At 41.9% G+C, this 41846-nt stretch carries 41 protein-coding genes, 1 tRNA gene and 1 pseudogene (1 of these 43 only partly in view); 13 read left to right on the top strand and 30 right to left on the bottom strand.

Annotated features, from left to right (window positions below):
• From FTT73_RS10940 to FTT73_RS10910, 7 genes and pseudogenes are all read right to left on the bottom strand, one after another.
• Window positions 1-89: pseudogene (locus tag FTT73_RS10940) on the bottom strand (transposase); the annotation flags it as partial.
• A gap of 32 nt (window positions 90-121) precedes the next feature.
• Entirely contained in the window at window positions 122-298 is a 177-nt protein-coding gene (locus FTT73_RS10935; RefSeq protein ID WP_257232878.1) for a hypothetical protein, read from the bottom strand.
• A 207-nt stretch (window positions 299-505) separates the two neighbouring features.
• Window positions 506-1249, bottom strand: a complete 744-nt coding sequence (gene lptB, locus FTT73_RS10930) for an LPS export ABC transporter ATP-binding protein (protein WP_005096670.1) — start codon at window positions 1247-1249, stop codon at window positions 506-508.
• Window positions 1249-1815 (bottom strand): lipopolysaccharide transport periplasmic protein LptA, encoded by a 567-nt coding sequence (gene lptA / locus FTT73_RS10925; protein ID WP_005171293.1) that lies wholly within the window; start codon window positions 1813-1815, stop codon window positions 1249-1251. The genes lptB and lptA overlap by 1 nt, the downstream gene beginning before the upstream one ends.
• Complete coding sequence (gene lptC, locus FTT73_RS10920) at window positions 1799-2347, bottom strand: LPS export ABC transporter periplasmic protein LptC (protein WP_005096668.1); 549 nt, start codon at window positions 2345-2347, stop codon at window positions 1799-1801. Before lptC ends, lptA begins: the two co-directional genes overlap by 17 nt.
• A 33-nt stretch (window positions 2348-2380) precedes the next feature.
• Window positions 2381-2920, bottom strand: coding sequence for an HAD family hydrolase (locus FTT73_RS10915; RefSeq protein ID WP_005096667.1), 540 nt, complete (start codon window positions 2918-2920; stop codon window positions 2381-2383).
• Between the two features lie 3 nt (window positions 2921-2923).
• The gene (locus FTT73_RS10910; protein ID WP_071851229.1) at window positions 2924-3916 is read right to left on the bottom strand and encodes a KpsF/GutQ family sugar-phosphate isomerase; all 993 of its coding nucleotides are present in this window, start codon (window positions 3914-3916) and stop codon (window positions 2924-2926) included.
• A 484-nt stretch (window positions 3917-4400) separates the two neighbouring features.
• Between FTT73_RS10910 and cysS the strand changes: the two genes are divergently transcribed.
• The 4 genes from cysS (at window position 4401) to FTT73_RS10890 (ending at window position 8031) form a co-directional block, all read left to right on the top strand.
• The gene (cysS, locus tag FTT73_RS10905) at window positions 4401-5822 is read left to right on the top strand and encodes a cysteine--tRNA ligase (protein WP_005171297.1); all 1422 of its coding nucleotides are present in this window, start codon (window positions 4401-4403) and stop codon (window positions 5820-5822) included.
• 62 nt (window positions 5823-5884) lie between these two features.
• A tRNA-Gly gene (locus tag FTT73_RS10900) sits at window positions 5885-5960 on the top strand.
• Between the two features lie 189 nt (window positions 5961-6149).
• Window positions 6150-6938, top strand: a complete 789-nt coding sequence (locus FTT73_RS10895; RefSeq protein ID WP_159138181.1) for a PaaX family transcriptional regulator C-terminal domain-containing protein — start codon at window positions 6150-6152, stop codon at window positions 6936-6938.
• Window positions 6939-7029: 91 nt separating this feature from the next.
• A complete protein-coding gene (locus FTT73_RS10890; protein WP_180191424.1) occupies window positions 7030-8031 on the top strand; it encodes a fatty acid desaturase family protein in 1002 nt (333 codons plus the stop codon).
• A gap of 7 nt (window positions 8032-8038) precedes the next feature.
• On the opposite strand, the gene FTT73_RS10885 is transcribed toward FTT73_RS10890, so the two are convergent.
• Both FTT73_RS10885 and yfcF read right to left on the bottom strand, forming a co-directional pair.
• Window positions 8039-8956 (bottom strand): cation diffusion facilitator family transporter, encoded by a 918-nt coding sequence (locus FTT73_RS10885; RefSeq protein WP_180191423.1) that lies wholly within the window; start codon window positions 8954-8956, stop codon window positions 8039-8041.
• Between the two features lie 133 nt (window positions 8957-9089).
• Window positions 9090-9725: a glutathione transferase gene (yfcF, locus tag FTT73_RS10880; RefSeq protein WP_159138184.1), complete on the bottom strand. Its 636-nt coding sequence runs from the start codon at window positions 9723-9725 to the stop codon at window positions 9090-9092.
• A 227-nt stretch (window positions 9726-9952) separates the two neighbouring features.
• Between yfcF and FTT73_RS10875 the strand changes: the two genes are divergently transcribed.
• Together FTT73_RS10875 and FTT73_RS10870 are read left to right on the top strand one after the other, a co-directional pair.
• Window positions 9953-10672 carry a glutamine amidotransferase gene (locus tag FTT73_RS10875; protein ID WP_180191422.1) on the top strand — a complete coding sequence of 240 codons (720 nt, stop codon included), beginning with the start codon at window positions 9953-9955 and terminating at the stop codon, window positions 10670-10672.
• A gap of 49 nt (window positions 10673-10721) precedes the next feature.
• Complete coding sequence (locus FTT73_RS10870; protein ID WP_100357102.1) at window positions 10722-11354, top strand: LysE family transporter; 633 nt, start codon at window positions 10722-10724, stop codon at window positions 11352-11354.
• A 71-nt stretch (window positions 11355-11425) separates the two neighbouring features.
• Here FTT73_RS10870 and FTT73_RS10865 read toward each other — a convergent pair whose 3' ends face one another.
• From FTT73_RS10865 to FTT73_RS10845, 5 genes are all read right to left on the bottom strand, one after another.
• Window positions 11426-12016 (bottom strand): YceI family protein, encoded by a 591-nt coding sequence (locus tag FTT73_RS10865; protein WP_005171307.1) that lies wholly within the window; start codon window positions 12014-12016, stop codon window positions 11426-11428.
• Window positions 12017-12144: 128 nt separating this feature from the next.
• Window positions 12145-12600, bottom strand: a complete 456-nt coding sequence (locus FTT73_RS10860; protein ID WP_005171309.1) for a GNAT family N-acetyltransferase — start codon at window positions 12598-12600, stop codon at window positions 12145-12147.
• Window positions 12601-12774: 174 nt separating this feature from the next.
• Window positions 12775-12990: a hypothetical protein gene (locus tag FTT73_RS10855; protein WP_005096650.1), complete on the bottom strand. Its 216-nt coding sequence runs from the start codon at window positions 12988-12990 to the stop codon at window positions 12775-12777.
• Window positions 12991-13124: 134 nt separating this feature from the next.
• Window positions 13125-15113, bottom strand: coding sequence for a transketolase (gene tkt, locus FTT73_RS10850; protein WP_074382885.1), 1989 nt, complete (start codon window positions 15111-15113; stop codon window positions 13125-13127).
• Window positions 15114-15564: 451 nt separating this feature from the next.
• A complete protein-coding gene (locus FTT73_RS10845) occupies window positions 15565-15948 on the bottom strand; it encodes a prepilin-type N-terminal cleavage/methylation domain-containing protein (RefSeq protein ID WP_180191427.1) in 384 nt (127 codons plus the stop codon).
• 473 nt (window positions 15949-16421) lie between these two features.
• Here FTT73_RS10845 and metK point away from each other — a divergent pair, with 473 nt between their 5' ends.
• From metK to FTT73_RS10830, 3 genes are all read left to right on the top strand, one after another.
• Window positions 16422-17588 carry a methionine adenosyltransferase gene (gene metK, locus FTT73_RS10840; protein WP_005096646.1) on the top strand — a complete coding sequence of 389 codons (1167 nt, stop codon included), beginning with the start codon at window positions 16422-16424 and terminating at the stop codon, window positions 17586-17588.
• Window positions 17589-17941: 353 nt separating this feature from the next.
• Complete coding sequence (locus tag FTT73_RS10835) at window positions 17942-18286, top strand: hypothetical protein (RefSeq protein ID WP_180191421.1); 345 nt, start codon at window positions 17942-17944, stop codon at window positions 18284-18286.
• Between the two features lie 347 nt (window positions 18287-18633).
• Complete coding sequence (locus FTT73_RS10830; protein WP_074382887.1) at window positions 18634-19845, top strand: YeeE/YedE family protein; 1212 nt, start codon at window positions 18634-18636, stop codon at window positions 19843-19845.
• Between the two features lie 52 nt (window positions 19846-19897).
• On the opposite strand, the gene FTT73_RS10825 is transcribed toward FTT73_RS10830, so the two are convergent.
• The 3 genes from FTT73_RS10825 to FTT73_RS10815 all read right to left on the bottom strand — a co-directional run bounded on the left by FTT73_RS10825 (window position 19898) and on the right by FTT73_RS10815 (window position 22507).
• Window positions 19898-20407 carry a hypothetical protein gene (locus FTT73_RS10825; RefSeq protein WP_005096639.1) on the bottom strand — a complete coding sequence of 170 codons (510 nt, stop codon included), beginning with the start codon at window positions 20405-20407 and terminating at the stop codon, window positions 19898-19900.
• Between the two features lie 61 nt (window positions 20408-20468).
• Window positions 20469-21248, bottom strand: coding sequence for a TIGR03915 family putative DNA repair protein (locus FTT73_RS10820; protein WP_180191420.1), 780 nt, complete (start codon window positions 21246-21248; stop codon window positions 20469-20471).
• On the bottom strand, window positions 21248-22507 hold the full coding sequence (locus FTT73_RS10815; protein WP_180049966.1) for a putative DNA modification/repair radical SAM protein: 1260 nt from the start codon (window positions 22505-22507) through the stop codon (window positions 21248-21250). The genes FTT73_RS10820 and FTT73_RS10815 overlap by 1 nt, the downstream gene beginning before the upstream one ends.
• 206 nt (window positions 22508-22713) lie before the next feature.
• Here FTT73_RS10815 and FTT73_RS10810 point away from each other — a divergent pair, with 206 nt between their 5' ends.
• Window positions 22714-23757, top strand: coding sequence for a nitronate monooxygenase family protein (locus FTT73_RS10810; RefSeq protein ID WP_180191419.1), 1044 nt, complete (start codon window positions 22714-22716; stop codon window positions 23755-23757).
• Window positions 23758-23812: 55 nt separating this feature from the next.
• On the opposite strand, the gene FTT73_RS10805 is transcribed toward FTT73_RS10810, so the two are convergent.
• Together FTT73_RS10805 and dusB are read right to left on the bottom strand one after the other, a co-directional pair.
• Window positions 23813-24490, bottom strand: a complete 678-nt coding sequence (locus tag FTT73_RS10805; RefSeq protein WP_100357098.1) for a hypothetical protein — start codon at window positions 24488-24490, stop codon at window positions 23813-23815.
• A 248-nt stretch (window positions 24491-24738) separates the two neighbouring features.
• Entirely contained in the window at window positions 24739-25758 is a 1020-nt protein-coding gene (dusB, locus tag FTT73_RS10800) for a tRNA dihydrouridine synthase DusB (RefSeq protein WP_034609040.1), read from the bottom strand.
• Between the two features lie 129 nt (window positions 25759-25887).
• Between dusB and FTT73_RS10795 the strand changes: the two genes are divergently transcribed.
• Both FTT73_RS10795 and FTT73_RS10790 read left to right on the top strand, forming a co-directional pair.
• Window positions 25888-27486, top strand: coding sequence for a tyrosine-type recombinase/integrase (locus FTT73_RS10795; protein WP_180191418.1), 1599 nt, complete (start codon window positions 25888-25890; stop codon window positions 27484-27486).
• A 45-nt stretch (window positions 27487-27531) separates the two neighbouring features.
• The gene (locus FTT73_RS10790) at window positions 27532-27945 is read left to right on the top strand and encodes a hypothetical protein (protein ID WP_180191417.1); all 414 of its coding nucleotides are present in this window, start codon (window positions 27532-27534) and stop codon (window positions 27943-27945) included.
• Between the two features lie 30 nt (window positions 27946-27975).
• Here FTT73_RS10790 and FTT73_RS10785 read toward each other — a convergent pair whose 3' ends face one another.
• From FTT73_RS10785 to FTT73_RS10765, 5 genes are read right to left on the bottom strand one after another with little or no spacing between them, the layout of a single operon-like run.
• Complete coding sequence (locus FTT73_RS10785) at window positions 27976-28482, bottom strand: hypothetical protein (protein ID WP_174893478.1); 507 nt, start codon at window positions 28480-28482, stop codon at window positions 27976-27978.
• Window positions 28479-29027: a glycoside hydrolase family protein gene (locus tag FTT73_RS10780; RefSeq protein ID WP_174893479.1), complete on the bottom strand. Its 549-nt coding sequence runs from the start codon at window positions 29025-29027 to the stop codon at window positions 28479-28481. Before FTT73_RS10780 ends, FTT73_RS10785 begins: the two co-directional genes overlap by 4 nt.
• On the bottom strand, window positions 29011-29274 hold the full coding sequence (locus FTT73_RS10775; RefSeq protein WP_174893480.1) for a hypothetical protein: 264 nt from the start codon (window positions 29272-29274) through the stop codon (window positions 29011-29013). Before FTT73_RS10775 ends, FTT73_RS10780 begins: the two co-directional genes overlap by 17 nt.
• A 60-nt stretch (window positions 29275-29334) precedes the next feature.
• Window positions 29335-31824: a phage tail protein gene (locus tag FTT73_RS10770; RefSeq protein ID WP_180191416.1), complete on the bottom strand. Its 2490-nt coding sequence runs from the start codon at window positions 31822-31824 to the stop codon at window positions 29335-29337.
• Window position 31825: 1 nt separating this feature from the next.
• Entirely contained in the window at window positions 31826-32242 is a 417-nt protein-coding gene (locus tag FTT73_RS10765) for an NlpC/P60 family protein (protein ID WP_180191415.1), read from the bottom strand.
• Between the two features lie 136 nt (window positions 32243-32378).
• Between FTT73_RS10765 and FTT73_RS10760 the strand changes: the two genes are divergently transcribed.
• Window positions 32379-34325 (top strand): acyltransferase family protein, encoded by a 1947-nt coding sequence (locus FTT73_RS10760; RefSeq protein WP_180191414.1) that lies wholly within the window; start codon window positions 32379-32381, stop codon window positions 34323-34325.
• 122 nt (window positions 34326-34447) lie between these two features.
• On the opposite strand, the gene FTT73_RS10755 is transcribed toward FTT73_RS10760, so the two are convergent.
• The 6 genes from FTT73_RS10755 to FTT73_RS10730 form a co-directional block, all read right to left on the bottom strand.
• A complete protein-coding gene (locus FTT73_RS10755) occupies window positions 34448-35554 on the bottom strand; it encodes a hypothetical protein (protein ID WP_180191413.1) in 1107 nt (368 codons plus the stop codon).
• Window positions 35554-36981 carry a hypothetical protein gene (locus tag FTT73_RS10750; RefSeq protein ID WP_180191412.1) on the bottom strand — a complete coding sequence of 476 codons (1428 nt, stop codon included), beginning with the start codon at window positions 36979-36981 and terminating at the stop codon, window positions 35554-35556. Before FTT73_RS10750 ends, FTT73_RS10755 begins: the two co-directional genes overlap by 1 nt.
• A gap of 59 nt (window positions 36982-37040) precedes the next feature.
• Window positions 37041-37898 (bottom strand): DUF2163 domain-containing protein, encoded by an 858-nt coding sequence (locus FTT73_RS10745; protein WP_180191411.1) that lies wholly within the window; start codon window positions 37896-37898, stop codon window positions 37041-37043.
• The gene (locus tag FTT73_RS10740) at window positions 37895-38548 is read right to left on the bottom strand and encodes a DUF2460 domain-containing protein (RefSeq protein ID WP_180191410.1); all 654 of its coding nucleotides are present in this window, start codon (window positions 38546-38548) and stop codon (window positions 37895-37897) included. Before FTT73_RS10740 ends, FTT73_RS10745 begins: the two co-directional genes overlap by 4 nt.
• A gap of 11 nt (window positions 38549-38559) precedes the next feature.
• On the bottom strand, window positions 38560-41541 hold the full coding sequence (locus FTT73_RS10735; protein ID WP_180191409.1) for a cell envelope integrity protein TolA: 2982 nt from the start codon (window positions 41539-41541) through the stop codon (window positions 38560-38562).
• Window positions 41542-41619: 78 nt separating this feature from the next.
• On the bottom strand, window positions 41620-41846 hold the end of the coding sequence (locus FTT73_RS10730; RefSeq protein ID WP_180191408.1) for a hypothetical protein. 544 nt of this gene lie beyond the right edge of the window; only the last 227 of its 771 coding nucleotides appear in the window; the start codon falls outside the window, past its right edge — the gene reads right to left on this strand; the stop codon is at window positions 41620-41622.

Here is a 41846-nt window from a genome sequence, read left to right as displayed (position 1 = left end):
ATTTCGAAGTGCTGAGCAACCGCTCGGATAGATTGACCTTCTTCAAGCTTGGCTAATATTTTCTTTCTAAAATGTATTGGATAACTCATATCAGTATTGTATTGGTTTTTTGGCGTGTGGACTATACCTGAGAAGTGTCTAATGAGTAGCGACTGAGTGACGTAATATCAACTGAATGCGCTGACCGTGTTGGCTCTGGTGCAATCAGTTTACTTAAACCGTTTTTAATATTTGCAAAATGGTTTTGCGAAGTTTCTGCATGTGCCAAGGAAATAGATAAAGGCAAAAGAAGACTCATGAAGATCCCCCTTTTTTTATCGGTTTTCCCCTGAACATTTTTTATGTGCTGTACCCTAAATCGCATAATAATTAATGTTTCGTGTTTTAGCCTAACAATATATCAAATCGTTGTAAAAGATACTTTTTTAACGTTGATTTGATGAAAAAAAACCCTCATCCGACAATTGGTGCCGTGATGTGGGTATCTTACAGACATAAAAGCTGTTTATACGGTAAAATCATCACCTAAATAAACTTTTCTTACTGTTTCATTGGCCAGAATTTCAGCTGGCGTACCTTCAGCAAGCAATGCCCCCTCACTCACAATATAAGCATGTTCACAAATCGCCAGCGTTTCACGCACATTATGATCGGTAATCAATACCCCAATCCCACGATCTTTCAAAGTGGTGATGATATCTTTAATATCACCAACCGAGATCGGGTCGACACCAGCAAAAGGTTCATCGAGTAACATAAATTTTGGATCTGCCGCCAATGCACGAGCAATCTCGGCACGGCGTCGCTCACCACCGGAAACACTCATTCCTAAAGAATCTTTGATATGAGTGATTTTAAAGTCGGCCAAAAGTTCCGCCAGACGTTGCTGACGCTGAGCCTTGGTCAAATCCTTGCGGGTTTCCAGAATCGCCATAATATTTTGTGAAATTGTCAGCTTGCGGAAAATCGATGCTTCTTGCGGCAAATAGCCAATTCCCTTGCGTGCCCGTTCATGCATGGCCAGATCAGAAAGATCCAGATCATCCAGATAGATTTCACCTTTATCCATACGTACCAGACCGACGACCATATAGAAGCTGGTGGTTTTACCTGCACCATTAGGTCCGAGCAATCCGACAATCTGGCCACTTTCCATACTAAAAGACACATCTTTCACCACCCAGCGCTTATTATAATTTTTCGCCAGATGTTTGATGGTCAAGGTTTGAACTTGCTGCGATTGTTCCATTAATCACGTGCTCCTGGAAAGGATTGTGAAGCTGATGGTGGAATCACAATTTTTACGCGACCTTCAGCTGAACCGGTTTTATTCGGTGTACCAATCGCTTCAACATCACCTTTATTCATACTATATTTTAAAGTCGCACCACGAATACTGGCCCCATCCTGCTGCAATAAGGCATTACCAGACAGGGTAATAATTCCGGTTTCAGCATTGTAGACAATTTTCTGAGCCTGACCTTTGGTCAGACCTTTGGAGGCATCTACTTTTTGCTGGAACTGTGTCGGGCTACCGGTAGCCGTGATCAGGCTAATCTGGCGCTTATTGTTCAGATTGGCCACAATTGAATTGGCTTGTAGCTTCATGGTGCCCTGTTCAATGATGACATTGCCAGAATAGGTCGTCACCCCAGTACGCTCATTAAAAGTCGCGCGATCCGCCAGTAAAGTGATCGGCTGGTTACGGTCAGATGGCAAGGCAAAGGCCGCGATTGAAGCAAGTCCAATCACAGTCGCCAGCGCAGTGCGCTTCAGGAAAGTGTGCATCATTTTGACTTTAGGAATTTGGTTCATACTTTCCTCGAATATTAAAGAATTCGTATTGACCATCATTAAGATTGGCTTTAAGACCCTGGCTGATAAATTCAGCCTGTGGAGACTCCACGATCACCGTTTTATCAGTTTCAATTTCACGTGTTTTTGGAAAAGCCGTCAGCTCCTCAGTACGGAACTCTAACTGTCCATTTTGCATGATTTTGGTGGCAAGCACTTCTTGAGAGAGTACAACTTTTGTATTGTCATCATAGCCATGCGCCATTTTGGCAGAGAAAGTCGCATCGACTTGAGCATTGTCATAGGTCGAAGCTTGCAGGTTTTCCAGTTTGGAGGTCTGTTGCTGCAGGTTCTGCTCAAGTCGATCCACTTGGGCGCGAACCGATAACATACCTGATTCATCTGTCTGGGTTAAGTTAATATCTTGAGCGGAATAGGTCATGCTGCGCGCGGAGTCCGTCTGCAGCTTATTGCCCTTGCCACTGTAATAATAATAACCACCACTTATTGCGGCAATCATCACAGCCGTAATATATAAAACTTTAGTATCCATAAGCGGTGTACTTAATCCAAAAGATATGACTTATTAATAAGGCGCACGAGTATATTTTTCAAGTAACTCTTGGTATACGCCTTTGGACATCAGCAGCATATCGCAGATTTCACGTACTGCACCACGGCCACCTAGCGCCTGAGTCACCAGATCTGCACGGCGACGAACTTCGACATGACCATTCGGTACGGTCACTTTCATGCCAGCAATGGCAAAAGCAGACAAATCAGGCCAGTCATCGCCCATATATAAGCAATCTTCAGGGTCGATATTGAGCTGTGCACATGCTTCACGTAGTGCTGTGCCTTTATCTTCACGGCCCTGATAGACCAGATCCACACCCAGATCCGACATCCGTTTTTCGACAATATTACTTTTACGGCCAGTGATAATAATCACTTTGATTCCAGCCTGCTGAACCAGCTTCATACCCAGACCATCGCGGATATCGAATGATTTGATTTCATCACCAGTATTGGTCAGCGTTACAAAGCCGTCACTTAAAATACCATCTACATCAAGCACTAATGCTGCAATATGACGTGCCTGCTCTAATAATACATAAGATGCCATTTATTAATTTACCCCAGCCTGAATCAGGTCATGCATACTAATCACACCAATCACTTTATTGGCCTCATCAACCACTACAAACTGGTTGATTTTACGTTCATTCATACGTTCCAGCGCCACGACTGCACGTGCTTCCTGAGAAATCGTAAGCGGATTCTTGGTCATCACGTCCTGAATTGCCAGATTGACATCAAAACCTTGCTGTTTATCAATTAAACGACGCAAGTCACCATCGGTAAAAATTCCCAGCAAGACATCATTTGCATCTACGACCGTGGTCAATCCCAGACGTTTGTTTGAAATTTCATATAATACTTTGTTCATGGCGGTATCTGGTGAAACTTTAGGTAAATCATCACCCGTACGCATCAGATGTTTTACATGTAATAACAGGCGCTTACCCAAAGCTCCGGCGGGATGCGAGCGGGCGAAATCATCTGAAGTAAAACCACGCGCATCCAATAACGCCACCGCCAAAGCATCGCCTAAGGCCAAGGTGGCAGTCGTTGATGAGGTGGGTGCCAACCCGAGCGGACAGGCTTCCTGAATATTGCCCAGAGTTAAAGCCACATCGGCATTTTGTGGCATTGGGCCACGCTCATCGCCGCTAATGGTAATTAAAGGAATTTCCAGATGTTTGATGAGTGGCATCAGCATCATGATCTCATCACTCTTGCCTGAGTTTGAAATCGCAATCAGCACGTCACCCGCGACCAGCATGCCCAAGTCGCCATGACCGGCTTCACCCGGATGCATAAAGAATGAGGGGGTTCCGGTCGAAGCAAAGGTCGCCGCCATTTTACGGCCAATATGACCTGACTTGCCCATTCCGGTAATTACCAGACGACCAGTACACTGTAGAATAATTTCACAGGCCCGGCTAAAACGGCCATCAATCTGTGTGGCTAAAATCTGTAATGCATTTTCTTCGATGCGCAGTGTTTCAAGTGCGACTTTCTGAAAATCGAGTTGATTCGCTGTTTTTTGTGAATTCAAAGCCTGCTTACCTACGTTAAGGACAGAGAAAAACTCTCATTTGATGGGCACAATTTTCGCAATTTTAGCATAGCTATGCAATTGCGAGCTTTCTAAATGTAGAAGATTCGACAGATTTTTAATATATCTTGATTGTATGTGACTTACGCAGTCTGGTATCTCCATCTCTACATTTACTCCATTTTTGACGCTGTAAAATATGCTTGTTTTTTATTTTCTATCGACACACGCCTACTCTCTCCTCAATAAGCTGGATTCGAATAAGATCATACTCATCCCAATATCACCTAATCTCCCTGGCAAACACTAGTTCTGTAAAGCTGAGCTCAATATTCTGACTTCCGTCCAAGAATCACCTTTTTATCAATCAGTATCTCTGCCTAACTATGCTAAATATCTGAGGCTTTTTACGCTTTTGTCTTTATGAATAATTATGCTTAGGTTAAGATGATTCATCCTTTTATTTGAAGTCTTTTGAACAGCTATGCAACCATTTGTTCTATATAACTCAGAGCAACGCAAAAAAGTAGAATTCGTACCTCGTGTTGAAGGTCAAATTGATTTGTATGTCTGTGGTATGACCGTCTATGACTACTGTCATATTGGACACGCACGTACAGTGGTTGCATTTGACTATATTATCCGTTTCCTGCGCAGCCAAGGCTGGAAAGTCAAATACGTGCGCAATATTACCGATATTGATGACAAAATTATTAAACGTGCCAATGAAAATGGCGAAAGTATCTCGGAGTTGACCGGCCGCTTTATTGATGCGATGAATGAAGACTTTGCCAAACTAGGCTGTCTCCCGCCTGATGCTGCGCCTAAAGCCACAGACTATATTGACCAAATGCAAGATATGATTGGCAATCTGGTCGACAAAGGCACGGCATATCCATCTAATAATGGCGATGTCTATTTTGAAGTCGAGAAATTTGCCAAATATGGCCGTCTTTCTGGTCGCAAGTTAGAAGATATGCAAGCTGGGGCTTCTGAACGTGTTGATGTCGAAGTTCAAAAGAAACATCCATTTGACTTTGTCCTCTGGAAACACGCCAAAGAAAATGAACCTGCATGGCCTTCACCTTGGGGTAATGGCCGCCCGGGTTGGCATATTGAATGTTCAGCGATGTCGACCTGCTGCCTGGGCAATCATTTCGACATTCATGGCGGCGGTGCCGATTTGACCTTCCCGCATCATGAAAATGAGATTGCACAATCTGAAGCAGCAACCGGTGAACAATATGTGAATTACTGGATGCATGCCGGATTCATTAATGTCGATGGCGAGAAAATGTCGAAGTCTTTAGGCAATTTCTTCACCATTCGCGACGTGATCGAAAAGTTCCATCCGGAAGTGGTGCGTTACTTTATTGTGTCTTCACACTATCGCAGTCCGGTGAACTATTCGGATGTTGCCTTAAAAGAAGCGAAAAATACTTTGTCTCGTTTCTACCATTCATTTAAAACCTATCAGGCGGTTTATGGCGATCATCTGGTGGAAACCTTGGATGATGCTTTGGTTGAACGTTTTAATGCCGCCATGCGTGATGATTTCAATACACCTGAAGCGATTGCAGTGCTATTTGAAATTAACAAAGAACTGAATCGTGCCGTGAAAGAAGAAAATGCGGAACAGGCAGCAATCTACTACGCAACTTTACGCCATTTGACCAATATTCTCGGTCTGGTACAACAAGATGCAGATGAGTTTCTCAAATCTGATATTGGTCAGGAAGCCCTAGGGTTATCACCTGAACAAATTGAAGGTTTAATTCAACAGCGTCAAGATGCCAAAAAAGCCAAAGAATTTTCGCGTGCGGATGAAATTCGCCAATCTTTACTTGATCAAGGTGTTGTTCTTGAAGATACCCGCCAAGGTACAGTTTGGCGCCGTGCTGATTAATTAAGCAAACAGATTTGTAGAGAGTTGACACTGCTGTGGAATTCTCTATAATTCATCTCATTGCGGGAATAGCTCAGTTGGTAGAGCATAACCTTGCCAAGGTTGGGGTCGGGAGTTCGAGTCTCCTTTCCCGCTCCAGAATACGAAAAGCCCTTATCGAAAGATAAGGGTTTTTTTATTGTGTTTAAAAAATTTCATTGATAAAAAGCATATCTCAAATCACTTATTCATCCTCTTTCACCCTGACATTTTTTGGGTTATTCACAACAAATTGCTATTGTAAATAAACTTCAAAACTTTCAATTCCTTTAATTACGATATCGTTTCATGACTTATAAATTGAATGCCCGTCATCTGGTTTTAGACTTGTTATATGCGTCTCAAAATTCCACCGCCAGCATTAAACAGATGCTATGTGCAGCAGATCTATTAAGCATTTCTCACAATAGTCTGCGGGTTGCTGTAGCCCGATTGAATCAGGAAAATATCATTCAAGCTGTAGAGCGCGGGGTGTATCAATTGCTAGAAAAAAAATTTGATACTTCTTTTATCAGTTTAAACAAGCATCCCAATATGCAAATGGCGACCGCGTGGAATGGAAAATATGTACTGGTTTATACCGGTGCTTTGGGACGTGTAGATCGCACTGCATTATCCAAACGGGAAAAAGCACTAGGTTATTATGGCTTTCAGGAAATGGAGCAGAATGTTTTTATTCGTCCAGACAACTTAATGCTGAGCTTAACCGAATTAAAAACGGCTGCAATCCAGTTTGGATTAGATCCAGATGCACGTTTTTTTCAAGTCAGTGAGATAGATCAGGAAATAGATGTCAGCGCACTTTGGGATGTTCAAGCCTTACATCAAACTTATCTGGAGGTGAATCAAGACATTCATCAATGGTTTGATTACTCTCAAAGCTTGCCTTTATCTGATGCAGCAAAAACCGCCTTCTATCTCGGTAAATCTGCCTTATTTAGTTTACGTGCCGATCCCCTACTTCCTGCAGAATGGATAGAAGCCGAAGCTCGGCAACAATTTGAGCGGGCGGTTCGTAAAATAGAAAAACAGGGGCAATTTTTATGGCAGCAATATTTTAACAATCAGGGTGTATAATTTATTTCATATTTATTCACAAAAATAAATTGACTGTAATATTTAGGACAAATATATTGAAAGTAATGATAAGAACGCTATAGGAAAAACAATGAACACTAAGCTCAGTGTCACCGAATTTTTTAGCCGCGAAGAAATTAAAGAACTCACCACGACTTCTGACTTACATGGTGCTTGGTCTATAGCTTCAACTTGGGCTGTGATTGTGATGACCTTCGGTACAGTGGCCTATAGCTGGGAATATTTGCCCATTTGGGGAAAGGTTTTAATGTGTGCAGTGGCATTGGCGATTTTGGCAGGTCGTCAGCTGGCCATGGCGATTTTGATGCACGATGCCTCACACCATAGCCTGTTTAAAACCAAATGGCTAAATACACATTTGACCGATTGGCTGTGTGCACGCCCAATCTGGAATGAGGTCAGCAAATATCGTCCTTATCACTTGAAACATCATGCTAAAACCTCTCAACCAGACGACCCGGATTTAGGCCTGGTGAAAAACTTCCCCATTACTCAAAGCTCATTATTCCGAAAATTCTTTCGCGACTTAAACGGGCAATCTGGACTTAAATTTCTGGCAGGTCGGGTATTGATGGATTTGGAGCTTCTGGAATGGAGTGTATCCAACGATCCCAAACCTATTCCACGTGGTGATCGTAGCAAGGTAGATTTGGCCAAAAATCTGCTGAAAAACAGTTCAGGTATGCTGCTCGCGAATGCCACGATTTTCTCTGTGCTTTGGGCCAGTGGCCATCCTAAGCTGTATTTGCTATGGCCTTTGGCTTATATCACACCATTCCCTTTATTTATCCGTATTCGCGCAATGGCTGAACATGCGGGTCTGGAAACCAGTCATTCTGCCCTCAGCAATACCCGTACAACCCGCGCAGGTTATCTGGCACGGGCTTTTGTGGCACCGATTCATGTGAACTATCATATTGAACATCATTTAATGGCCGCTGTTCCGCATCAAAAGCTGGCGAAAATGCATCAAATGTTAAGAGAGCGTCAGTATGTCGATGCTCCACCAAGTTATTTGGATGTCATCCGTTCACTTCTAAAAAAACAGTTAAGCCCTGCGATGCTCAGATGATTATATTTCAGTGCTGATGGGTCGAATGCCCTCGTTGTTCCGGTGGACAATTTTCTGCCTCAATCTGTAAAGTCATTTCAGTAATATGATGCTGATGGCTCAATATTTCAAAAGCCTGATGACGCAGTTTCTGATAATCTACATTCGGTGCAACCAAATGTACCGTCAACATGACTTTTTTGGAAGTAATCGCCCAGACTTTAAGCTGATGAATCTCTTGTACGCCTTCGAGTGCTAAAAGATCATGACGCAGTTTTTCAATATCAATTTCATCTGGCACTCCTTCCAGCAGAATATTGATACTTTGTTTGAGCAAAATCCAGGTGCGTGGCAAAACCCAAAATCCGATCAATACGGCAATCAGTGTATCTACCCACATCCAGCCAGTAAAATAAATCAGCAGCGCCCCGATCATCACGCCGACTGACCCCAATGCATCACTCAGCACCTCCAGATAAGCCCCTTTGATATTTAGACTTTCCTGACTACTCGACACCAGAATTTTCATCGAAATCAGGTTAATGATGAGTCCTAAGCTCGCCACAACCATCATCCCCAGACTCTGGATTTCTGGAGGATTGCTTAAACGTTGATAGGCTTCAAATAAAATATAAATCGCCACCACAAAGAGCATCAAGGCATTAAACAAGGCCGCCAGAATTTCAAAGCGTTGATAGCCAAACGTGCGTTTGTTATCTGCCGGTTTTTGCCCAATCTTGATGGCCGCCAGCGCAATGGCCAGTGCAGCAGCATCGGTAAACATATGTGCTGCATCAGAAAGCAAGGCCAGACTTTGCGTCATAAAGCCGGCGATCACTTCCACAATTAAAAAGCTGGTCGTGAGTGCCAGAGCAATCGATAATTTTTTGATATTTTTCGCAGTCACAGTGACATGACTATGCTCATGATGATGTGAATTCCCCACCCCGCACTCCTTAATAATGATGCAACAAGGACATTATTTCTCGTAATTTTCCACACAGTTCTGATTTATATTACGCTTGATTTTTATCTATTTAAGTCTTTTTTGTATCCTCTAGTTGATAAGTTTTGGCAGCTTAAAGCTTGAGCTTTTCATTTTCTGTTAGCCACGCCTGAACTGAAGCACGCTGGAAATTTCGCTGGATATATACCTGAATTTTATCAGGCAGTTCAATCTGCTGGCTAAGCAGGCGATGCAGCATAAAGGCCAGATCAAAATCTGCAATTGACCACTGTTCAGTCAGCCAGCATTCACTGAGCAAACTCTCTGTGACTGCCAATAAACGCTGAATATCTTGCAAGACTTCGGCTGATGCAATAAAAAGTCCTTTAGGTGGAACAAAGATTGAGTCTGAAGGCATGGCCTGGCGGATTGCCATAAAATCAGTTTTGACTAAAGCCTGAACTGCACGGCATTTTGCTCTGGCCTGACTCTCTCTGGGGTATAAAGCTGGATAATCTGGCGCTGGAAAAGCATCTTCCAGATATTCTGTAATCGCCCAAGATTCAAATAAATGAAAATCATCCATCACAAGACAAGGGACTTTTCTACTGGGGCAAATTCTGCGATATGCCATGCTTTGTTGTTCCAGTTGATCTAGGTCAACCGTTTTTTCCTGAAAATTCAGGCCTTTTTCTTTTAAAGCGACGTAAACTGACATGACATAGGGACTGATACGTTTTTTATCGATATAGAGACAGATATTGTGCATTTTTTCTTCCTCAGTCTTTTTATTCTATATTCACCTCTACTCTACTGCCTTTCTAGTGGGAAATGAAATTGGGCTGCATAATGATACAAAGCCGGTTCAGAGCCCTGCACCAGGATTCACTATTCAGATTGAGAATATCTTGCTTCATAAATTACGGGATTAAAAAGACTTCTATTTTTTTACAGAATGACGTTAAATAAATATTTCCCGTTTTAGATTAAATGACCATGCTGAACCTGGACCATTTCCCCGATACTGTATATGCAATCCAACATCTCGCTTTTGAAGACCTCGGTGCTTGGGAAGATGTATTTTATCAGCTGGGGCTACGTGTCCGCTATTTTGAAGCCGGGATTGATGACCTGCGTAAGGCTTATGAACATCCTGGTTTAACCGTAATTCTCGGTGGCCCAATTGGGGTTTATGAAACAGAAAACTTTCCTTTCTTACAAGCAGAAATAGACCTACTTAAAGTACGTTTGAGTAAGAATTTACCTACTTTAGGAATCTGTCTGGGTGCTCAATTGATTGCGCATGCGCTTGGTGCCAAAGTCTATGCAGGACAGAGCAAAGAAATTGGCTGGTCTAAGCTCAGTCTTGCAGCTATCGAGAATAATCTACTGCGAAATCTGGAAAATATTGAAGTGCTACATTGGCACGGTGATACCTTTGACCTACCTGAACAAGCTGAATTACTGGCAAGTACTGAGCTTTATGCAAATCAGGCCTTTCGTATAGGCAGTAATATTCTGGCACTACAATTCCATCCTGAAGTCGCCAGTGACAGTCTGGAAAAATGGCTGATTGGCCATAGCTGTGAATTGAGTCAGGCTAAAATTGATATTCCTGCACTACGCGCTGCCAATATTCAGTTTGCGCCTGTACTGGAAACTACCTCGCAAACTGTACTAGAGCAATATCTGACGCAATTAAATATCGTATCCTAGTCTCAGATAAATTCTAGGCTAAACTCTTCCTCTCGACTGTAGAAATATTATGAGCGCATTATTCGGCATTGCCGTGATTCATTTTTTTGCCCTGATTAGTCCAGGACCGGACTTTTTCTTTGTCACACAAAGTGCCATCCGGCAGTCCAGAAAGCATGCTTTATGTGCAGCCCTCGGTATTTCATTGAGCATTCTGGTCTGGTCAATTTGTGCACTTGGCGGCCTGCATTTTTTATTTCAGAAAATGGTCTGGTTACAGCAGATCTTAATGCTATTGGGTGGATTATATCTGCTCTATCTGGGCAGTTTGATGTTGAAGTCGAGCTTTAAGACACCTCTACCTTTAACAAATTCGAAAGCAGAAGCTCTTTCTATCGTTCAGCCGTCGTATCTTAAATTATTGCTGCAAGGTTTTTTCACCAACATGGCCAACCCCAAAGCCCTGATTTACTTTAGCAGTGTATTTGCATTGGCGATTAGCCCTAATGCAAAACTATCAGAACAATCTTCTCTTTTAGCTCTGGTCTTTATCGAAAGTTTGCTCTGGTTTACGGTTGTAGCCATTATTTTTTCAATGCCGAAGATGACGACTTATTATCAAAAATTTGCCAAATGGATTGATGGAGTTACAGGCGGGATCTTTATCAGTTTTGGCTGTCTGCTGATTCTGAATCGTGATTAGATCTAAGTCATTTTATTTGATAAAAAAGCACCTAAATCAGGTGCTTTTTCATACTACCCATACAGAGAATCTTATTTCTTTGTAGGCGCAGGTACAGTGGCTTCAGTGGTAATCTGAACAGTAATTTTATCACCCACACTCGGTACGTTTGCTCCTAAACCAAATGCAGAGCGGTCAAATGAAGTGGTTGCATTGAAACCAATTGCTGGAACTTTCATCATTGGATGTTCAGCCTGTTTGTTTAAAACAGCATCCAATACCACAGGTTTGGTCACGCCTTTAATAGTTAAGTCACCAGTAATTTTGAAGTTCTTTTTGTTCTGCGTTTCTACTTTGGTACTTTTAAAGCTGATGTTTGGATATTTTGCTGCATCAAAGAAATCGGCTTTCTTTAAGTGATCATCTAAAGCTGTCACGTTGGTATTAATACTGGATACTGGAATTGTCACATGCACAGCTGACTTTGCCGGTTGTTCATTGTCCACCACGATTTTGCCCTGAATATCAGAGAAATTACCAGATGGCGTAGAAAAACCGAAATGATCCCAGCTAAATACGGCTGCAGTATGGGTCGGGTCAATTGTATAGGTTACTGGTTTTGCAATAGAAAATGTTGCTACAGATGAAACCGCTAAGCCTAATGCTAATGTTTTGAAATTCATGTTTTTATCTCTCGTTTTGGATGTTATTCAGTGTATAGAATTCAGAAATATTTACAGCTCTAAAGATAAAACGTTTTGTTGCAGCGATGAAACGATAAATTTGTAAGTTATTTTTTAAATTTCTATTATTAATCCATACGGTACTGGATAAATCCGGTCTTTTTGGCCACTTTATCATAGAGCATTTGTGCCTGACGATTTGATTCATGCGTGAGCCAGTAAACGCGGTCACAATTACGCTGTTCTGCCACCTGATAAACCTGTTCAATCAACTTGCAAGCGATACCTTGACCTCGATACTGCGAAGGCACAAATAAATCCTGCAAATAAGCATAAGGCCGTAGCGTCCAACTGCTGTCATGCTCGACCACATGTACAATGCCCACCACTTTTTCATCAAGCAATGCAGCAAATCCATACATCGAATCTAGCTCAGTACTGTGTAATTTCGCCCAGGTATTTTCACTGACCTCGTCACAGATCTTCGCATGATAAAAAGCCTGATATTCTTGCCATAAAGGCAGCCATTGGTACTGTGATATTTGCTCTAAAGATTTGATCTGAATCTGGGAATTTATTTTCATGTTTACCAACTTCTTTTGCCTATTTCATCAATATAAGCCGTTTCGATAGGGTGCTGAGTTCTATAGCGAGTTACAAGCTTATCTTTATCTCATCTGGTTTTGATAAGCAACTTCCAGACAAAAATCATCTGGCATAAAAAAAGCCCCAATCAGGGACTTTTTAGTATTTTAGCTTTACAGTTTTTCAACCAGAATACGATCAACCTGTTTTAGGCCAGTCGTCTTTTCATGGTTTTTACGGCGGACTTTGATGACTTTTTCTTCCGCGAGTTCTTGCAGCATTAACTCAACCGCCATCATGGCCTCAAGAGGTAGATCCTGCCCGATCCATTTCTGTTCGCCTGCATCCATCAGAGTAATTTCTTCGCTAATTTGCTCGTACAAGCTCATGTTCATCTCACTTTTTGCATTCAATTATCAAGAGAACTCTTCAACTCTTGTCACATGAAAACAGAGCTAAAAAGACCAAAAAACAAAAAGACGCCCCAAAACTGGGACGCCATTTTAAACTTTTAAAGGGCTGATTAAGCAGTAATTTCTTTTACTGCTGCAACAACGGCTTCAGTGGTAATACCAAAGTGCTGGAACAAGTCTTTTGCAGGTGCAGATTCACCATAAGTACTCATACCAATTACGCGACCATCTAGACCAACGAATTTCCACCAATAATCTACATGCGCTGCTTCAACCGCAACACGCGCACGAATATTGGATGGAAGAACTGCTTCACGGTACGCTGCATCTTGCTTCATGAATTCTTCAGCACATGGCATAGACACAACACGCACGCCCTCAAGCTGTGCATAAGCTTCCATTGCCAAAGCAACCTCTGAACCTGTTGCAATAATAATCGCTTTTAATTCGCCTTTTTCTTCAGCCAATACATAACCACCTTTCGCAGCGTTCTCAATTTGTGTTTGAGTACGAGTTTGGAAAGCTAAGTTTTGACGAGAGAAGATTAATGCTGTCGGACCCTCAGAACGAGTCAATGCAGACTTCCAAGAAATTGCAGCTTCAACGGTGTCACATGGACGCCAGGTATTCAGGTTTGGTGTACCACGTAAAGATGCAATTTGCTCGATTGGCTGATGCGTAGGACCATCTTCACCGAGACCAATAGAGTCATGTGTGTACACATGAATCACACGTTGCTTCATCAAGGCAGACATACGTACCGCATTACGTGCATATTCCATAAACATCAGGAATGTAGCCACATAAGGAATGAAACCGCCATGCAGCGCAACACCATTGGCGATTGCAGTCATACCGAATTCACGCACGCCATAATGTACGTAGTTACCCGCTGCATTGTCTTGTACACCTTGCGCACCTTTCCACAGCGTCAGGTTAGAACCAGCCAAGTCCGCAGAACCGCCTAGCACTTCTGGCAATAATGGAACCAGTGCTTGCAATGCATTTTGGCTTGCTTTACGTGTCGCGATGGTTTCAGCTTTAGCATTCACTTCAGCGATATAAGCATCTGCTTTTGCAACGAAGTCCGCTGGCAAATCACCTGACATACGGCGTTTTAGCTCTGCCGCTTCAGTCGGATATTTTGCAGCATAGGCAGCAAATGTTTCATTCCACGCTGCTTCAGTTTTAGCGCCCTTGTCTTTGGCATCCCAAGCTGCATACACATCTTCAGGAATAACAAATGCTTCGTCAGTCCAGCCTAATGCTGCACGCGTCAAGACAATTTCATCATGCCCGAGTGGCGCACCATGGCTGTCTTCTTTACCTTGCTTGTTTGGTGAACCCAAACCAATCACTGTTTTACAAATAATGATGGTTGGCTTAGCAGTTTCAGCTTTAGCTGCTAAAGTTGCAGCACGAAGTGCTTCGCTATCATGACCATCTACTTTAAGTACTTGCCAGCCGTAAGCCAAGAAGCGTTGTTCGGTATCGTCAGAGAACCAGCCTTCAACTTCACCATCAATCGAGATACCATTGTCGTCATAATAAGCAATTAACTTACCAAGACCTAAGGTACCTGCCAATGAACACACTTCATGTGAAATACCTTCCATCAGGCAGCCATCGCCCAGGAAGCAGTAAGTAAAGTGATCCACAACCTGGAGGTCATCTTTATTAAATTGTGCGGCTAAGGTTTTTTCAGCCAGCGCAAAACCAACAGCATTGGCGATCCCTTGACCTAGAGGACCAGTCGTCGTTTCAATCCCGGGTGCATAACCCAATTCTGGGTGACCAGGTGTTTTAGAATGAAGTTGACGGAATGCTTTTAGATCTTCAATCGAAAGATCGTAGCCCGTTAAATGAAGCAGTGCATATTGAAGCATAGAGCCATGGCCATTTGACAATACAAAACGGTCACGGTTAGCCCAATTCGGGTTGGTCGGGTTGTGGTTCAGGAATTCACGCCAAACCACATCAGCGATATCTGCCATCCCCATTGGAGCACCTGGATGTCCTGAGTTTGCTTTTTGCACAGCATCCATTGCCAATACACGAATTGCGTTTGCAATACGACGTTCATTAAGCGGGGTTGTCATAAATCAGAGTCCAAAATATTCAGAAATAGGAAATGATGAAAAGACTTTCAAAACTATGGTCTATTGTCTTAAAAAAACAGCGAGGGGTAAAGACTAAGCAACAACATTTATCAGTTTATTAGTCTTGTATTTCCTTATCGGATAATTATTCCACATTTTTCTCTCTAGTTCTGTTTTCTCTGGTCACTTTTGCGATGGATTTATTAGATATGATAGTTAGCATATTGTTGTCTGATTGAGCTTTTCAACCCTGCATTTTTTAGAATTGACTGTTATTTCGTTTTTAATCTAAAGTCGGCTCCATCCGTTTAAAGAGAGATGTGTCATATAATTTTCTCGTCGATGATGAAGAGCATTGATGATTCATTCTTATCAATAGATCGATCAACTATGTATTTTTTAGATGAAAAGCTTACATCTATTTAGGCTCAATCATAAGCAGCAAGCGTGCTTAGCGCCCCTGGCAGCTTTTAGGTAAATAGCGCTGATAAATATCAGTCGAGAAGCATTTTCCCGTATAGACATCAAATGCAATTGATTTACCCCGAATCGCTGCATCTAGGCCTTGCTGTCGCAGCTTAAACTCAATTCGGCATGTCGCATTAATCACCACTTTTTCGATATATCGTGTATTCCCCCCAATCTCGCGTCCAGCATCACAATGCTGACCTGAGGCAATGAACTGAGTTCGATATGTGCCAGCCTGCTCAAACACTTCAGCCAGTTGAGCACGTACCACATAGCCTTGATAACTCATAAACACCATGGTGGCTAAAATCGCTATCATCGTCAGTACAATCATCACCTCAATTAAGGTAAATGCCTTTTGATACATCATGACTTATCTCCGTACAGCCTTACTTCAAGAAGCCCATACAAAAAGAATCTTGGCCATGCTTAACCGGCCAGTAGTGAAACCTTAGGCCTAATATGCAGAGAAGCCGATGCAACCACAATACAGCTAGTCGAATCATGTTGAATCACATGCGAGCGTATTAATGTAATGATCACTTTCCTGAAAATTGCTCAGATTTTAGCTTTATATTTTTCCAATCAGCGATCTTTTAAAATTTATTCGAGAATATAACTGTTTAATTTTGCTACATCTGGGAAAATCCGGATTAATTTGTCGCTCCTTGCCAAATCAGCAATGACGGTTAAATCGACATATCAATTTTTTTAATTCTATTAATCAATTAAAAACACAATAATTTGAAACAATTTCGACCAATTTTGTCGTGTTAAGCTAGTCCTAGAGCGCAACTCGATGTAACATATCGGGTCTTTAAAATTAACTGTGATAGGACTATGCGCGAGTACGCTGTATTTACTTCGGAATCTGTAAGCGAAGGCCATCCAGATAAAATGGCTGACCAAATCAGTGACGCTATTTTGGATGCAATCTTAAAAGAAGACCCTTATGCACGGGTTGCTTGTGAAACGCTTGTAAAAACAGGTGCGGTTGTACTTGCCGGTGAAATCACAACGACGGCCAATATCGATTTTGAAGCGGTAGTACGCCATACCGTGAACGGTATTGGTTATCACCATTCTGATCTGGGTTTTGATGGTTCGACCTGTGCCGTAATCAACATGATTGGCAAACAGTCACCTGAAATTGCTCAGGGTGTAGACCGTCAGAAACCTGAAGATCAAGGTGCCGGCGACCAAGGTTTGATGTTTGGTTATGCCAGCCGTGAAACTGACGTTTTAATGCCTGCGCCAATTACCTATGCACATCGCTTAATGGAAAAACAAGCAGAGCTTCGTCGTAATGGAACTTTGCCTTGGTTACGCCCAGATGCGAAAAGCCAAGTGACCTTTGCTTATGAAAATGGCAAACCTGTTCGTTTAGATGCTGTGGTTTTGTCGACTCAACACGATCCTGAAATTTCACAAGCCAATCTTAAAGAAGCTGTGATTGAAGAAATCGTGAAGAAAATCATTCCTGCCGATATGTTCCATGCAGAGACCAAATTCCACATCAACCCAACGGGTATGTTCGTGATTGGCGGCCCTGTCGGTGACTGTGGTTTGACTGGTCGTAAAATTATCGTAGATACCTACGGTGGTATGGCGCGTCATGGCGGTGGTGCTTTCTCTGGTAAAGATCCATCTAAGGTTGACCGTTCTGCTGCCTATGCAGGGCGTTATGTAGCAAAAAATATCGTTGCGGCTGGTCTTGCAGACAAGTGTGAAATCCAGGTGTCTTATGCGATTGGTGTTGCTGAACCTACTTCAATTTCAATCAACACTTTTAATACTGCAAAAGTATCTGAAGAATTGATTATTGCCTTGGTTCGTGAGCACTTTGACCTACGCCCATATGGCATTACCCGCATGCTGGATCTGATTCAGCCAATGTATAAGCAGACTGCGGCTTATGGTCATTTTGGCCGTGAAGGCTCTGATACGGCCTTTACTTGGGAAAAAACCGACAAAGTGGAAGCGCTTAAAGCCTCTGCTGGTCTCTAATTTTCTCTTTAAAAAGCCCGCACCCTGCGGGCTTTTTTTATGACTGGGATTTTATTGCTTAAAATCATCTTTTTTACACGACTGACAACTTAAATCGCAAGATTAATAATATACCCCGTTCATTTCCATCATCCTTGAATGCTTATTAAATTAGAAATTTTTTAGTTTCTGGATCTGACTCATTTAATACACTTAAAACAACTTATTAAATAAGTCCTGAGCGAGTTAAAGCAGCATAAGTATTGAAAAAAGTTACAGTTAATCAACAAATTTTGATCTATTTTCTAGCATAAACTTTAAGAAATGACTGTTAAATTAGTTGGCAGCTATACAACAACAAGGGATATTACTCGATGAATAAATTAATGATTGCTTTAGGTTTAGTGGCAACTGTTGCCTTGGTCGGCTGTAACAAAGATAAAGCACCTGAAACCGGGGCAACGACAGGTGAGCATTTAGAAAATGCAGCAGATCAAGCCGGTCATGATATGCAAGATGCAAGCCGTGAAGCTGCGGTAGACACTGAAAGAGCCTTGGATAATGCAGCGGAAAATACAGCTCAAGTAGCTGACGAAGCTGCTGCTGCAACGTCTCGAGCAGCAGATGCTACTGCTGAAGCAGCACGAAAAGCCACTGCGGCCACTGCAGCTGCGGTTGAAGAAGGTGCTGGCAATGTTCGAGAAAAAGCTGAAAACTGATTTTAGCTCTCAGTTTAATGCTTAAAAAGCCTGCGATTCAATTTGCAGGCTTTTTTATGTACTTCATTTGAAAATCTAGAAACTCAAAAATGCTCGATACTGATCTATCGGCATAAAACCATACGATTAAATCTGCAATTTATTTAAGCTGCTTAAGTGTAGAGAATTACAGAATAATGAGATGTTCCATTAGATTTATTTTTATAATTCACTCCCACAAATCAGATAAAGTGATAAAACTTATCAACTATAAGAATGACTTAATACTCACTCATTGGCCAAAATGGGCTGCATTTAAGCTGAAATTCAGTAGAATACCAGCCTTTATTTTTAAAATTTAATCTCCCATGTCAGTCATTGCTGCTGCTTCCCAACGGTCGAATATTTCGGTCTGGGTGGCTTTTATTTTACTTGTAATCGGTACAATCGGTGCCTATCAGATCGTTGGCTTAAATCAGGCTCTGTTATTTTTAATCGGTGGTGCGCTAGGCATGACCCTGTACCATGCCTCATTTGGTTTTACCTCGAGTTGGCGCGTCTTTATCAAGGAACGTCGCGGTCGTGGTCTGCGTGCACAAATGATTATGCTCGCTCTAGCAGTATTGTTATTCTTCCCCGCTTTAGGTGCGGGTGAATTGTTTGGCAACCCGGTCACAGGTAACGTCAGTCCTGTTTCCATGTCAGTCATGATTGGTGCCTTTATTTTCGGCATCGGCATGCAGCTCGGTGGCGGTTGTGCATCGGGTACGCTGTATACCGTGGGTGGTGGTAGTGCACGTATGCTGGTAACACTCTTGTTCTTCTGTATCGGCTCTGTGATTGCAACCTCACACTTAGACTGGTGGTTTGCTTTGCCGCATCTGGAACCTATTTCTCTGGTACAGAGTTTAGGGGTGATGCCTGGATTGCTGCTGAGCTTTGTTATTTTTGCACTGATTGCTGCGGCGACTGTTTATTTCGAAAAGAAACGTCATGGTCGTCTGGAAGTAGAACCAAGCAGTGAGCATCAAGGCTGGAAACGCTTTATTCGTGGTCCATGGCCTCTGATTTGGGGCGGGATTATTCTGACCCTGCTCAACTTTGCGACGTTGGCACTTGCAGGTCGTCCTTGGGGCGTGACTTCTGCCCTGGCAGTTTGGGGTGCAAAAGGCGCCACTTTAGTGGGTGTTGATGTAACTGCATGGGATTATTGGCAGAAAGCTGGCAATGCCAAAGCACTTACAGAGTCGTTGTGGTTTGATATTACCTCGATGATGAACTTTGGCATCATGCTCGGTGCTTTGCTGGCAGCCAGTCTGGCAGGTAAGTTTGCCCCGAATTTCAACATTCCGAAACGCTCGCTCATTGCTGCTGTTGTCGGTGGCATCATGCTCGGCTATGGTGCACGCTTGGCCTATGGTTGTAATATTGGTGCGTATTTCAGTGGCATCGCTTCAGGCAGTTTACATGGCTGGTTATGGCTGGTGTTTGCCTTTATCGGTAATGGTATTGGGGTGAAACTTCGTCCAATCTTCTTCCCGGAAGAAAAACCACAAGCTGAAAAAATTACAGGTTGTTAATCATTTAAATTAAAAAGCCCATCTTAATGATGGGCTTTTTTATCTTTAAGATTTAAAGCGCGGCTTTTAAATTACAACCATAACCCATGGTCTGCTGAACCTGACGATAAGTGGTATAGCGATCCAGAATAAAAGTATAGAAGTGATCGGCATTCGAAAAATTGTCTTTTAGATTTTCATTGGCAGCATTCGGCAATTGGATGTCATCGACCAGTTCCAGATTATAATGCCCCAAACGATACATATCGGCAAAATAAGCATTCATCATATCGCAATAGGCAATTTTACTTGGTTTTAATGCCGTACTGCTGACCAAATGACGGTTTAAAGTTTGCAGATTATTCACATCTAAAGGAAACTGGTGTGAGAAAGCAATACTTTCTAGTTTTTTAAATTTCTGAAAATCCTGAGCCAATTGGCTATTGAGTGCATCAAAACGTTGCTGTAATTCCTGCGCTGTCTGAACCTGATATTTGACTGGATCGACGACCGGTTTTTGTGGCTCTTTCGAGCATGCTGTTAATCCAATGAGCAGCGCCAATGACGTTAGCCATACCTTCATATCTATGCACTCAATCTAAATATAAACGCTTATTATGCCTGAAAGATGCCAGATGTACTGTTTAAAGTGTTTTCTCATTCATATAACGCCAGTAGCGTTTCGGTACATATTGAATATGCAGTTTCATATTGTTACGTGTCTGAATATTCACACTATTAAAATAATCTTTCCAGAGCTGATCATACAGCCATTCATCATCATCCAGTTCGATACTGAATGACTGACTGTGCCCAATCTGGATTTGCGGATCGATTGCTTCAGCATTCATCTCGACCTGATGTACCTGCTCTAAATCATAATAAATCCCGTAATTGCGCAGCTCATCATAAATCAGCCAGGATTGATCCTGATAGCGCTCCTGAAAATGTCGGGAAATAATCGGTAGAACATTAAAGTCCGGCTTAACCAGACTCAGGAATAGTCCATCCTTGGCCTTTTTAAAGCGTACAAAAGCCTCCATACGGTGCTTTTCCCGTCCGACTTGCTTGGCCCATTGCGACATACCGATAACTGCATGATGACCATAATCTTTATCGACAGGTCGCTGGTTTTTAAATACATAAACCGCGAAATCAAATAGAATCTGAAACGCTGCTTCTTGTTCCGACAGAAAAGTATAGTAAAAAGTACGCAAGCTGCTGGAGGAGACTTTTTGCTTGAGCCCCTGCCAGACCCGCTGTCCATGCTCATCATTAGAGCTAACATAAATAAATTCATCAAACAGGCCATTTTGTGCTTGTGGATTGGAAGTGATGCGGGCATTCAGTTCCTTAAACTCAAAAGCCCGAAATACACAACTGAGCAAGCCGGTCATGCTGCCATCAAAACAGTAACAGGCCATCAGAATGCCAGTCCAAGCTGTGGTGAAAGCTGCTGCTGATATTTAGATTGGCCAGACTGTAAAATTTGCTGACGGATCTGATGCGATTGCTGATCTTTCTTAAATTTTGGCGTATCAGCACAGCGGATAAAATGCTGTGCGCGGTTATATGCCACACCCATGCGTTTTAGCTGATCGATATGAATCTGACCAAAACGGCGTGCCTGTACAATTTTTTTGGCCGAACGTACCCCAATACCCGGTACACGCAAAATTATTTTATAGTCGGCACGGTTAATATCAACTGGAAAAGCTTCAGGATGTCGCAAGGCCCAGCTGAGTTTGGGATCAATATCCAGATCCAGATTCGGATGCTGGTCATCGACAATTTCATCGGCAGAAAATTCATAAAAACGCATTAACCAGTCGGATTGATATAGACGGTTTTCTCTTAACAAAGGCGGCGCTGAACCAACAGCCGGTAAGGCTTTTTCTTCAGGGTTAATCGGAATATAGCCGGAAAAATACACCCGTTTCAGCTTAAATTCCTTGTAATGCCGATCGGCCATTAAAATAATGTCTTGGTCAGTTTCGCTATGTGCGCCTACCACCATCTGTGTGGTTTGTCCGGCAGGTACAAATTTTGGCACCGTTTTAATCAATTTGCGTTCATCTTTGAGCTGGATCAGTCGATCCCGCACAATCCCCAAATCTTTTTGTACTTCGGCATGGGTTTTTTCAGGCGCAAATTTCTGTAATCCGGCTTCAGTCGGCATTTCCAGATTAATACTCATCCGGTCTACGTATAGTCCGGCTTCGGTAATGATTTCCTGAGATGCACCCGGAATGGTTTTCAAATGAATATAGCCATTAAAGTTTTCTTCTAGTCGCAGTTTTTTCACCACCTGTAGCATCCGCTCCATGGTGTGATCCGCCGATTTGAAAATACCCGAGCTTAAAAACAGACCTTCAATATAATTACGGCGGTAAAAGTTCATGGTCAAATCCACCACTTCCTGCACGGTAAATGCTGCTCGCTTGACGTCATTGGAACGGCGCGAAACACAATAAGAGCAATCAAAAATACAGACATTGGAAAATAGAATTTTCAGCAAGGAAACGCAGCGGCCATCTTCGGTATAGCTATGACAAATACCATTGCCGGTATTTCCTACCCCTTTGTCTTTATTTTTACGATTGCTTCCACTGGATGAACAGGACACATCATACTTGGCAGCATCGGCTAAAATTTGCAGTTTTTCACGGATACGATCAGACATGAGCTCAGAAAGATTTGACCAAAATGCTATTATAAAGTCTTCAATTGCAGCGCTATAGTTGATCTGTCTGGCTAGCGACATAGCGTGTCGTGAGAAATGTAAATGACAGCTAAGCAAAGTTTAAGTATTTCAAAATAAAATAACCAATATGATTTGCTTAATTTTGAACTCAAGGGCAAAGTAAAAACATAACAAGGAGCAAATCTATGTCTTTATTAGAAAATCTCGGAATTAAACATCCTATTTTCTTGGCGCCGATGGCAGGTGTCTCTACAGCTGAACTTGCAGCTGAAGTGTCCAATCAAGGCGGCTTGGGTTCACTCGGTTTGGGAGCCAGCAGTATCGAGGCAGCACGACAACAGATTTTAAAAACTCAAGAATTGACAGACTGCCCTTTTCAGGTGAATTTTTTCTGTCATGACAGTGTGCCCCTAGATGAAGCTGTCGCGCAGGCATGGATCGCACAGTTTAAAAATAAATTTATTGAATATGGGGCGCAGCCACCCGAGCATTTAAACTGTATTTATCCGAGCTTTAAAGACAATGATGACTTCCTGAATCTGGTGCTGGAAACCAAACCACGGGCGGTCAGTTTTCATTTTGGCATTCCGCATCCGCATCAGATTCAAGCCTTAAAACAGGCAGGAATTTTAACCATGGTTTCTGCGACCAATTTTGCCGAAGCCAAAGCCATCGAAGCTGCCGGAATTGATATTATTATTGCCCAAGGCATTGAAGCCGGCGGTCATCGTGGAATTTTCAGTACCAAATTCGATGCTTCGGTCAAAACCTCTAATCTGGTGAAACTGATCAAACAGCATTGTTCCCTGCCGATTGTAGCGGCAGGCGGGATTATGGACGGCCAACAGGCAAGACAAATGCTGGATTTCGGTGCCGATGCCGTGCAACTTGGCACTGCATTTGTACAGTGCAAATCGTCCAATGCCAAAGAGGCTTATCGTAAAGCCCTGCTTTCCAAGCCACTCACTCAAGTCAGTGCCAGTATTTCCGGTCGCCCTGCTCGCGGAATCATCAACCACTGGCATATGGATGTCGACACACCCGATCGTCTGGATGTGCCGGCTTATCCTTATACCTATGATCTGGCCAAGCAATTACATGCTGCTGCAGCCAAACAAGACGATCAGGGTTATGGCGCGTTCTGGGCAGGCTCAAATGTGGCACAAATTCGTGAAATGGAAGCGTCTGATCTGATCAATCAGCTGGTGCTGGAAATGAAACATCTCTAAAATTTATCAGCATAAAAAACCTCTCTAATTAGAGAGGTTTTTTATTCAGTCGGACTTAGCGGGTAAGTCGATGCCAGGCATCTTTGACTGCAAACTTGGCTTCTTCCCAATTTAAGCGGGATTCACCTTTCACCTGTTCCCACTTGGTCCGTAGTTCAGGTTCCGCATGATCAAAATCTGTATCACGATCATACATGGCACGGTTTTCATAACCTACACGATAAGCGCCGCGATAGTCACGATCATAGTCTAGATCGCTGTAGGTATTCCGCGTTTCATTAAAATACGGGCGATTATGATACTCATCGCGCCAGTAATTATCTTCGGCAATCAACTGGTCGGGATGCTGATAATTATCTGCCTCACTTCGAACTTCTGGATGCTGGTAGTTATCTGCCTGTTTTTGGCGATCTGATGTTGCAATATCATTACCGGCAATGCCACCAACCACACCACCGATAATGCCGCCCACCACTGCACCTGGAGGACCACCGACCAGACCTGCAACGGCCCCTACAGCAGCACCACCTACTGTACCCGCACCGGTCGCGGCCAGATTATCTTTGCCTTCATTCATATCTGGCACATTCGGATTATCTTTTTCAGGAGTATTTAAATCCGGACGTGCATTGGCATCAGTAGGATCTATATTTAAGCCTTCGCTGCGTTCTTGTGGCAATTCCGTTGACGTTTTATGGCTAAATTCTGTGACTGGACGATTGGTATTTGTCATTACAGATCTCCCTTGGTGATGACTACAAACAAGAAGGATCACCTCCTGTTCATATTAGATGAATCCATCATAGAACAAGTTTAAGTAAGCAATGTCCAAGTCCTGTCCGGTTTAAGTCAACAAAATGTTGTGCTATGTATTTGACCGGCTTAAGTGTAAACAGCGTGCTAAAATCGACGCGCTCAAGATAAAAAAGGTAGTATTTCTACACAAAACATATTTCTTGATTACCTCCTACTAGCCTGCCATCATTTGGTCTCTAATAAATTGACCTGTTCGACCTGAACATCACTCATGGTTGAGCCATGTTCAAGTAAAGTATTAAAATAATCTTCTACTACACGATATTGATCAGCTGTATTTTCTACCTGATACATGCCCTGACGAAACTCGTTGCTTGAACGCAGACCTTTGGTATACCAGGCAATATGTTTCCGGGAAATTCGGCAACCGGAATACTCGCCATAAAACTCATATAGCTCAGCCAAATGTCCCAATAGAACATCCTTAACTTCTGTAATACTCGGCGCATCCAGATATTGGCCAGTTTTTAAATAATGGGCAATTTCACGAAAAATCCAGGGACGACCTTGTGCTGCACGTCCGATCATGATGGCATCTGCACCGGTATAATCCAGTACATATTTGGCTTTTTCAGGACTGTCGATATCTCCGTTGGCAATCACGGGAATATTCAACATGTCTTTTACATCTTTAATGAGTGAATAGCGGGCGGTATTTAAATACATATCTTCACGGGTACGGCCATGTAAAGCCAGCGCCGCAATTCCGGCATCTTCCGCACGTTTTGCCACCCGCATGATATTTTCATGACCATTTAAATACCCCAGACGGGTTTTTAAAGTTACCGGCACATCGACCGCAGCCACGACGGTATCCAAGATACGGGCAACTAAATCTTCATCCTGTAGCAAGGCTGAACCGGCTAATCGATTGCAGACCTTTTTGGCTGGACAGCCCATATTAATATCAACAATTTGTGCACCATTGGCCACCTGATAACGCGCAGCCTCAGCCAGATCTTGTGGATCTGAACCGGCAATCTGGGCTGAGATAGGTGCCAGTTCCCCATCAAAATTGGCACGGTAGAGACTTTTTTTGCTCATACGCAAAGTTTTGTCTGAGGTCATCATTTCACTGACCGCATGACCTGCACCAAAATACTTGCACAAGGTTCTAAACGGACGGTCAGTCACACCTGCCATGGGGGCCACCCAAAGCTTCCTATCTATTGATCTTCCAAACAATTCTTCAATTACATTGTTTTTGCTCAAAATCTTTAACCTCGTTTAACTTCGTTTAGTCGCTTTGTATTGACTTTTAGTGCCCTTTGATTGCACCCTACTTGCACCCCAATATTTTAATGGTGCAAATTCATGGGAACAGTCACTAAGCGACAAACAAAAGACGGCACAACCCGGTATAGAGCTCAAGTCCGTGTACAACGTCAAGGCTACCCTGAATTCAAACAATCCAAGACTTTCAGCAAAAAGTCATTAGCTGAGGACTGGATCAAACGCACGGAAGCAGAAATCGAATTGCACCCTGAAAAAATGTTGAATCCGGCGGTGCAAATAAAGCACAAAACGCTCAGGGAGTTCATTTTTCAGTATTTGGAAGAAGCAGACAGCTTTGCCAGAACAAAAACTGGAGCACTACAGCACATCGCTAGTTTAGATATTTCTGAGAAGAATATCTATTCTTTAACGCGACAAGACTTTTCTGACTATGCAATTATGCGAAGAAAAGGCGATCCAGTTAAAGGAACTGATGGTGTCGCACCTGCCACCATCTTAAAGGACTTAAGCCATATCAAAGCTGTCATCGTTCATGCAGAGTTTGTATGGGGCGAACCCTTAGAGACTGTACTAATTGAATTTGAAAAAGCCATGATTGGTTTACAGAAGTCTAGAATTGTGACTCGATCCAAGCAGCGTGATCGCTTACCAACAGCCGAAGAACTTCAAATGCTGACCAACTATTTCTATAAAAGCTGGAAACGGGTCAAGAATTCAACACCGATGCATCTGATCATGTGGTTTGCTCTCTACACTGCCCGCCGTGAAGATGAGCTGTGTTCATTGCGTCTGGATGATTACGATGACCTAAATAGTCAGTGGTTAGTCAGAGATGCTAAGAATCCGAATGGATCCTTAGGTAATCATAAATATGCCCACATGGAACCAAGGGCCATCAATATGATTGACGAGTTCATGAAGCCAGAAGTCCGAGATCGAATGCTTGCCTTGGGATATGACAAGAATCTTTTAATACCAGTGAATACGCGTACCGTGTCGACTTACTTTACCCGGGCATGTAATGCATGTGGTATTAGTGATTTGCGCTTCCATGATTTACGCCATGAAGCCGCGACCCGTTATGCAGAAGATGGCTTTACCATTCCTCAGCTACAGACTATCACTCTTCATGAATCGTGGAATACCCTTAAGCGATATGTGAATCTTAAAAAACGCGGTACCCGATTGGAGTTTGAGGAAGCGATCCGTGTTGCAGAAGATAACTATAATAGTTATTACAAGGAATGGAGTAAGAAACAGCGCTACATGGCATTGGTTGATAAAGATGATGCCTTTGAAGATGAAGGTATAATTAATGTTGAGTTTGATTTCATTAAAAAGCACCTGGATGTATTCATTGAGATTCACCAAAACAATAAATACTTTAAGCGACTGCATGTAAATAAGCTAAACAGCAATAATCCATTCGCCTGGGATAATTCCAATAATCGATTTGTAGCTCATGATATCCAATTAGCTTGGGAAGACTGGTTTACTGAGAATGGAAAGGTAGATTGGGATGAGTTACCAGAAGGAAGTACACATTTTGGTATCAAGGATCTCACTATAGTTAAGAAGCTTAAAACCCGCACTTATGTGTGGGAGACATCTATTCAAGGCTGGATGGATAGTTTTGGGCAATATTTTATTGATGATAAGCATATTCATAAGTTATGACATCAATTATAGCTGACTTTATAACACTAAACCAAAGGGGTAATAATGAGCGAATTTATTCACCAAGAATTAATCTTGGATAAAAGCGACACAAAATGGCATGAATACTTTTCAAATAAAGAATATTTGTATTTAAAGCACGTCTTGAATGGGATATTGAACAATAACGGGGGATTTGAAAGTATTGGTATTACGTTTGACAAAGATTCGAGAACGTTACATATATATGAACCATTTGTGTGTTTAAACTACCTTGGATATTTATCCCCTTCTGTTGTTTCTATTAAATTTGTTGATGAAAATAAGATTCAATTTTTAAGTGGGAATGACAATGGTATTGGTATGAATTCACCAAGATTATCCCCATCAAGACTGTATGACTTCCCCAATAATTTAACTTCTAACATCTGTTTCTGGCATTTTGTGGATGCTATTGGTCAAGTCCATATGCATGATTAAATGCAAAAGCCCTCAATTGAGGGCCTTCTATTATGGCCAAGAATTACTTAATCGGCTTGCATCAGCTGCGTGTTCATCAGCTCGTTGCGCCACTGTTCGATATTCATTGACGCATTTTTCGAGTATGACACCGCTGGCGCTGGCGTACTCAATGATGGTTTCTCGGGTAGCTGTGGACATACGACTTGAGGCTGTATCGATTTGCTTTGACAGCCGATCAATAGCGGACTTAGCGCTATTGCTATCAGCAATAATTTGTTTGATATCTTCACGATGTTGAATCTCCGCTTTGAGTAGCTTTTCAGACCATTGTTTTTCTTTGGCGATAGCATCTGCTTTCGCTTTTTCGGTTAATGCCTCAGCCTTGGCCAAGTCGGTTTGATATTTTGCATCAAGTAGTGCGTAATCATCTTGCCAAGCCGAAACTCGCCATGTCTGCACACAAAAGCCGATGAGCGCAAGCAATAAAAAAGCCGCCAAGAAAATGATGACGGCTTCGTAAAACTTTGTGATAAATACTGTTATTAAATCTTTCATTGCGCCCCCATGCACTTACTGTGACGCTCAAGCTGTCGAGTCCAAACACCATAGCAATTATTGGATCGAACCGAACAATCACGCTTCGCCACATACTTCCATTTGAGTAATGAATCGCACGCCGCTTTATATTTACCCTGCTTTAAGTTGCGCAGCATCGATGATCCTGACCAAGCACCAGTGCCGTATTGATACGTGAAATCAAGATAGAGATCGTATTCAGGTTGTGAGATTGGAATATTCAAAATGGTTTTATTGAAACGCTGGGCATCCTTATCCATGTGCAGCTTGAGATAATTTAACGCAGTCTTACGATCAATTGCAGGATCTGTCATCTTGACGCGCACACCATTTGGATAAACAGTGGTACCGTGGCCAATCGTTGGCACATCCCCTTTCACAGGAATAACTGGTTTTGCTGTATATCCCTCTTTTTGTGCTGTAGCTTGAACTTGTTGTTCACTAGGACCAGTAATAAAAAAACCGCTTATTAAAGCGGCTGATATCGTTGATCCTGCAACAAATAATTTAGTCTTGTTTTGCATCCCATTGCCCTCGCAATTTTGCAATTTTTAGTTCATGTTCTTCTTGCTCACGTTGATCTTTACGTTTTTGAAATTGCTTGTTTGATAAGTAGTTTGCAAAACTAATCGCAAGACCAGCTAAACCTATCAAAACACCAATTAAAAACCCCCAGTCCCAAGTAGCAAGCCAAGAAATAATAGTGATTCCAGTCCCTGCAGTGGTTGCGACTGGTCCTGATGTATCTATGATTTGTGTCGCATTCGACATTGTGCCCCCTATAAAATTGACATTAAAAAAGCACCTGAAGGTGCTTAGGACTTGAAAAATTTAACTTTCTGCAGTGGCTTGTGTGATCCGTGCTGAGTAATTCCATGATGTCGGTTTCCACACATCTCGTGCTGCAACACGCACATAATATGTGGTCGTTGATTGCAAGCCAGTAATCGTGCAAGCATTTTCGGTACCGGTCCAACGTGCTTCTGTTGAATCAGGATCAAAATTAGCACTGGTACTGATCCACACCTGGTAATCTTTCAGATCCGGTACTTCACTTGGAATCCAAGTCACTGTGATCGAATCTGCAGTGGCAGATGTGTAGACGTTCAACAATTGTGGTGGCACCGGATTACTGATATTCAGCTCCGCAAAGGTACTGACAATCGAGCCGTTTTTACTTGCAACACGAATTGTATAAGCACGCTGAATACCGTCAATCTTGGCTTCATCCATACTGTAACTGTAATCAGTATTTGTCGTTTCAACTTCACGTAGCAATACACCACCTGACATGATTTGAACGATATACCCTGTGGCACCAGCTGCACTTTGCCACTGAACTTTAAAGCTTGTACCTTCAAAGGCCGACTGAAGGGATAGACCTTTTACGCCAGATGGACGGCTGCCAGTAATGGTATGACTATAAGCCGCCACCTCATCCAGCGTCTGTTCTTTTTGCTGCAATCCATTGAAGCTGGTGAACTTCAGATAAATCTGTTTTCCAACCATATTTTCATTGTAATCATGGCTAAAAATAGCACGATCAATACGAACAAATGATTCGCCTGCATTATGTGGCCCTGCATCATCGAAACGTCCACGGATCACATCGCTCAATGTATACAGCCCAGATCCATTCAATGTGGCCTCAATATAGTTAATATATTCGTCACCGACTCTACATAGAGTTGCATCAACTTCAGCATCTTCAACCGTACCACTGAACATCTGGCTGGATGTATTCAACTGAATCTGCATCTCGGTATCATCTGCATCAATCGCTGAAACCAGGGCACCATATCGAGCAGACCCATAGATCGTACCAACCATTTCATAAGTTGTATTATCCAAGCTGACCCAGACATTACAGCCGCCCCAATTAATTCCACCGGATACAGCTACCCATATCTGATTTTTACCGCTAGTCAAATCTAATGGTGGCTCAAAAATATACGGTGCATTCACGTTTCCAGGCTCTTCATTTCCTCCCTGATAGCCATTAGATGATTGAAGATCATATTCAACCGCAGAGCGAGATCCAACAGCCAGTTCTTCAGCCGTAATAGACAACATTCCATCTTCATCTTCCTCGACACGCGTGATCCGCACCGGGAAACGATTCAAGCCTAAAGATTCATCTGTAATCGTCACAATATCCATCGGCTCTAAACGGCAGTACTTCCAGCCTAATTCGAACTCATATTCATTTCGAACATACAGTTTTCGCTGTAACAGCAATTGCACCGCATGACGGGCGATTTTGGGCTCACAGAAAAAGTCGAACTTGACTGGATCTTGTGTACGCAGACCGAACATTTCAATATTGGCTTGGTCCTTGGCTTCAACTGTTTCAGTGTTGTACTGGTTAAACCGATTCACGTACTCAATCTGGCAATGGTTGTATGCATCGGTATCACGGCTTCGACGAACACGTACTGGTTGATCTTCTCCCAAGAAATCGTCATCTGTTAAATGGTATACCGGTTCCAGATCAGGTACGAACGTTACCCCATTTCCACTGACGACACTGTCACCGTATGAACGGATTTTCAAGCCATCTGGACTTGGTACCACTGCACAATTCACCGCTTCAACAATTTCATTGATGATTTCGAATGCTTCACGCTGTTCTGTCAAAGCAGGACTGATCAACAAATTGGTTGCTGTACAGTAAGTCCGAAATTCAGATAAATCTGCCATTTGCAGACTGGGTGATGCGCCATATCGTGGATTGGTAATGAAGTCTTCAATTACATCTGCAGGATTGGCATCTTGAATCGTTTCTGAGAATGTAATATCGCTAATCACTTCAAAATTGTGATTCGATAAGCTGGCACTCCCCCCCAGATCGTAGTTAGCACATGCGACATAACCGAGAAATGGATAGTGCAATGCCTGGTCAGGATGCTTTGATGGGAGATAGCCCCAAACAGGATTATGATCACCATCAAATAATTCAAACCCTAGCTGATCAATGGGTTTAAGCTGAATACCACCTTCCGTTTTAGGAACAATCTGTTCTTTGTCACGCCAGATAATCCCAATGTCTTTGATTTTATTTTCACAAAGCCCAAGCATGAATGAAGCGCTGTAAGTATAAGTCGTGTTTTTAGTTTTTACACCACCACCCTTACCACCTTGCTTTTTCGTTGTTGTATGAGCTGTGGCTGTGAAATCACCATACCAGAACATATTAGCAGCAACACGGTTTTTACCGTAAACCAAAGGCTGACAAAGACCGTAAGCTGACTGCTGAATCCGCATTGAATTGATCCGCTTGTCAGATGTGCTGACGGTACCACCACCAAAAACACCACCCATTTTATAGCCCTCTTAAACGATAAAACCCGGCAATTCGCCGGGCTAAACTTCCTTTGGTTCCATCCTGCAGAATGACTCCCTGATGGATATATGAGTGGATGATCGTAGGCCACTCAACGACAATTGCAGCATGACTGATGCACTTGCCAAAATGATAGAGAACGATATCACCAGGCTGAGGATCTGTCACTTGAACACAAAATTTCTTGATGTGCTCAAGGTAACGTTGACCCATCTGATGCATATGCCAGTCAGGTGGGTATGGCCGTGGATCGTAATGATCAATAAGCCCTACTGCTTCATAGACTTCACAAAGCAGTGTTGCACAATCGACACCCACACCTTTAACACGCCCTTGATGATGATATGGCGTGTCAAGCCAAGTCATAGCCTCTTTTACCACTTCGATGTTTTTCATGTCTGATCCAATAAAAAACCCTGATCTAATTAAAGATCAGGGTCGGTGGTGGTTTGTTGGGTAGTAAAAGTCATTTAACTTTTATCAGTTAGTCTATAAAATCGATTCGATTTTTTATAGAAAAATACAACATATTATGAGTCAAAAATTTAGAGCTGACATTAATGGACTAAGAGCGATTGCTGTCATAGCTGTCGTCTTATTCCATTTCAACCCATCATGGATGCCAGGTGGATTTGCTGGTGTGGATGTTTTCTTTGTGATCTCTGGTTTTTTAATGACAGGGATAATCTTTAGAGGCTTAGAGCAAAATAATTTTTCAATCCTTAAATTCTATGTTGCTCGTGCTAATCGAATAATCCCTGCTCTAGCATTACTTTGCATAGTATTACTTGTGGTTGGGTGGTTTTACCTCACACCGATGGAATACAAAGCATTAGGTAAGCATGCTGCTAGTAGTGTCACATTCCTATCAAATATTATTTATTGGAGAGAGGTCGGCTATTTCGATGCAGGCGCTCATGAAAAATGGCTATTACATACTTGGTCACTTTCTGTTGAATGGCAATTCTATATAATTTACCCAATTATATTGGTATTACTTGCCAAGATGTTTTCGATTAAAACTATTAAATCAATACTAGTGGTTAGCACTATACTTGGTTTTATTTTCTGCGTTATAGCAACTTATAAATGGCCAAATCCATCTTATTACTTACTATCTACCCGCGCATGGGAGATGATGCTTGGTGGCATTGCCTATCTCTACCCCTTAACTGTAAAAGAAAGCAGAAAAAAAGTATTTGAGTTAGCCGGGTTAGTATTAATTATTGGATCTTACTTTTTAATATCTGCTGACAATCCTTGGCCTGGTTATCTAGCAATCCTTCCTGTTCTAGGCTCTTTTTTATTAATTCAAGCTCAGCGCAATAATAGTTTCATTACGGGAAATGCAGTTTCTCAAAAAATAGGTAGCTGGTCATACTCTATATATTTGTGGCACTGGCCTCTTGTTGTTGCTATTTATATTTTTTCATTAAGTGAATTTTATACTTATGCCGGCATCATACTTTCTATTTTTCTAGGGTTTCTGAGTCATAAATATATCGAGAAAATTAAATTCAGAAATCAATTTTCAAATATATTTAGCTACTTAAAATGCAAACCTATTTATTTAGCTGGTTTTGTTGGATTATTAGGTGTATTTGTTTTTATAAAATATGAAAGTCTCACACCATTCCGACTGTCAGCAGAAAGAATTACAATTGTAGAACAAGAAAAAAGGGATCCAAGAGCCTCATTTTGTGGAAGACCTGTAGATGGTATTTCCCCACAATGTACTTATGGTAATGGTCCAGTAAAAGCTATTATAATTGGTGACAGCCACTCTCAAAGTCAAAATGTTTCCATTGGTGACCGCGCTTCGCTTCACGGTGGAAGTGTTGTAAGCTTTGCTGTGTCGGGCTGCCCAACAATAAAAGATGTTTATTCAGTTAACCATCAAACAAAAGAGAAGAATTACAATTGTGGGGTGTTAGTAGCCAAGACTATTAATATAGTAAAGGAAAAATATCCAGGTGTTCCTATAATTATTATTAATCGCTTATCTCAGTCCATACATGGATACAATGAGAAAAACAACCCTTCAGTAGAGCCGATTTTATTTATTGATCATGTTTTTAGTGAGAGAAATACTGCATATCATAATAATTTAAAAGGACATATGATTAGTACTATTTGTAATTTCTCTGAGAATAATCCTGTCTATCTAGTTAGACCAACACCTGAACTAAAAGACAACGTACCTCTTACAATGTTTAGAAGTTCGATTACCTTGAGCACTCCCGAGTCGGTTAAAATCACAAGAAAGGAGTTTTCTGACCGCCAAAAAATTGCATATGAAATGCAAAATGAAGCAGCTCAGAAATGCGGCGTTAAGATTCTAGACCCTACTCCTTATTTGTGTGATCAGAATTATTGTTATGGGGATATTAATAAAATTCCTCTCTATCTTGATGATGATCATCTAAGTGCTTATGGGGCAAAGTTAATCTCTCCTATTTATGATCAAGTTTTTAAGTAATTTTTAAGAATTCTTGAAATATTAAATTAACTCAAGAATTTATTCTTTTTGATATTTTTTAAACACCCAGCTATAAACTCAAATAAGATTATGGTTGGGTGTTAGCCATATTAATAAATAAATTAACCAAAAACCTGCCATTCTCGTGCTAATTCACGCAATTGTGTTTGTGAAAAACCACCCTCAAACACAGCTATGCGATTGATTAAACTATTTGTGCGTGAAAAATTAATATCAAACCCATCAATCGGAAAATCAAGAAGCGATTGTGCGTGACTTAAACAGTTTGTAACAATCACACGATTGATTGATTTTAAAACCGTGACAGCAAATACTGAATTTTTTATCCCCACTGGTTGACTTCGTGAGAGTATTGCTTCATATCGTCCACTTGCCGAGTAAGTTGCTGCTGAAAAACCGTAAGTATCAGTGTCTAGTTGAAATCTATTCCCAGTTTTATTTCCGATAAACACAGAAGCAAGGCTTGATGGAACTCCATACGCTGCCGAAATGTCGAGCAGTACAGTATAGGTGTCTTTAGCAGCAACGATATTTTTAACATTATCCGTTAATGTAATGTTCGTAGCACCTCGACTCCGATAGCTGTTTTTATTGAGATACGGAACGCGACCACCATTCGGAACACCAGTTCCCCCTCGAACCATTGAAAATGCAGTTACATCGCCATGTGTTGTAAAGTTAATCGTACTATTGCCCGCATTATCTTCTAACTTCAAAAAAAGAGGTTTATTTTCGGTGCAAGTTAATCCCTCACCAACAACTCGATTTGAGATATTTCCAGAAACTACGACACTACCTTCCCCCTCCATCATCAGCCAAATGTAATCAGTTCTGTATGTCGTAGTTACTGTTTCGCTACTCTGTACATCCAGCCCCTGTCGGTTGATGATTTGTTCTGCACCAGCAATAGCGCCTTCATGTAACAGCCCTTTCAAGTTAGATTGTTTGTCAAAATGAATCGCAGGGATGTTTGGATCGGCTACTAACCAACCTTTTGTTTTTGAGTAGTATTCTGTGTAACCAGTTCTTGAATAATTAATAATATCACTAAATGATTTTGCCTTTAGAGTTGCACCCTCTCTTATTACGTATTTTTCTATACCAAAGTCTGCAACAAATAATGCGCGATCTAATGAAGTGGCAATGTTAAAAATATTTCTACCCGTTTCCTTTAAAGCTTTATTGTCGCTTTTTAATATTAAGCTCATTATGCAACCTCGTAATTAATAGAGTTGGTTTTACCGATAAATAATTTTCGCAAGTTATTGTCAGTCCAAAGGACAGTGAGATTTAAGGATTTATCTTCGTTGAGATTAACTAGGAAGCTGGGTTTATAAACCCAAGCTTGATCTTCAGGTAGAATTTCACCACGATAAGTCCAGTTTTCTCCATCCATGCTAGTTAAAAATTCAAAGTTATTCCCACCCTCTGAGTTTGATGTAAGCATAACGAACAACCCCCCAACATATCTAACTTCGTGATGCCAAATTCCGCGACCGTCATAACGCTTTGTATGCTCAATAGTCCAATTTCCATCTAATTTGTCGCTGGTTCTCAGTCGCATACCTGATCCGGTGCCAGACCACAGCATCCATTTTTTACGTGTGGGATTGTAGATCAGAGATGGGCTAAGTTTTTTACCTCCTGCCGAGTCTGGCTCAAAATCTGATAGAGTAATCGGGTCACTCCATTCATAACCGTCTCGGGTAGTTCTTGCAAAAAGAGCAGTTACAGATCCCAGTACTGGGTCTGTAGCGCTGTCGCGGTAAGTACAAACAATCAGCCCGTTGATAGGGTCATAACTTAAATTAACATCACTCAAAAACCTTTGCTTGTAACTTCCATTGCTTGTAGGTAATGCCAGTGGCTGCACAAATCCATCGAGAAGATCAAAGGTTTCTAAATCATTACTACCAAATATTGATGGATTTTCCACAGAAGCTGTTGCGTATGATGTGATAGCCAACAAATATCGGTATCCTCTGAAACCGCCATAAAACTCAACAATACTTGGATGCACTACACTGTCGTCTGCGCTGTAGTATGTGGATAGCGGAATTTGAACTGGTATTCCGACTTTTAAACCACCCAAATCAACAGGGTTTATTGAGTACCGTTGTGGCTGCAATCCAAGTGGACATGGAGCGTAAGAGACACCAGAAAATGGTAGATATGACATTAATTCAGAGGATATGGGTTGTAAGCCTTCTTGCGGCAATCTTGTTTTTGTTTTCAGCTCAGGGTAAGCACCTAAAGCATTCTGAACTGGCATGTTGCTCTGAGGTAATAGCAGATTGCCCTTTTTATCAATGCTAAGTAAGACATTGAAGTTATCATCATTTATTTGAAATAGGTCTTTCCGATTGCTTGAAACATTGTAAAAACTATTTATTGCATCCGACACTGCTTCGGCTTTAGCGGTATCAGTATAAGTTTTAGCATTCACTTCCGCAGTATTAGCTTTGGTTGTTGCGTCTGTGGATGCTGCGACAATAGCTTCATTTTTAGCAGTATTAGCTTTTTCGGTTGAACTTTCTTTGGATTCTACATTTTCAGCAAGCTGACCTAGACGTTGCTTCATCTGTGTATTCGTTGCTGTCGGATCTGTTAATTCTGCTGCTGTCGGTAAAGGCATTTTCTCACCCCATAAAAAAACCCAGCTCAATGACTGGGTATGCGTTAATACAAATTAGGTTAAACTGCTGTTTCAGGCACTGGTATAAATGGCGCACCACGGAAACGGCTGAAATTATTGAAACGGTTTTGACAGGTCTCTAAACGCTTATCACATCCTGGATAAACCTTGATTCGCTGCTCTGCCTGCGGTGCTTCCAGTAATGGCAAAGTCAATAACAAAGCCCCCGATTCATGCATGCGAATCGTCCGTTTTAGACCTGCATTACCACCGTCCAAGAATTCAATTACACCTTGAGTAAACCAACCTTGAGGCTGATTCACCTGGCATAAAATTCGTGCTGTAGTACTGCCTGCTTCAATCGTCGTTTGCACCATGAAATTTTGACGCAATAGGCCGCATGCACTGTCAAATAACGTGTTGGTACAACTTGGTTGATACAGATTTCGTGGCATTTGTACGTTCAATTCATCCAGATCTGATGCAACACTTGCCTGAATGGAGTTGCGATCCAAATCAGGTTCAATGATTCGACCTTCAAAAAGCTTGATAGCCCCGGCACTGGTATCGGTTGGTGTATTCATATTCATGAAAATCCGTTCCAACTTAAATCGAGCACCATCTAATTGGCCATTATGAAAGGCTTGAACAACATTAATTCCGTTCCATTTGTTATCGTCAATACAATCAATACTGATCGATAAATTATCGACTTCAATGCCGAGTGAAAGACTGATTCCATCACGGCTGATAATTGGGCCATCTGAGTTATAAACCTGACCCGCAACCACCAGGTCAAAATCATAATTCGTGTATCGAAAAACATCACCCTGCACCGTTGTAATGGTATAGAGATCTGCCATCACAAACTGATCAGCATCAAGCAATGCAATTAATCTTGGAGAAGCTGCTCTCATACTTTATTTCCTAATGAACCGATCATATCGACCTTGTTGGCTTTCCATAATTTGCTCATGAAATTGGTGTATTGCTGTTCGTCATCAGCAAATCGACAACGATAGTAATACGTCCCTTTCACCTCAAACTTATGACCTTGTTTCAAAGGCTTTGAAAGCGTAACCATGCCTGACTTGGTTACTTGAGCAGTTGTGTCATCCCAAAACAGATCATCGTCATTGTCACTCCAAAACGGCGTTTGATCATTTTCATTCCAAAACGTTGGATCTACTTCAAAAACTGTCTCAGCCTTTGTATGAGCCAAAGGAATCACGGAAGTATGCATCTGCTTATACAGTTGGAAACTTGTCTTACTTCCATCACCCCTGTAAGAACACGTGTAATCGCAATCCTCAGGCATCTTAAAAAGAAAGGAATCGAATGCACCACGGCGTTCTAAAAAGAAACTTTCGAGTTGCTGTAATTCATTCTTTCCTTTCGATTCACGCAGAAAGCCGAACGACAAAGATATTTCATACTTGGGAACGGCCTGGTAACTTGCGCGAAGCTCCCGACCGTTCACTGACTCCATGATCTTTGTATTGAAAATGGGTTTCTTGCTTAGATCCCATTCCAGTCCTGGCAATTCAGGAAACAATACATCAGACACGATTTTCTCCCTTATCGACCAAAATTACGGTTATAGCCTTTCAGACCACCAGCCAATTCACGACCATGCTTTTCCATAAAACGGCGGACGTCTTTTGAATCCCATGCTTGAATCGTGAAATTGTTAAAGGTCTGCGCTGAGCTTCCACCACCTCCACCTATTCCTCCATCGGAGGTTAAGTTTTTACCCAAAGCACGGATCGTATTGGCATGCTGTTTAGGCAAGACCATTTCCTCTTCATGCAATTGAGTTACTGGATTCACACCTGCAGGAATATCGTAACCTCCTCGAGCAGATTTGATTTTGCCAGCAAGACCGCCAACCAATGCCAATGCAGAAGCACCAGCCGCCACAGCAAGCACTGGACCAATGTAAGGAATGGATACCATAGCTTTAAATGCACCCGCCATCGCTTCCCAGGCATACATCATGATGGACTTGATTGCTTCACCCGCTTTGATGGCCAAACGCGCTAAGGCACCTGTACTGGTTGCCATGGTCTTGGTGGTTTCACCAGCCACTACGGCGCCAGTCTGTGCAGCTTGACCGGCAACCTCTGCAGCGGTTTCAGTTTTGATGAATCCAAGCTTTACAGCCAATCGAGTGGCTAAACTTGCAGCATACTTTTTCATTGGCGCCGTGATCATGCTTTGAATAAACGCCCCTGCCAGTTCTGTAAAAATGGCATTCATGGCATTTTTCCAAGTCAGCGTTCCATTCATCATGGACTGAATGCCCTTGTCCCATAGACCAGACATTCGTGACGTTAGACCACCAAACTTATCCTCAAAGTCTTTCATTTGGGCATCTGAAAGAACTCCAACTTGCTTGGTATCGGAAACCTTTTGATCAGTATCCAAATCAGAAATATTGTTCATAATCTGATTCTGATTACCCTGTTTTCCTGAGATACCAGACATTTGATTTTCTAAGTCAAGGCGCTCTTGCAAGCCATTACGCTTGATAGCTCTGAGCTGATCCTCTAACTCTTTTTCAAGCCGTGCTTTTTGAACATTTGAAATTTTCTTAGCATCGAATTCAGCTTGGATATTAGCCTTTTCAATCTCATAGATTCGCTGAGCTTGTTGCTGCTTGTTTTGAATTTCAGCTTCGCGAATAGCTTTAATTTTTTCAAACTGTTCAGCATTTAATGCAGTAATCTTGTCACTGGCATCCTTTTCAGCACGTACCTTAAAAGCAGCCTTTTCAGCATCAGTGATTTTGGCTTTTTCAATTTCTTTAAGTGCTTTTTCAAGATCCAGCTTTATTTTCTGTTCTTGAGTAGCATACTTATACCGAATATCAGCAATTGCTTTAGCTTCTTGCTCAGCAGCTCTTTCCTTTGCTTTTGCATCAGCATCAGATTTAGCTTTTGCCGAACTTCCTTTAGAGTCTTTGACCCCTGTGCCAATACCCTTATTTGAGTTAAATGTTGGTGATGGTGTAGGTCGTGGTGCAGTTCCGACTACAGTAGGATTTTTTAAGAACAGATTCTGGAGTCTTTGCCCACCTGTTGTTGCAGAATTGACAATAGCCGAACCTGCTGTGCCCCAAGCATTAGCTGTGTTGCTTACACCAGTATTCCAACTTGTTTTTAGATTGGTTAGACGCGACTGCATCTGACCTGTATAGCGATCAGTAATTGAACCTAATTGTGATAGACCACTTTCCCATGATGCTTTGGCAGCTGAGAAGTTAAAGTTCAAAACATTGCTAACAATATTACCAAAGGTCTGAAACTTGATAGACAAGACATCAAGGCCGTATTGAATCGTATCTCGGAAACCTCCAAACACATTCATTACAGTATTCACTGAAATGTTGATTGCTTGGCACACTGTAGCAACGACCGCACGAATAGCAGCAAAAGCAATTTCGATACTAACTTTTAGCCCAACAGCTACGGCTGCAAATCCATTCATCGCACCAGCGACTAGATCCATAAACCCTACTTGTTGAATCGATCCATCACCAATATCAGCAGTTAAATCACTCCAAATACCGCCTATCGTACTAAATACACTTTGAACAATATCGAGGAGGCTCTCGAATGTCGTGATTATTGCCGTGACTGCACTATCAATACCCTCTCTGGATCTTGATGCAAAACCAAGGAAATCATTTGCTAAGTTTGTCAGCGCCGGTGCTGCTTGAGCTGCCAGTCTTGTAAATACGCCGTCGATTGTCTGTTGAATCGTACTTAATGCAGTATTGAATTCCTTAGTCTTCGCAATTGCATCCTGATCCATAATCAAGCCAAGTTCATGCGCTTGTTTTGAATATTCTTTTAGCTTCTCAGCGTTGTTTTCTAGCAATGGAGCCAATAGCGTTGCATCATTAGCGATTGACTCCATATAGAAAGTCATCTCAGCTTGGGATACGTTGGCTTTCTCTAACGTTTGATAATACTTTTCGAGGATTTGTGGACCAGTAAGACCTTGGAACTCTTTGGCAGTCACCCCCACTTTTGGTGCAATTTTCTCGAAGAAATCAGCCATTTCTCCGCCACCAGTTTGCATGAAGTCACCAAACTTATCGTTCACATCTTTCATGATGTCAGATAGTTTGTCTTGCTCAACCATGACTGATTTAGAAGCAAATGCCCACTCTTGGAATTCTTTTGTGGTTGTATTAGCCAAGCGTGCTTGAATTTCCAATTCTTTTGATGTTCGACCAACTTCAGATGTTAATGACGCCAATCCAATAGCTGCTGTCCCAACAGAAGCCGCTATACCAACTCCGATCGCGGCAAAGCTTTTAGTTAAATTTCCTGAGATTGATTTGCCGATATCCTCAAATCTATTGTTGATATTCTTGGTTATGTCATCCAAACCAGTTTTAATGCTTGAGAAATCCAGCTTAAATTTAACCTTACTCCCAGTATCCTCAATTCGTTTAGCGCCATCACTAACGATTTTCTCAGCATCATTCATGCCCTTTTTAAGTTCAGAAGTCTTCGCACCAACGTGCACTTCCACTCGATTGTTGCTCATAATTCCTCTCTTACAGGCATAAAAAAACCGCCATTAAGGCGGTTCTTTAAAATCTATGGATAATAAGAATTTTTATCTTTAATTTTTCGTACCCAAGAATAAAACTGCATTATCTCGGCTACTTGTTTCAGTAACTGCATATAAAGTTTTGTCAGCTGAATCATAATAAGCCACACCCTTAACTGACTGTCCTGCCAGATAGCAAGGTGAATAACCAAAAACTAAATCAACATTGTAGTAAGGTGCATTTTCTTCAGCTGCTATTTTCCCTGAGAACGTACAGCCACTTTGTCCTTTACCTGAAA

This window comes from Acinetobacter sp. YH01006, from assembly GCF_013420445.1.
GTDB classification, from domain to species: Bacteria; Pseudomonadota; Gammaproteobacteria; order Pseudomonadales; family Moraxellaceae; genus Acinetobacter; species Acinetobacter pseudolwoffii.
This window is presented reverse-complemented; position numbering and strand designations above follow the sequence as displayed.

Bases quoted from the DNA above. Each gene is read 5' to 3' on its own strand.
- FTT73_RS10935 (WP_257232878.1), bottom strand. From the start codon at position 298: ATGAGTCTTCTTTTGCCTTTATCTATTTCCTTGGCACATGCAGAAACT.
- lptB (WP_005096670.1), bottom strand. From the start codon at position 1,249: ATGGAACAATCGCAGCAAGTTCAAACCTTGACCATCAAACATCTGGCG.
- lptA (WP_005171293.1), bottom strand. From the start codon at position 1,815: ATGAACCAAATTCCTAAAGTCAAAATGATGCACACTTTCCTGAAGCGC.
- lptC (WP_005096668.1), bottom strand. From the start codon at position 2,347: ATGGATACTAAAGTTTTATATATTACGGCTGTGATGATTGCCGCAATA.
- FTT73_RS10915 (WP_005096667.1), bottom strand. From the start codon at position 2,920: ATGGCATCTTATGTATTATTAGAGCAGGCACGTCATATTGCAGCATTA.
- cysS (WP_005171297.1), top strand. From the start codon at position 4,401: ATGCAACCATTTGTTCTATATAACTCAGAGCAACGCAAAAAAGTAGAA.
- FTT73_RS10895 (WP_159138181.1), top strand. From the start codon at position 6,150: ATGACTTATAAATTGAATGCCCGTCATCTGGTTTTAGACTTGTTATAT.
- FTT73_RS10890 (WP_180191424.1), top strand. From the start codon at position 7,030: ATGAACACTAAGCTCAGTGTCACCGAATTTTTTAGCCGCGAAGAAATT.
- yfcF (WP_159138184.1), bottom strand. From the start codon at position 9,725: ATGCACAATATCTGTCTCTATATCGATAAAAAACGTATCAGTCCCTAT.
- FTT73_RS10875 (WP_180191422.1), top strand. From the start codon at position 9,953: ATGCTGAACCTGGACCATTTCCCCGATACTGTATATGCAATCCAACAT.
- FTT73_RS10870 (WP_100357102.1), top strand. From the start codon at position 10,722: ATGAGCGCATTATTCGGCATTGCCGTGATTCATTTTTTTGCCCTGATT.
- FTT73_RS10865 (WP_005171307.1), bottom strand. From the start codon at position 12,016: ATGAATTTCAAAACATTAGCATTAGGCTTAGCGGTTTCATCTGTAGCA.
- FTT73_RS10860 (WP_005171309.1), bottom strand. From the start codon at position 12,600: ATGAAAATAAATTCCCAGATTCAGATCAAATCTTTAGAGCAAATATCA.
- FTT73_RS10855 (WP_005096650.1), bottom strand. From the start codon at position 12,990: ATGAGCTTGTACGAGCAAATTAGCGAAGAAATTACTCTGATGGATGCA.
- tkt (WP_074382885.1), bottom strand. From the start codon at position 15,113: ATGACAACCCCGCTTAATGAACGTCGTATTGCAAACGCAATTCGTGTA.
- FTT73_RS10845 (WP_180191427.1), bottom strand. From the start codon at position 15,948: ATGTATCAAAAGGCATTTACCTTAATTGAGGTGATGATTGTACTGACG.
- metK (WP_005096646.1), top strand. From the start codon at position 16,422: ATGCGCGAGTACGCTGTATTTACTTCGGAATCTGTAAGCGAAGGCCAT.
- FTT73_RS10835 (WP_180191421.1), top strand. From the start codon at position 17,942: ATGAATAAATTAATGATTGCTTTAGGTTTAGTGGCAACTGTTGCCTTG.
- FTT73_RS10830 (WP_074382887.1), top strand. From the start codon at position 18,634: ATGTCAGTCATTGCTGCTGCTTCCCAACGGTCGAATATTTCGGTCTGG.
- FTT73_RS10825 (WP_005096639.1), bottom strand. From the start codon at position 20,407: ATGAAGGTATGGCTAACGTCATTGGCGCTGCTCATTGGATTAACAGCA.
- FTT73_RS10820 (WP_180191420.1), bottom strand. From the start codon at position 21,248: ATGGCCTGTTACTGTTTTGATGGCAGCATGACCGGCTTGCTCAGTTGT.
- FTT73_RS10815 (WP_180049966.1), bottom strand. From the start codon at position 22,507: ATGTCTGATCGTATCCGTGAAAAACTGCAAATTTTAGCCGATGCTGCC.
- FTT73_RS10810 (WP_180191419.1), top strand. From the start codon at position 22,714: ATGTCTTTATTAGAAAATCTCGGAATTAAACATCCTATTTTCTTGGCG.
- FTT73_RS10805 (WP_100357098.1), bottom strand. From the start codon at position 24,490: ATGACAAATACCAATCGTCCAGTCACAGAATTTAGCCATAAAACGTCA.
- FTT73_RS10795 (WP_180191418.1), top strand. From the start codon at position 25,888: ATGGGAACAGTCACTAAGCGACAAACAAAAGACGGCACAACCCGGTAT.
- FTT73_RS10790 (WP_180191417.1), top strand. From the start codon at position 27,532: ATGAGCGAATTTATTCACCAAGAATTAATCTTGGATAAAAGCGACACA.
- FTT73_RS10785 (WP_174893478.1), bottom strand. From the start codon at position 28,482: ATGAAAGATTTAATAACAGTATTTATCACAAAGTTTTACGAAGCCGTC.
- FTT73_RS10780 (WP_174893479.1), bottom strand. From the start codon at position 29,027: ATGCAAAACAAGACTAAATTATTTGTTGCAGGATCAACGATATCAGCC.
- FTT73_RS10775 (WP_174893480.1), bottom strand. From the start codon at position 29,274: ATGTCGAATGCGACACAAATCATAGATACATCAGGACCAGTCGCAACC.
- FTT73_RS10770 (WP_180191416.1), bottom strand. From the start codon at position 31,824: ATGGGTGGTGTTTTTGGTGGTGGTACCGTCAGCACATCTGACAAGCGG.
- FTT73_RS10765 (WP_180191415.1), bottom strand. From the start codon at position 32,242: ATGAAAAACATCGAAGTGGTAAAAGAGGCTATGACTTGGCTTGACACG.
- FTT73_RS10760 (WP_180191414.1), top strand. From the start codon at position 32,379: ATGAGTCAAAAATTTAGAGCTGACATTAATGGACTAAGAGCGATTGCT.
- FTT73_RS10755 (WP_180191413.1), bottom strand. From the start codon at position 35,554: ATGAGCTTAATATTAAAAAGCGACAATAAAGCTTTAAAGGAAACGGGT.
- FTT73_RS10750 (WP_180191412.1), bottom strand. From the start codon at position 36,981: ATGCCTTTACCGACAGCAGCAGAATTAACAGATCCGACAGCAACGAAT.
- FTT73_RS10745 (WP_180191411.1), bottom strand. From the start codon at position 37,898: ATGAGAGCAGCTTCTCCAAGATTAATTGCATTGCTTGATGCTGATCAG.
- FTT73_RS10735 (WP_180191409.1), bottom strand. From the start codon at position 41,541: ATGAGCAACAATCGAGTGGAAGTGCACGTTGGTGCGAAGACTTCTGAA.